The organism is Acidimicrobiia bacterium (genome assembly GCA_009694375.1).
Classification (GTDB): domain Bacteria; phylum Actinomycetota; class Acidimicrobiia; order Acidimicrobiales; family VFJN01; genus VFJN01.
This window is the reverse complement of the sequence record SHVB01000014.1, coordinates 1-56333: the sequence shown is the minus strand read 5'-3', so window position 1 is coordinate 56333 and position 56333 is coordinate 1. Positions and strand designations below refer to the sequence as shown.

At 66.0% G+C, this 56333-nt stretch carries 51 protein-coding genes and 2 tRNA genes (1 of these 53 running past the window's edge); 25 read left to right on the top strand and 28 right to left on the bottom strand.

Annotated features, from left to right (window positions below; genetic code table 11):
• Together EXQ71_09355 and EXQ71_09350 are read left to right on the top strand one after the other, a co-directional pair.
• Positions 1-1265: the 3' portion of a glutamine synthetase gene (locus EXQ71_09355; protein MSO87710.1), read on the top strand. 70 nt of this gene lie to the left of the window's left edge; only the last 1265 of its 1335 coding nucleotides appear in the window; the start codon falls outside the window, past its left edge; the stop codon is at positions 1263-1265.
• Between the two features lie 12 nt (positions 1266-1277).
• Positions 1278-1955 (top strand): response regulator transcription factor, encoded by a 678-nt coding sequence (locus tag EXQ71_09350; protein MSO87709.1) that lies wholly within the window; start codon positions 1278-1280, stop codon positions 1953-1955.
• Positions 1956-2153: 198 nt separating this feature from the next.
• Here the strand turns inward: EXQ71_09350 and EXQ71_09345 are convergent, their stop codons facing one another.
• Together EXQ71_09345 and EXQ71_09340 are read right to left on the bottom strand one after the other, a co-directional pair.
• On the bottom strand, positions 2154-2510 hold the full coding sequence (locus tag EXQ71_09345) for a hypothetical protein (GenBank protein MSO87708.1): 357 nt from the start codon (positions 2508-2510) through the stop codon (positions 2154-2156).
• A 13-nt stretch (positions 2511-2523) separates the two neighbouring features.
• Positions 2524-4089 carry a 2Fe-2S iron-sulfur cluster binding domain-containing protein gene (locus EXQ71_09340; protein MSO87707.1) on the bottom strand — a complete coding sequence of 522 codons (1566 nt, stop codon included), beginning with the start codon at positions 4087-4089 and terminating at the stop codon, positions 2524-2526.
• A gap of 23 nt (positions 4090-4112) precedes the next feature.
• On the opposite strand from EXQ71_09340, the gene EXQ71_09335 reads away from it, so the two are divergent.
• Positions 4113-5024 (top strand): hypothetical protein, encoded by a 912-nt coding sequence (locus tag EXQ71_09335; GenBank protein MSO87706.1) that lies wholly within the window; start codon positions 4113-4115, stop codon positions 5022-5024.
• A 38-nt stretch (positions 5025-5062) separates the two neighbouring features.
• On the opposite strand, the gene erpA is transcribed toward EXQ71_09335, so the two are convergent.
• Positions 5063-5383: an iron-sulfur cluster insertion protein ErpA gene (gene erpA / locus EXQ71_09330; protein MSO87705.1), complete on the bottom strand. Its 321-nt coding sequence runs from the start codon at positions 5381-5383 to the stop codon at positions 5063-5065.
• A gap of 205 nt (positions 5384-5588) precedes the next feature.
• Here erpA and EXQ71_09325 point away from each other — a divergent pair, with 205 nt between their 5' ends.
• Entirely contained in the window at positions 5589-6782 is a 1194-nt protein-coding gene (locus tag EXQ71_09325) for an MRP family ATP-binding protein (GenBank protein ID MSO87704.1), read from the top strand.
• Here the strand turns inward: EXQ71_09325 and EXQ71_09320 are convergent.
• The 5 genes from EXQ71_09320 to EXQ71_09300 form a co-directional block, all read right to left on the bottom strand.
• On the bottom strand, positions 6773-7531 hold the full coding sequence (locus EXQ71_09320) for an MBL fold metallo-hydrolase (GenBank protein ID MSO87703.1): 759 nt from the start codon (positions 7529-7531) through the stop codon (positions 6773-6775). The genes EXQ71_09325 and EXQ71_09320 overlap by 10 nt on opposite strands.
• Positions 7532-7635: 104 nt before the next feature.
• Positions 7636-8373: an NUDIX hydrolase gene (locus EXQ71_09315; GenBank protein ID MSO87702.1), complete on the bottom strand. Its 738-nt coding sequence runs from the start codon at positions 8371-8373 to the stop codon at positions 7636-7638.
• Positions 8370-8837 carry an FxsA family protein gene (locus EXQ71_09310; protein ID MSO87701.1) on the bottom strand — a complete coding sequence of 156 codons (468 nt, stop codon included), beginning with the start codon at positions 8835-8837 and terminating at the stop codon, positions 8370-8372. Before EXQ71_09310 ends, EXQ71_09315 begins: the two co-directional genes overlap by 4 nt.
• Positions 8838-8896: 59 nt before the next feature.
• A complete protein-coding gene (locus EXQ71_09305; GenBank protein MSO87700.1) occupies positions 8897-9124 on the bottom strand; it encodes a WhiB family transcriptional regulator in 228 nt (75 codons plus the stop codon).
• A gap of 228 nt (positions 9125-9352) precedes the next feature.
• The gene (locus EXQ71_09300; protein ID MSO87699.1) at positions 9353-10648 is read right to left on the bottom strand and encodes a hypothetical protein; all 1296 of its coding nucleotides are present in this window, start codon (positions 10646-10648) and stop codon (positions 9353-9355) included.
• On the opposite strand from EXQ71_09300, the gene EXQ71_09295 reads away from it, so the two are divergent.
• Both EXQ71_09295 and EXQ71_09290 read left to right on the top strand, forming a co-directional pair.
• Complete coding sequence (locus tag EXQ71_09295; protein MSO87698.1) at positions 10621-11589, top strand: hypothetical protein; 969 nt, start codon at positions 10621-10623, stop codon at positions 11587-11589. The genes EXQ71_09300 and EXQ71_09295 overlap by 28 nt on opposite strands.
• Positions 11589-12671 (top strand): ArsA family ATPase, encoded by a 1083-nt coding sequence (locus tag EXQ71_09290; protein ID MSO87697.1) that lies wholly within the window; start codon positions 11589-11591, stop codon positions 12669-12671. Before EXQ71_09295 ends, EXQ71_09290 begins: the two co-directional genes overlap by 1 nt.
• 13 nt (positions 12672-12684) lie before the next feature.
• Here the strand turns inward: EXQ71_09290 and EXQ71_09285 are convergent, their stop codons facing one another.
• Complete coding sequence (locus EXQ71_09285) at positions 12685-13176, bottom strand: anti-sigma factor antagonist (GenBank protein MSO87696.1); 492 nt, start codon at positions 13174-13176, stop codon at positions 12685-12687.
• Between EXQ71_09285 and EXQ71_09280 the strand changes: the two genes are divergently transcribed.
• From EXQ71_09280 to EXQ71_09270, 3 genes are all read left to right on the top strand, one after another.
• Positions 13137-13520 carry a response regulator gene (locus EXQ71_09280; protein ID MSO87695.1) on the top strand — a complete coding sequence of 128 codons (384 nt, stop codon included), beginning with the start codon at positions 13137-13139 and terminating at the stop codon, positions 13518-13520. The two genes, EXQ71_09285 and EXQ71_09280, sit on opposite strands and share 40 nt — an antisense overlap.
• Positions 13521-13559: 39 nt before the next feature.
• Positions 13560-13633: transfer RNA gene (locus EXQ71_09275), tRNA-Pro, on the top strand.
• Positions 13619-14092 (top strand): hypothetical protein, encoded by a 474-nt coding sequence (locus EXQ71_09270; GenBank protein MSO87694.1) that lies wholly within the window; start codon positions 13619-13621, stop codon positions 14090-14092. Before EXQ71_09275 ends, EXQ71_09270 begins: the two co-directional genes overlap by 15 nt.
• An 8-nt stretch (positions 14093-14100) precedes the next feature.
• On the opposite strand, the gene EXQ71_09265 is transcribed toward EXQ71_09270, so the two are convergent.
• On the bottom strand, positions 14101-14478 hold the full coding sequence (locus EXQ71_09265; GenBank protein MSO87693.1) for a DoxX family protein: 378 nt from the start codon (positions 14476-14478) through the stop codon (positions 14101-14103).
• A gap of 270 nt (positions 14479-14748) precedes the next feature.
• Here EXQ71_09265 and EXQ71_09260 point away from each other — a divergent pair, with 270 nt between their 5' ends.
• Entirely contained in the window at positions 14749-15555 is an 807-nt protein-coding gene (locus EXQ71_09260) for a xanthorhodopsin (GenBank protein ID MSO87692.1), read from the top strand.
• A 320-nt stretch (positions 15556-15875) separates the two neighbouring features.
• Here EXQ71_09260 and EXQ71_09255 read toward each other — a convergent pair whose 3' ends face one another.
• Positions 15876-16982, bottom strand: a complete 1107-nt coding sequence (locus EXQ71_09255) for an LLM class flavin-dependent oxidoreductase (GenBank protein MSO87691.1) — start codon at positions 16980-16982, stop codon at positions 15876-15878.
• Between the two features lie 42 nt (positions 16983-17024).
• On the bottom strand, positions 17025-17414 hold the full coding sequence (locus EXQ71_09250; GenBank protein ID MSO87690.1) for a hypothetical protein: 390 nt from the start codon (positions 17412-17414) through the stop codon (positions 17025-17027).
• A 165-nt stretch (positions 17415-17579) separates the two neighbouring features.
• On the opposite strand from EXQ71_09250, the gene EXQ71_09245 reads away from it, so the two are divergent.
• Positions 17580-17867 carry a pyrophosphohydrolase gene (locus EXQ71_09245; GenBank protein MSO87689.1) on the top strand — a complete coding sequence of 96 codons (288 nt, stop codon included), beginning with the start codon at positions 17580-17582 and terminating at the stop codon, positions 17865-17867.
• 25 nt (positions 17868-17892) lie between these two features.
• Here EXQ71_09245 and EXQ71_09240 read toward each other — a convergent pair whose 3' ends face one another.
• The 3 genes from EXQ71_09240 to EXQ71_09230 all read right to left on the bottom strand — a co-directional run bounded on the left by EXQ71_09240 (position 17893) and on the right by EXQ71_09230 (position 21173).
• On the bottom strand, positions 17893-18918 hold the full coding sequence (locus EXQ71_09240) for an aspartate-semialdehyde dehydrogenase (GenBank protein MSO87688.1): 1026 nt from the start codon (positions 18916-18918) through the stop codon (positions 17893-17895).
• A gap of 70 nt (positions 18919-18988) precedes the next feature.
• The gene (locus EXQ71_09235) at positions 18989-20197 is read right to left on the bottom strand and encodes an aspartate kinase (protein ID MSO87687.1); all 1209 of its coding nucleotides are present in this window, start codon (positions 20195-20197) and stop codon (positions 18989-18991) included.
• Between the two features lie 43 nt (positions 20198-20240).
• The gene (locus EXQ71_09230) at positions 20241-21173 is read right to left on the bottom strand and encodes a helix-turn-helix domain-containing protein (GenBank protein ID MSO87686.1); all 933 of its coding nucleotides are present in this window, start codon (positions 21171-21173) and stop codon (positions 20241-20243) included.
• On the opposite strand from EXQ71_09230, the gene EXQ71_09225 reads away from it, so the two are divergent.
• Complete coding sequence (locus EXQ71_09225) at positions 20902-21663, top strand: peptidylprolyl isomerase (protein ID MSO87685.1); 762 nt, start codon at positions 20902-20904, stop codon at positions 21661-21663. The genes EXQ71_09230 and EXQ71_09225 overlap by 272 nt on opposite strands.
• 29 nt (positions 21664-21692) lie before the next feature.
• Here the strand turns inward: EXQ71_09225 and EXQ71_09220 are convergent, their stop codons facing one another.
• Positions 21693-22502 carry a hypothetical protein gene (locus EXQ71_09220; GenBank protein MSO87684.1) on the bottom strand — a complete coding sequence of 270 codons (810 nt, stop codon included), beginning with the start codon at positions 22500-22502 and terminating at the stop codon, positions 21693-21695.
• Between EXQ71_09220 and EXQ71_09215 the strand changes: the two genes are divergently transcribed.
• The 4 genes from EXQ71_09215 (at position 22423) to EXQ71_09200 (ending at position 26787) form a co-directional block, all read left to right on the top strand.
• Positions 22423-23280 (top strand): 3-hydroxybutyryl-CoA dehydrogenase, encoded by an 858-nt coding sequence (locus tag EXQ71_09215; protein ID MSO87683.1) that lies wholly within the window; start codon positions 22423-22425, stop codon positions 23278-23280. The two genes, EXQ71_09220 and EXQ71_09215, sit on opposite strands and share 80 nt — an antisense overlap.
• A 14-nt stretch (positions 23281-23294) precedes the next feature.
• Positions 23295-24068, top strand: a complete 774-nt coding sequence (locus EXQ71_09210; protein MSO87682.1) for an SDR family oxidoreductase — start codon at positions 23295-23297, stop codon at positions 24066-24068.
• Between the two features lie 6 nt (positions 24069-24074).
• Positions 24075-24743: a leucyl/phenylalanyl-tRNA--protein transferase gene (locus tag EXQ71_09205; protein ID MSO87681.1), complete on the top strand. Its 669-nt coding sequence runs from the start codon at positions 24075-24077 to the stop codon at positions 24741-24743.
• Positions 24744-24861: 118 nt separating this feature from the next.
• Positions 24862-26787 (top strand): protein meaA, encoded by a 1926-nt coding sequence (locus tag EXQ71_09200; GenBank protein MSO87680.1) that lies wholly within the window; start codon positions 24862-24864, stop codon positions 26785-26787.
• Here the strand turns inward: EXQ71_09200 and EXQ71_09195 are convergent.
• The 3 genes from EXQ71_09195 to EXQ71_09185 form a co-directional block, all read right to left on the bottom strand.
• Entirely contained in the window at positions 26744-27910 is a 1167-nt protein-coding gene (locus tag EXQ71_09195) for a CoA transferase (protein MSO87679.1), read from the bottom strand. The two genes, EXQ71_09200 and EXQ71_09195, sit on opposite strands and share 44 nt — an antisense overlap.
• 7 nt (positions 27911-27917) lie before the next feature.
• Entirely contained in the window at positions 27918-28925 is a 1008-nt protein-coding gene (locus tag EXQ71_09190) for a hypothetical protein (protein MSO87678.1), read from the bottom strand.
• 361 nt (positions 28926-29286) lie between these two features.
• On the bottom strand, positions 29287-30828 hold the full coding sequence (locus EXQ71_09185; protein MSO87677.1) for an acyl-CoA carboxylase subunit beta: 1542 nt from the start codon (positions 30826-30828) through the stop codon (positions 29287-29289).
• 140 nt (positions 30829-30968) lie between these two features.
• Here EXQ71_09185 and EXQ71_09180 point away from each other — a divergent pair, with 140 nt between their 5' ends.
• Entirely contained in the window at positions 30969-32660 is a 1692-nt protein-coding gene (locus EXQ71_09180) for a D-aminoacylase (GenBank protein ID MSO87676.1), read from the top strand.
• 79 nt (positions 32661-32739) lie between these two features.
• On the opposite strand, the gene EXQ71_09175 is transcribed toward EXQ71_09180, so the two are convergent.
• Both EXQ71_09175 and EXQ71_09170 read right to left on the bottom strand, forming a co-directional pair.
• The gene (locus EXQ71_09175; protein ID MSO87675.1) at positions 32740-33963 is read right to left on the bottom strand and encodes an acyl-CoA dehydrogenase; all 1224 of its coding nucleotides are present in this window, start codon (positions 33961-33963) and stop codon (positions 32740-32742) included.
• A gap of 63 nt (positions 33964-34026) precedes the next feature.
• Positions 34027-36033 (bottom strand): hypothetical protein, encoded by a 2007-nt coding sequence (locus tag EXQ71_09170; GenBank protein MSO87674.1) that lies wholly within the window; start codon positions 36031-36033, stop codon positions 34027-34029.
• A 32-nt stretch (positions 36034-36065) separates the two neighbouring features.
• Here EXQ71_09170 and EXQ71_09165 point away from each other — a divergent pair, with 32 nt between their 5' ends.
• Positions 36066-37394, top strand: a complete 1329-nt coding sequence (locus EXQ71_09165; protein MSO87673.1) for an acyl-CoA dehydrogenase — start codon at positions 36066-36068, stop codon at positions 37392-37394.
• A 21-nt stretch (positions 37395-37415) separates the two neighbouring features.
• On the opposite strand, the gene EXQ71_09160 is transcribed toward EXQ71_09165, so the two are convergent.
• Positions 37416-38270, bottom strand: coding sequence for a flap endonuclease (locus EXQ71_09160; protein MSO87672.1), 855 nt, complete (start codon positions 38268-38270; stop codon positions 37416-37418).
• A gap of 26 nt (positions 38271-38296) precedes the next feature.
• Positions 38297-38545 carry a DUF4404 family protein gene (locus EXQ71_09155; protein ID MSO87671.1) on the bottom strand — a complete coding sequence of 83 codons (249 nt, stop codon included), beginning with the start codon at positions 38543-38545 and terminating at the stop codon, positions 38297-38299.
• 39 nt (positions 38546-38584) lie between these two features.
• Here EXQ71_09155 and EXQ71_09150 point away from each other — a divergent pair, with 39 nt between their 5' ends.
• Complete coding sequence (locus EXQ71_09150; protein MSO87670.1) at positions 38585-39676, top strand: hypothetical protein; 1092 nt, start codon at positions 38585-38587, stop codon at positions 39674-39676.
• A gap of 3 nt (positions 39677-39679) precedes the next feature.
• Here EXQ71_09150 and mce read toward each other — a convergent pair whose 3' ends face one another.
• The 5 genes from mce to gltB form a co-directional block, all read right to left on the bottom strand.
• Positions 39680-40090, bottom strand: coding sequence for a methylmalonyl-CoA epimerase (gene mce / locus EXQ71_09145; protein MSO87669.1), 411 nt, complete (start codon positions 40088-40090; stop codon positions 39680-39682).
• Positions 40090-41439, bottom strand: coding sequence for a crotonyl-CoA carboxylase/reductase (ccrA, locus tag EXQ71_09140; GenBank protein MSO87668.1), 1350 nt, complete (start codon positions 41437-41439; stop codon positions 40090-40092). The genes mce and ccrA overlap by 1 nt, the downstream gene beginning before the upstream one ends.
• A gap of 66 nt (positions 41440-41505) precedes the next feature.
• Positions 41506-42354: an alpha/beta hydrolase gene (locus EXQ71_09135; protein MSO87667.1), complete on the bottom strand. Its 849-nt coding sequence runs from the start codon at positions 42352-42354 to the stop codon at positions 41506-41508.
• Positions 42355-42384: 30 nt separating this feature from the next.
• Positions 42385-43842 carry a glutamate synthase subunit beta gene (locus EXQ71_09130; GenBank protein MSO87666.1) on the bottom strand — a complete coding sequence of 486 codons (1458 nt, stop codon included), beginning with the start codon at positions 43840-43842 and terminating at the stop codon, positions 42385-42387.
• Between the two features lie 71 nt (positions 43843-43913).
• Entirely contained in the window at positions 43914-48455 is a 4542-nt protein-coding gene (gene gltB / locus EXQ71_09125; protein ID MSO87665.1) for a glutamate synthase large subunit, read from the bottom strand.
• A gap of 257 nt (positions 48456-48712) precedes the next feature.
• On the opposite strand from gltB, the gene EXQ71_09120 reads away from it, so the two are divergent.
• The 6 genes from EXQ71_09120 to EXQ71_09095 all read left to right on the top strand — a co-directional run bounded on the left by EXQ71_09120 (position 48713) and on the right by EXQ71_09095 (position 56143).
• Positions 48713-49894, top strand: coding sequence for an acetyl-CoA C-acetyltransferase (locus EXQ71_09120; GenBank protein ID MSO87664.1), 1182 nt, complete (start codon positions 48713-48715; stop codon positions 49892-49894).
• A 110-nt stretch (positions 49895-50004) separates the two neighbouring features.
• Positions 50005-52710, top strand: a complete 2706-nt coding sequence (topA, locus tag EXQ71_09115; GenBank protein ID MSO87663.1) for a type I DNA topoisomerase — start codon at positions 50005-50007, stop codon at positions 52708-52710.
• A 17-nt stretch (positions 52711-52727) separates the two neighbouring features.
• Positions 52728-54302, top strand: a complete 1575-nt coding sequence (locus EXQ71_09110) for an MFS transporter (protein ID MSO87662.1) — start codon at positions 52728-52730, stop codon at positions 54300-54302.
• Complete coding sequence (tmk, locus tag EXQ71_09105) at positions 54299-54913, top strand: dTMP kinase (GenBank protein MSO87661.1); 615 nt, start codon at positions 54299-54301, stop codon at positions 54911-54913. Before EXQ71_09110 ends, tmk begins: the two co-directional genes overlap by 4 nt.
• Positions 54874-56022 carry a hypothetical protein gene (locus EXQ71_09100; protein ID MSO87660.1) on the top strand — a complete coding sequence of 383 codons (1149 nt, stop codon included), beginning with the start codon at positions 54874-54876 and terminating at the stop codon, positions 56020-56022. Before tmk ends, EXQ71_09100 begins: the two co-directional genes overlap by 40 nt.
• Before the next feature lie 45 nt (positions 56023-56067).
• Positions 56068-56143, top strand: a tRNA-Thr gene (locus tag EXQ71_09095).
• The last annotated feature ends 190 nt before the right edge of the window (positions 56144-56333 follow it).

Sequence of the window (56333 nt, the reverse complement as noted above, 5' to 3'; positions counted from 1 at the left end):
TCACCGACGTGCTCGGCCAACTCAAATCTTTTGCCATTTCCCCCGCCGAACTGGAGGGAGCGTTCGACGAGGGCATGCGTTTCGACGGCTCCGCCATCGACGGCTTCAGTCGGGTACAGGAGAGCGATGTCCTGGCCCGACCCGATCCGAATAGTTTCGAGTTGTTGCCCTGGGCTGATTCATACGGCACGTCGGCCCGAATGTTCTGCGACATCACCAACATTGACGGCACCCCCTTCGAGGGTGATCCCCGCCAGGTACTGCGCCGCAACCTCGACAAGGCCCGCGCCCGCGGTTTCACATTTTACGCCGCGCCGGAAATGGAGTTCTTCTACTTCGAGAGCGCCGACCCCGCCGTGGCCCCCAAGCCCCTCGATCAGGCCTCGTACTTCGACCTCACCACCGCCGACGTGGCATCGGACCTTCGTCAGCGCACGATCCACACCCTCGAGGTGATGGGGATACCGGTGGAATACAGCCACCACGAGGATGCCCCCAGCCAGCACGAGATCGATCTTCGTTACACCGACGCCCTCACCATGGCCGACAACGTGATGACATTCCGGCTGGTGGTGCGGGAAGTGGCCTTCGAGGCCGGCGTGCACGCCACCTTCATGCCCAAGCCACTCGCCGACGTCCAGGGTTCGGGAATGCACACCCATTTCTCGCTTTTCGAGGGGGACATGAACGCGTTTTACGATGTGGACGACCCCCGTAACCTCTCCAAGGTTGCTCGTGGTTTCATTGCCGGTGTGCTCACCCACGCCCGGGAAATCGCGGCGGTGACGAACCAATGGGTGAACTCATACAAGCGTCTCGTGGTGGGGTTTGAAGCGCCGGTGTACGTGAGTTGGGCTCGCAACAACCGCTCGGTGGTAGTGAATGTGCCGCCCATCAAGGCCGGCAAAGCCGACTCGACACGGATCGAGTTCCGCGCCCCCGACCCGTCTTGTAACCCCTACCTGGCCTTTTCGGTGGTGCTAGCGGCTGGGTTGCGAGGCATTGAGGAGGGCTACGACCTGCCGCCGGAGACGCTGGCCAACCTCTATCAGATGAGCGACGACGATCGACGAGCCGAGGGAATCTCGATCCTGCCGGACTCACTCTCGGAAGCCCTCGATGAGATGGAGCGATCCGAACTCGTGGCGGAGGCACTCGGCGAGCACGTTTTCGAATGGTTCATCCGCAACAAGCGGGCCGAATGGCTCGAGTACAAGACCCAAGTGTCCCAGTTCGAGTTGGACCGCTACCTGCACCGGCTCTAAGCCGCCCCCATTATGGAACCGCTCCTTGTCTTTCCTGATCCGGCCGCCGACCTCGCTCAAGCGCTCGATCAGGCCGGCTACCCATGGAACGTGGCCTCGGCGGCGTTTGGCCCGGTTCAGACGGAGCCGAGCGACGGTTGGTCTGGGGCGGTCATCGTGGCCGTCGAGGACCCTGAGGGCGCCTTTTCGGTGTGTCGGTCACTGCGGCAACGAGACGTTCCGTTGGAGCCGATCCTTTTGTTGATCTCGCCAACCCAGGCGGCGGATCTCGAGTTGCGTGACGACCTCTTCGATGACTTCTGCTTCTACCCGTTCCATGGCGATGAGTTCGCCGCCCGAATGAAGCACCTGTTCTGGCGCATCGGCGGTGGCACCCGCCCCGAACTGGTGGAATACGGCGAGCTTCGACTCAACCTGGAGACGTACCAAGCCGCCATTGCCGGTAAGCCGCTCGACCTCACCTACATGGAGTACGAGCTACTCAAGTTCCTCGTCTCGCACCCGGGCAAGGTCTTCACCCGAGAGACGCTCCTCTCTCGGGTGTGGGGATACGAGTATTACGGCGGGGCGCGCACCGTGGATGTTCACATTCGTCGCCTCCGGGCCAAACTCGGCGAGGAACACGCCAACCTAATCCAGACGGTGCGATCCGTTGGTTACCGGTTCGGCCAGTCGCGCTGGGGTCTGTAGGCCCCGATGCGGCTGCCCCGAAGGGGGCGGGCGAGCTAGGTGTTGAGCTCGATGAGTTCTGAGCCCTCGTGGGTGGCCTCGCCGTTGTCCTTCAGTGTCCAGCCCAGCCCGGCCGCCACGATCCCGCCGGTGATGCAGACGCTGACCGGGATGAGGACTAGGAGGACCACGATGATGATGATGGGACCGACCATTCCCTCATCCTGCCCCGACGTGGGCCCAGGCTTCCACCTCAACGAGGGCACCCAGGGGTAGTTCAGCGACGCCGATGGCGGAACGGGCCGGCCGATGGTCGCCAAAAAGTTCCGCGTACACCTCGTTCATCCGAGGGAAGTCGCTCGCCATGTGGCGCAAAAAGACGGTGGTCTTGGTGATGTCGCGCAGCGAGGCGCCGTTGGCTTCCAGAAGCGCAGCCAGGTTGGCGAGGGCCTGACGAAGTTCGTCCTCAAACCCCCCCCGGACCAACCGGCCCCCGACCGCGCCCACCTGCCCCGACACCACGAGCCACTCGCCCGCTCGAACAATGGGGGTGTAGGGACCTACCGGGGCTGCCATTCCCCCACCGTAGTCAGCGCCAGCGTGCCCCGGTGGGCCAGTCGGCCGGGCAGTCGAGGTGCAGCCAGGCGGCGGCGGCCACCGCCGCGAACACGGCGTCGCCACCCCGCACGGCCGGACCGGAGCCACGGGCCAGCTCCACGCGGATCGGTGGGGTGTCCACCGCCCGCAACACGCCGAACGAACGAATGGTGAGGTCATGCACCGTGCCCGCAGCATCCACCGCGATGCCCTCCGCACTGAGCCAAGACAACGCCATGTGAGCGGCCCCGGTGGCGTAGGACCGCAGCACCACGTCGTCGAGTATCTCGCCGGCATCAAGGTGCACGACCAGCGTGCCATCGGCATCGATTTCCGCCTCGGCGATGGCCCCGGTGACCGGGTCGACCACTGGTCGCAGCGAGCGGCGGGCCCCGGTGCACAACACGAGCGCTTCCGCCCAGCCCGCCGCCCGCAACCCGGAGGCAGTAGGTGGGCCCGCGAGGTCGATTTCCTCCACCCGCAGCGCGGGGGCCACCGACGCCACCGCGGCGGCGATCCCAGGCGTGCGGACCACCCTCAACACACCCGCCCCGTGGGCATCGGCACCGCCGGCCACTGGAGGTCGCTTGGGGCCAAGACGCACCGTGTCTTCCCGGTTCAACAGCACCCGCACCGCCCGACCGTACTCATCGGCCAATTGTCGGGCGACGGCGGCCACCATGCTGGCCTGCTTACCTCCGAACGCCCCGCCGTTGGCCAGTGGGGTGGCGGGCTCACCCCCGGGTTCGCACCATGAGGCATCGGGTTCCAGGTAGGCCGGCTCCACCCAGGAGGTACGCAGTGTCGCCGACCAAACGCCCGGCGGCAGCGCCAGCGGGGGGGTGGCGGCCACCGTGGTACGGCGGCCTTGCACGTTGCCCGCCGTGGCGCGTGCCTCCGCCAGTGTCTCGCCCACCGCCCACCCGCCGGCGCCGTCGGGCACCGCCACGAGGGCACGGGCCGGGGCCGTATCGTCGGCGAAGCCGCCCTGCCCGAGGGCCACGGACGCCTCCACCTGTTGGGGTCCCCCTCCTTCGATGGCGGCGCGGGTCGACGCGGCACGGAGATCGCGGGCAGGTCCCGGGGTGCCGCTCTGGGCCATGTCCCATGCGTCAAGCACCGTGCGCCACCCGGTGCAGCGGCAAAGGTGGGCCAGCAGCGCCTGTTCAACCGGCGCATGGTCACCGGCCTCGACCCCCTTGGCCGCCAGGCCCTCGAGGCGACAGATGATCCCCGGAGTGCAAAAGCCGCATTGGCTGGCGCCGCTGGCGCAAAAGGCGTCGCCCCAGCGTTGGCGCCGGGCGGGGTCAAGACCCTCGAGGGTGGTGATGGCTCGTCCGGCAACCCGCCGAGTGGGGGTGACGCACGCCACCCGAGGCTGTCCATCGATGAGGACCGTGCAGCACCCGCACTGGCCCTGTGGGCTGCAGCCGTCCTTCACGCTGCGCAGGCCGAGTTGCTCTCGCAGCACGTCGAGCAACGTGCCACCGTCGTCGGGCACCTCCACCTGCTGGCCGTTGACCTCGAGTTGCAGGATGGGGTGAAGGCTTTCGACCATGCGGTCGAGGATAGGTTCAGAGGATGACCAAGCCGATTCCGCTTGCCCCGATGAGTCGCCGCCGGTTCCTCGCCGCCGGGGGTGCAGGCGCGGGTGCCCTCCTGCTGGGGGCTTGCGGCGGGGGGCGGGAATCCGCCAACGGTGGCGCCTCCGACGCCCCGGCCACCCCGGGTGACCTCAGCCTGATCCAGTACTTCGGCGGACCGGTCTTGGTGGCGGGACGCCCATCCCGGGCCCCGTTTGGCGTGGCCGACGCCAAGGGTTTCCTTCCGCTGTCGGCTACTCCCGCCCGTCTCTCGGTGGTCATCCTCGATGCCGCCGGCACCCCCGTGGGATCCCCTCTGACGGTGGATCGTCATGCTGCGGGTCTTCCCAAGGCCTATTTCCCCTTGCGCTTCAGCGTTCCCGAGCCTGGCGTCTATACCGCTCGGGTCGAGTTCGACCGCGGGGTGGGCGAGATGGCGATGCAGGTCGACGCGGCTAGCGATGTGGTGGTGATCCAACCCGGAGCCCGGCTGCCGGGCTTGGCCACCCCCACCGAGCGCAACGCCGAGGGGGTTGATCCGATCTGTACCCGCGACCCGCGCTGCCCCCTGCATGCTGTCTCGGTGGCGGAGGCCCTCAGTTCGGGTGCACCGATCGCGCTGCTGGTTTCCACTCCGGCGTTCTGCCAGGTGCTCATGTGTGGCCCCGTGCTCGATGTGCTGCTCAGTCAAGTGGCGGCGCACCCTCGAGTGCAGTTCATCCACGCGGAGGTGTACGCCCACCCTGGATCGGACCCGGACCTCGCGGACTACGCCCCCACGTTCGCCGCGTTGGGGCTGCACTTCGAACCGTCTTTGGTGCTGGCGGGGTCCGATGGTCGGGTGACCGAACGTCTCGACAACATCTTCGACGAAACCGAACTCGCCGGCGCGCTGGCGAACTTGCGCTGAGGCTCTGGGTTCCCAGCCCCGCCAGGAGAGGCGGGGTGCTAGCTAAAGGACTTGCCGCACCCACAACTGCGCTGAGCGTTGGGGTTCTCAATGGCGAACCCGGCCCCTTGGAGACCGTCCTTGTAATCGAGCGTGGCCCCCTCGAGAAGTTCTGCGCTGGAAGCGTCTACCACCACGCGCACGCCGGAGTAGTCCACCAGGTTGTCGTCTTCGGCCACATCGGAGTCGAAGAACATCTCGTAGCTGAAGCCCGAACAGCCCCCCGGCCGCACGGCCACGCGCAGGGCGAGATTCGGCTCGCCTTCGGCTTCAATGAGGTCTTTGACCTTGGTGGCTGCGGTATCGGTGAGGGTGATCACGTCAAGGTCCTCCTAAAGGGACAAAACGGCTTTCCCAGATGTTACCGGGGTGGGCGCGCGATCTCGACCTCGGCGGGTGGGTTGTTCCGCCGATACAGAGCATTTGGCTATCGAATGGGGCGGGGAGCCCGCTCGAGGCTCACCGGAAAACGGGGCGGAATGGGGCCGAGAGATGTTGGATCGCCGGTGCCGGTAGAATCCGGGGATGTCCTCTTCCCCTCTTCCGAGCGACGCCGAGGTGATGGCGGTTTTGCGGGGCGTGATCGATCCCGAACTAGGCAGCGACATCGTGGAGTTGGGGATGGCGAAGCGGGCGCGGGTGGAAGAGGACGGCAATGTGGTGGTGACCATTGCCCTGACCACCGCTGGTTGCCCCCTGCGCGCCCAGATCCAACGAGATGTGCGCGCTCGTGTTTCTTCCCTGCCCGGCGTTACCCACGTGAAGCTGGACTGGACCGAGATGACCCAGGAGGAGAAGTCCTCGGCTATGGCCAAAGCGCGCTGGAATGTGGCTCAGCGACCGGAGGACACCGCCTTGGCCCCCACCACCAAGGTGGTACTGGTGGCCTCCGGGAAGGGCGGCGTTGGCAAGTCGTCGGTCACGGTGAACCTGGCGGCGGCCCTGGCGGCAACCGGTCTCGCCGTGGGCGTACTCGACGCCGACATCTGGGGTTTCTCGGTGCCGAGGATGCTCGGGGTTCAGGGGCGGTTGGCCGGTCGGGAGGATGCTGGCAAAAAGGTGATGGTGCCCCATGAGCGCGTGGTGGGCTCGGGCGTGCTGCGCATCATCTCTATGGGATTCCTGGTGGAGGACGAGGAGCAGGCGCTCATGTGGCGTGGCCTGATGCTGAACCGCGGCGTTACCCACTTCCTGCAGGACGTTGCCTGGGGAGATGACCTCGACTACCTCTTCATCGACATGCCGCCGGGTACCGGCGATGTGCAAATGGGGGTGGCCAAGTTGTTGCCGAGAGCCGAGGTGCTGGTGATCACGACACCAGCTCAGGCCGCGCAAAAAGTGGCGATACGGGCGGTGTCGATGGCCCGTAAGAGCTTTCTGCGGGTGGTCGGGGTGATCGAGAACATGAGTAGTTTCAGCTGCGATCACGGCGAGTCCTATGCCCTCTTCGGTGAGGGCGGCGGGGCGCAACTGGCCGAGGACGCCGGCGTGCCGCTGCTCGGCCAGATCCCGTTGGAGGCCGCGGTATCTCAAGGCGGCGATACCGGCGAACCCGTGGCGCTTGGCGAAGGCCCGGCCGCCGACGCCTTTCGGGCCATCGCGGCGATCATTCTCACGGAGGCGATTCCGCCCGCCGAGATGGCCGGGTGCAGCGCTCGGATGCTCGACGCGGCGGCGGCTGCTCTTGACGCATTGGATCAGGTGGCCGTTCAGCCCTGATCGGCGGCGACCCACGGGCCATCCAGGTCCCCGCCCTGGGCTCGGCCCTCCTGCTCGAGTTTGCGAAGGTGAGCCCAAACGGTGGCGGCCGCCATCGGACGTAACTCTTCGACGATGTCGGTATAGAGCGCCGCCACGATGGCATCCACCGTGGTGGGTGTGCCCGGCTCGAGCACCTTCAGAATCTGCGACTCCCGCTGGAGTCGGTGCTGAAGGTACTCGTCGATCTTGGCGAGCGGCTCGCCGATCAGATGGCCGTGACCCGGGGCGATTGCGTTGAGTCGAGGCCGGTGTTCCTTGAGCCGCTCCAGGTGTTGGAGATACACCGCCATGTCGCCATCGGGGGGGCGGATCACCACCGTAGACCCGTTCATGATGTGATCGCCGGAGAAGAGCAGGCGTTCCTGCTCGAGGAGGAAGCACAGATGGTTCGACGCATGGCCGGGGGTGTGCAGCGCCCGTAACACGAACTCGGTGGCCTCGAGGCGATCGCCGTCGGCGAGGGGACGGTCGATGATGAGGCCGTCGCGGCTATCGAAGGCCAGTACCTCTGCTCCGGTGCGCTCCTTCAGGCCCGCCACGCCCGGCGCGTGGTCCTCGTGGGTGTGGGTGCACACGATCCAACGGATCCGGTCGCTACCGCAGGCCACGATGGCATCAAGATGGGGGTCGTTGGCGGGGCCGGGGTCGATCACCACGATCTCATCGATTCCAACGAGATAGGTGTTGGTGCCCGGCCCTGTCATCATCCCGGGGTTGGGGGCCACGATCCGGCGCACCAGAGGGCTGAGGGCGCTGGGCACCCCGGGCACGAGTGACGGCGGGCGCGGGGGATCGGTTTCGGTGGTGTCGGTCACGCCATCCCGCAGTTCGCCCCGGTTGGTGGGGTGGGTTGGACAGCCATCAACTCGTCGGTGGTGGCGAAGCGGCCGATGTCCGCGAGGCAACTGATGGTCGGGAGAATCATGTCGAAGCCGCCTGCCGCGTGGCGGGCGAGGGCATCCGGCGGGCGCACCCATTCGCTGCTGATGAGTTCGACGTTGTCGTGAGCGTAGACCTGACCGTGCGGGGCACGGGCCAGGAAGAATCGGGTGTCATACCGCTTCGGCGCCCCTTCGGGGGTGATCCAGTGGGCCACATAGTGAACGTGGCCGAGGTTGAGCACCAGGTCCTCCTGCTCGAGGATGGCTAGGAGCGATCGCTGTCCGGCGTGCAGCGCCAACCGATGCTCGGCCAAACGCGCCGCCAGGGAGGGGTCGAGGCGCAAACCGGTGCCGTCGGGGTGGCAGGCCAGGAGCACCCCGGCTTCCTCGAAACTCTCGCGCACGGCGGCAATCCAATAGGCCAGGCCCCCCCGTTCGAGGCCGAGCTGCGCCGCCGCTCCCAAACCCGACAGATCGCGGGCGCGTGCGGCCAGGGCAGGGTCGTGATCGGAGGGGTCCAGGACCCCCCCCGGAAAGACATGCACGCTGCCGAAGGCGGTGCGCGGGTGGCGGCGCAGCATGAAGACTTCAAGGGGGCGCTCGGCGTGGTCGCCGTCTCGCACCAGCATCACCGTGGCGCCATCGCGCGTGTGCACCGGTGGGGTCATGGGCCGAGCCGCGGCCGCTCCGGCGGGTCCTCCCAGCCCTCCGCCTCCCATACTGTGCCAGTGACGGGATTGGGTTGTGTGCTGCCAGCCACCACCCGGCTCAGGAAGCTATCGCCGGCGGTGATTCGTCGGAGCACCATGTTGCGCACGGCCGCCCGAGTGGGCGGGAGCAGCAGCACGATGGCCAAGCCGTCGGAGATGAAGCCAGGGGCGATCAGCAAGGCGCAGGCCAGCAGCACGAGGGCACCGTCGATGATCTCGACGGAGGGCAGAGCACCGGAACGCACGGGGGTCCTCAAACGGCGCAGCGCGCCGAGCCCGGCCATCTTGGCGAGCCAGACGCCCATGAAAGAGATGGCGAGCAGCAGCAGGATGGTTTCGGGTAGGCCGATGCCCTTGGCCACCTGCAGGATCACATACAACTCAATGAGTGGTGCGACGAGAAACACGAGCACCAGAACCATCTCTTCAGCCTACCGGCGAGCCTTTCGAGGGCCCCGCTGACCGGGGACGCTCGGCGCTGTTAGTTCAAGCGGCTGAGGGCCTGCTTGCGCTCGCTCTCGCTCAAGCCACCCCAGATCCCGTGCGGCTCTCGGATGTGAAAGGCGTAACTGAGACAGGCACGGCGCACGGCGCAGGTGGTGCAGATGTCCTTGGCGCGGTTCTCTCGCTGAACTTTTTCTTCCTTGCGCTCGAAATGAGGCGGTGGGAAGAAAATTTCGGCCTGGGGGCCCCTACAGGCGGCCTTCATCTGCCATGTCTGCTCGACACTCTGAATACCCACATTTCTCCCCTCGTCCCTGGGGACCCTATCCCTGTGGCATTTGGGCCATCAAGGGGAAATATTCGCGAGCGTTTTGCCACCTTTCGCGAGCAGCTCCGGCGGAGGTCGGGTACCGGAACGCCCGTACCTCAGCCCGACTGTCTCGGGGGGCGGGGGATGAAGTAAGCCCCCGCGATGCACCTGAGCCCATTCGCGTTAGAGAGATCGGCCCTCGTGGGGTTGGAGATCTGCGGCGTGAGGTTCAACTTCCAGGATCAGACCATCGATCGAGACCACTCGAACTTCCTGGTTGAGTGCGATGGGGGTCGCCCGATTCGTGCGCGCCCGCCACGGCGCACCACGCACCAGCACAATCCCATCGGGGGCTATCCGACTGGTGGCGGCGCCGACTTCCCCCACCATCCATTCCCGACCGATCGTGGGAGTGGAGAACCGGGTGCGGATCATCGCGGGCATGCCACCAATCATCGCAATGGTCACGCCCGCCACCGCCACCGCTACCGTGAGCCACGACAGCGAGAGTCCGTTGTAGAGCAGCAGCGAACCCGCCGTGAGACACACCAAGCCGACGCCACTCCAAAAGCGCGGCACTCCCGTCTGAACGTCAATCGTGAAGCCGATCATGGCGACGAGCAGTAATCCGATCCCAACGGGGTTGGTGGGGAGGGCGGCGAGGCCATAACTGCCGAGCAAGAGGCAGCTCGCCCCCACCATGCCGGCCACGCCAATCCCGGCGGTGAACAGTTCGAAGATGATCAGGGCCAGCCCGATCAAGAACAGCAGGTAGGCCACGGGGGGGCTCGCCACCGTATGGAGGAGTTGGCTCGTGAGGGGCAACTGCGCGAAGCGGGCCTGGGTGACGGGTTCGCGACGTCGGTCGCGTCCCTCACCCACGACCTTGGTCTCGAAGCCATCGAGGTCCAAGAGGAAGGCACCGATGGTGGGCGCGGCGTTGTCGGCCACCCCGACCGCTACGGCGTCCCTGGCGTTGAGCGTGTCCCCCACGGCGGCATCGCCACCAAGACCATCGGGGCCGAGAAGGGCCGGGGTGATCTCGACCCGACTGCCGGGGGCCACTCCGACGTTGCGCGCTGCCGCCAGGAGGTCCGTGGCCCCGCCGCGCGCCTGACTTCCCGAGGGGCCAACCCACACATCAACCGGGACCGTCGAGGCCCTGATACGAGCCACCAACTCCTCTAGGCGCGCATCGGACACCACGGCGCCGCCGCTGTTGAGTTGGAGGACGAGGGCGATGGCGTCGTCGCGCTGGGCCTTGTCGATCTGCGTGCTGATGAAGTCCACCAGGATGTTGTCGATGAGGCCACTCACTTCGATGACAGATACAACACCAGGCTCAGCCGCCGTGGGTTCGGCATCCTGGGCGTTCGCCGGTTGAGCCAGGAGGCCGAGCAGTACCGCCACTTGTACCAGCAAGGCGGCGACCCTGGGTAGCGTCTTCGATCGTGGATCCAGTGCGGTTCTTTCAAGCATCTCGGCTCATCATCGTGGCCGGGAAGGGCGGCGTGGGCAAAACGGTGGTCAGCGCCGTGCTGGCGAAAGCGGCGGCCCGGCTGGGTCTTTCCACGTTGGTGGTGGAGGTGGAGGGCAAGTCTGGGCTGGCCACCATGTTCGGGCAGCCGCCCTTGGGTTACGACGAAGTGGTGCTCTCTGCCGGTGGTGGCCCCCGCGGGGAGGGCGAGGTGCGGGCCCGCACGCTCACCCCCGACGACGCCCTCTTGGACTACCTCCGCGACCATGGGCTCTCCCGAATCTCTACTCGGCTGGTGTCCTCCGGTGCCCTCGACGTGCTGGCCACTGCGGCACCAGGCATCAAGGACATTCTCATCCTCGGGAAGGTGAAGCAGTTGGAGCGAGACGGGGAGGCGGACTTGGTGGTGCTCGACGCGCCGGCGGCCGGGCATGCGGTGACCTTCCTGCAGGCCGCCCGGGCTCTGCTGGACACGGTGAGTGTGGGGCCGATCAACGCCCAAGCCAAGGACGTGGCGGCCATGCTCACCGACCACGCCCGCTGTCGGGTCGTGTTCGTCACGCTCCCCGAGGAGACACCCGTGAACGAACTGGTGGAGACGGCCTTCAGCCTAGAGGACCGGGTGGGGGTGGGCCTGGCCCCGGTGGTGGTCAACGGGATCTACGACCCGGTGGTGGGCCTCTCCGTGGCCCCGGCGGCGGCGGCCGAGGCTGCTGGAGTCGCCGTGACGAGCGAAGAGGTGGCCTCGCTCCGGGCCGCCGCCACCTTCCGACAGGATCGGATGCGGCTCCAGGACGAGCAGTTGATTCGGCTGGCCGTGCGACTGCCGCTGTCGCAACTCCGACTGCCGTTTGTCTTCAGCACCGACATCGGTCCGGCCGAGCTTGACCATCTGGCCGACCGGCTCCTGGCCGAAATCGCTGCGCTGGCGGAGCCAGTTTGATGACGCACTCCGCTTCCCTGAGCGAGTTGCTTCAACAGCGCCGGATTCTGGTGTGCTGCGGCTCGGGCGGGGTGGGGAAGACCACCACCGCAGCGGTATTGGCTCTCAGCGCCGCTCGTTTCGGACGCCGTGCCGTGGTGGTCACCATCGATCCCGCCAAGCGGCTGGCCGACGCCCTGGGTCTCGATGGCCTCACGGGCACGCCCACGCGCATCGAGGGCGACTGGTCGGGGGAACTCTTCGCCATGATGCTCGACACCAAGAGCACGTTCGACGGTCTGGTGGTGGCCAATGCGTCGAGTGCCGAACAGGGTCAGCGCATCCTCGACAACCGCTTCTACAAGAACATTTCCGGGGCGCTGTCGGGCACGCAGGAGTACATGGCGATGGAAAAGTTGTACGAACTGCATCAGCGCACCGATTTTGACCTGATCGTGGTGGATACTCCCCCCACCCGCCATGCCCTTGATTTCATCGACGCTCCGCGGCGGTTGTCCAGGTTCCTTGATCACCGGCTGTTTCGGGTGGTCATCTCTCCGGGTCGCGGCATGATGCGGGCGGTGAACGTGGCCGCCCAGACGTTTTTGCGGACGGTGGCCAAGGTGGTGGGTGCGGAGGTGATCGACGATGTCGTAGCGTTCTTTCAGGCTTTTGACGGGATGGAGGAAGGGTTTCGGGAGCGGGCCGCCGCGGTGGCGGAATTGCTCTCCGATGACGACACCGCCTTTGTGCTGGTGGCTTCGCCGCGTCGCGACACGATTGAGGAAGCCCGCTATTTCGCCGAAACGCTCGCCGAAGCCGGCATCGGGGTGCGCGCACTGGTGGTGAACCGGATGCATCCGCGCTTTGGCAGGGGGGTGGTTGGCCGCGCCCAGGAGCAGGCCGACACCCGGGAGGGCACCGACCTCGGCGGCCTTTACCAGAACCTGGCCGACTTCGAACTAGTGGCCTCTCGCGAAGAAGAACACCTTGCCGGTCTGGCCGAAGCGGTGTACCCCGCCCCGGTGGCGCGCGTTCCGTTCCTCGCCAGCGATGTGCACGACCTCGATGGGCTGAGCGAGGTGGCCGAGTACCTGCTCTGAGGTGAGGGGGTCCTTAGGTGCGCGGGGGCTGGGCGGCGGCGAGGGCGGCGGCGGCCTCGCTTACCGTTTCGGTAACCGACACGACGCGATCGAATCCCGTGGTGTGGAGCAGGCGCGTGAGGGTGGGGCGGCTGCAGGCCACCGCCACGTCGCCACCAGCCTCCCGGGCGCGGCGGATGCCGCCAATGAGCGCGCCGAGGCCGGCGGAATCCATAAAGGGCACCATCGAGAGGTCGATGAGAAGATGGCTCTCTTGGTCCAGGGCGCCGAGGGCTTCGCGAAATACGCTCACGGTGTACGCGTCGAGCTCCCCGACGGGGCGGCACAGCGTGTAGTCGGAAGTGTGTTCTACCTGGATCTCGAGCACAGAATCCCCCCTGGGCGGCGGTGGCGAGATCGTAGCCCGGTGTCTGCTCCGGGCGGCGGGGATGGAGTGGGATGGCGGCGGACGGGTAGATTGTTCAGATGCCGCAGGTTCTCGTCGCCACTGATGCCAATGCGGTATACGCGGAGGTGGATGCCGCCCTCGCCGATGAGACCACCCTGGTGGCGCGGGTGAGGGCCGGTACGGAGGTCGGGGCGGCGGTGGCGGCCGGGACCCCCGACCTCGTGGTGATGGATCTCCAGATCGGCAACATGGGGGGTATCGCCACCTGCCTGTACCTGCGTCAGGAGGCGGAGGAGCAGCGCCTGCCCGCCGTAAAGGTCCTCATGCTGCTTGATCGGGAGGCCGACGTCTTCCTGGCGCGGCGTTCGGGAGCCGACGGGTGGCTCGTCAAGCCACTCGACGCCTTTGCGTTACGAGCGGCGGCCACCGCGATCCTGGCCGCCACGCCGGCCACGGCTTAGGAGCGTCCGGGGTCATGCACTAGCGTGATCTCTCCCCACCGGGTGGTGGCTCAGCTTGGCAGAGCGCTGCGTTCGGGACGCAGAGGTCGGGAGTTCAAATCTCCCCCACCCGACTCAAGTATTCTCTGTTCGGCGGATCGCTGAGTCTTGGCCCGCCCCCGGCACCCACCGCATTTTCGGCCCGTTCTCGAGGTGGGTGGTGGATTGGGGGGAAGGCCGACGTAACGTCCAGTGTGATCTTGGTGGTGGCCGCGCTCGTATCAGGACTCGCGTTTCTGTATTACGGATTCAGGGTGTTGTTTCAGGATGCCGCCAAGGGAGAATTCGAGCGGTACGGCATGCCCGACGTTCGCCAAGTGGTTGGCCTCTTGGAAGTACTCGGCGGGACAGCAGTCATCCTCGGCCTTGCGGTCGCTCCGTTGGGAGCCTTTGCCGCTGTCGGGCTCACGACGCTGATGGTCCTCGGGCTGATCGTTCGGGTCAGAATCCACGACGCAGTGCGTCTCATGGTCCCCGCCGCGTTACTCGGCGCGCTGAATGCCGTTCTAGCCCTGCTCTTTCTCTCGGCTTGACGCGTCGGTCAGCGGCTCTTGCCGTTGAGCACTGCTGAGATCGATGCCAGGGAGAAGACCGAAAGGGCGGGCAGGTATTGCTTCATGGGGTCCCCGGCCTTCATGTGCATGCCGATTGCCCCGACCATGAACGTGGCGAGGCCGAGCGAGGCGGGTCGGGTCAGCCGTGGCGATGCATGCCCGACCAGCATCGCCGTGGCCAGTCCGACCTTTGCTGCGCCAACGGCGTACATCTGCGTCTCGGAGAGCCCGTACACCTCAAACTCCTCCTTCATGTTGGTTGCCTCACCGCCTCGATAGCCGGTGTCCTTATTGAACCGGACGAACCAGACATCCAAAATCCAAAGAGCCGCCGCCGTCTGGGCGAGTTTGCCAATCACATGCATGGACCAGTTCCTTCCAATAGACATCAGCCTCCCAGGGTAGGGGTTGATTGGCTTTTTGCCGCCGCCGAGCGATGAGTTGCGAGCCGTGTGCTCGAAGGCGGTTGGGTCGTGCACTCTGGGCGGTTCGGTCGCCGCGGAATAGGCGAGCCCGGGTGGTGGCAGGTCGTCTCGATGGGTGCTCCAACATAGGGCTGGGAGGATTGATTCGGCCGATGACTCGGTAGCGTTGGCGGGGGACACAATGGAGTGTCCAAAACGAAGGAGCCCTTGATGCAGGACGCATTCGAGTTGACAACGGGCCAGTTCGACCTTGTCTACAACTCGTTTTCACTCACGATCGCCGCCATGGGCGCATCGCTGTTGTTCTTCCTCCTCGTGCGTGATCGGGTGCGCCCTGCGCACCGCATGGCCGTCACCATCTCGACGGTTGTGGTGGCGATCGCCCTCTACCATTACCTGCGTATCTTCTCCTCGTGGTCGGACGCCTTCGTCTACGTCGATGGCACCTTTGTCCAGCGAGGCCGGCCGTTCAACGAGGGGTATCGCTACGTTGACTGGCTGTTGACCGTCCCGCTGCTTCTCGCCGAACTGATCATCGTCCTGAAGCTGGCCAAGGCCACCACCCGAAGCCTCATCATCAGACTCGGCATAGCCGCCGTGGCCATGATTGCGCTCGGGTACCCCGGTGAGATCGCGGCTCCAGACTCGGCTACCAGGACGCTGTTCGGCATCCTCTCCACGATCCCGTTCCTCTACATCCTCTATGTGCTGTTCGTGGAACTTGGCCGTTCCCTCGAACGTCAGAGCCCGGAGGTGCGCAAGATCGTCCACGGTCTCCGCTTCTTGTTGCTGGCCGTGTGGGGTGTCTACCCCCTTGCCTACATCGCTCCGTCGGTGATCGACGACCCCGCCGTGGCTGAGGTCGTTCGACAGGTCGGCTATTCGATCGCCGACATCCTCGCCAAACCGCTCTTCGGCCTGTTCATCCTGGCCATTGCCCTGATCAAGTCAGCGGACGAATCCGCTAGTGAACCCGATGACCATCAGCGCGACTCCGAGGAGCTGGCGCGGGTCTGAGCCTCGCAGGAGAGCAGCCACCTATACCGCGAACGGACTGACACCGAGGCGTACCGCTGCGCGTGCACCCCACCGATTTCGAGGAGGGCCTTGAGCTCGATGTCGTTGCGGAGGAGCAGGGGGCGGAGGTTGACCCCTGGTGCGGGCAGGTCGACCGGATCAACCCTGACGAGGCCGGGAGGTCCGCTGACTGCCCTGCACCCGCAGGATCTCATCCACGAGGAGGCGTTCTCTCTCGCTCTGACGGCGGTCGGTAACGGGCATCTCGCGCCGGGGTACTGAACCGGTCTGGTTCGGCGCGGTTCTCCGCCTGATATGAATCAGCGAAACGAAAACACCTTGGCGGGGCCGTTGTCGAGCGGGGGCAGGAAGCCGCGTTCACGGAGAATCGGCATCACGCCCTCGCCGAACCAGTAGGCCTCTTCCAGGTGGGGATAGCCCGACATGATGAACGCATCGAAGCCCAGTTCGTGGTACTCGATGATCCGGTCGGCAACGGTTTCGTAATCTCCCACCAGGGCGGTGCCGACACCGCCCCGCACCAGGCCCACGCCGGCCCACACGTTGGGGTAGATCTCCAGCCGAGACAGGTCGCCGCCGGTGAGTTCGGCCTGACGCCGCTGGCCCACCGAAGCGGTGTTGGCAAAATCAGCCCGTGCCTCGGCGATGGCGGCGGGGGGGATGCTAGCCAGGATGTCGTCGGCGGTCTGCCACGCTGCCGCGCTGGTGGGCCGGGTGATGGTGTGGAACCGAATGCCGAAGCGCAGCGAGCGACCGAAACTGGCCGCTAACGCTCGCATACGGTCGAGCCGTGGCTTCACCATGGCGGGAGGCTCACCCCATGCGAGGTAGACGTCTACGTGCTCGGCCGCCACGCGTTCGGCGGCTGCGGAGGCACCGCCGAAGTAAATGGGCGGAACGGGATCCGGAACTTCACGAGTGGTGGCGTCGGCCACATCGAAAAACTGGCGATGTTGGGTAAGGGGCGCACCGCTCCATGCCCCGCGCAGCACCTCAATGAACTCGCCGGTGCGTTCGTAGCGGGTTTCTTTGTCTTCGGTGATGCCGAAGCGCGCCAGTTCGGCTTGCTCGGCCCCGGTAACGATGTTCACGAGGAGTCGCCCATCGGACATCCGTTGATAACTGGAGGCCATCTGCGCCGCCAGAGTGGGGGTGAGCAGGGCGGGGCGAAAGGCCACCAGAAACTTGAGACGCCGGGTGAGGGGGATGAGCGAAGCGGTGGCCACCCAGGCGTCCTCGCACCCCGTTCCGCACGGCGTGAGCACGGCATCGAAGCCCAACCCGTCGCACGCTTGGGCGATCTGGGCCAAATAGGAGTGGCTGGGGGCCCGGGCCGGCGAATGGCTGCCCGGCAGGACATCACGCGAGTCGCCCGCGGTGGGGAGGAACCAGTTCATCTCGATCATCCCCTGCCAGCCTAAGCAGGTTCGACGCGCCTGCCTAATGGGTCAGCGAGTGGCGACGCGACGGGCGGTGCGGCGGAGAAGGAGAGCAGGGATGATCAACCCAGCGCCCAGCGCGGCGAGCCACACGATGACGGTGGCGAGGATCCAGGTGGTCAACCCGGTGATGGCGATGCCATCGGAGATGATGGTGGTGAGCAGCAGCCCCAAGAAGGTGGAGAGGAGGGAGGTTCCGCCCGAGAGGGCAGGCGCCCGTCGGCGGGCGGTGCGTTCGAGGAGGGGATGAATGATCGATTCGATCACGGTGAAGATGGCCACGGCGATGAGAAACGTGCGCCAACCGATGGTGAGGTCGTCGAGGACCACACTGGCTACGAATAGACCGATCGTGTTGGCGACCAGTAGGACGATGACGCGAACGAGACGATCTCCCATAAGTGATGTAGGTCCTCCGCTGATGAAGCGATGTTGGTGTCGAGCGCCGCAGTGTGTTCCTGTGCCGCGCTCTAACGGTATCCCCTCGACACCGCTGGAAAGGGGCTCTCCCTTGCCGGACGGCTCCGCCGCGACAGGTGGCTCGTTACGCCCTACGGTGCGGAGATGGAGCTTGGAGATCTGCAACGGCTCATGGCGGACACCTACGGCGAGCAGGATCGCGAGCGTGGCATCCCCGCCACCGTGGCCTGGCTCACCGAGGAACTAGGCGAACTGGCCCAAGCCGTTCGCAAAGGCACCCCGTCCGAACAGCTCCACGAGTTGGGGGATGTGCTGGCTTGGCTGGCATCGCTGGCCGAGCAACTGGACCTCTCCCTGGAGGACGCTATGGCTCGTTACGCCCATGGCTGCCCCCGATGTGGGGCGATCCCGTGTGGTTGCCGAGCGGGGTAGCGAGGGTTCACCACACTCGGGAGTTTCAGCGCGGATGGAGCGTTTCAGCGATTTGGATGGAGTTGAGCGCCGCGCCCTTACGGAGGTTGTCGCCGGAGAGGAACAGCGCGAGGCCCCGCCCGTCGGCCACGGTGGAGTCGGCTCGAAGGCGACCCACGCGCGTCACGTCACCGCCAGCCACGGCCAGGGGCGTGGGCACGTGATCGAGCACAACACCGGGGGCTGCCTCGAGGAGGTCTTGGGCCTGCGCCGGGGACAGCGGGCGCTCGAAGGTGGCGTTGATGGCCATCGAGTGCCCGGCAAATACCGGTACCCGCACGCACAGACTGGACACCGCCAGGTGGGGGAGGCCGAGGATCTTGCGGCTCTCGTGCCGGAGCTTTTGGTCTTCGTCGGTTTCGCCAAGCCCATCGTCGATGAAGGTCCCGGCGTGCGGGATCACGTTGAAGGCAATGGTTTTCGGGAACTGCTGGGCGGGCGGGAAGTGAATAGCGGCCCCATCGTGGGTCAACGCGGCGGCTTGGGATCCCGCGGCGTGCACCTGCTCGTTGAGTTCCTCCACCCCGGCCAGGCCCGCCCCCGACACGGCTTGATAGGTGCTGACGATCATCGATTGCAGGCCCGCCTCGCGGTCGAGCGGCTTCAACACCGGCATGGCCACCATCGTGGTGCAGTTGGGGTTGGCCACGATGCCCTTGGGGATCGACTGCAGGGCCTCAGGGTTCACCTCGGGCACCACTAAGGGAACCTCGGGGTCCATGCGCCACGCCGAGGAGTTGTCGATCACAATGGCGCCGGTGGCCGCCACCCGGGGGGCGAGCACCAGTGAGGCCGTCTTACCGGCGGAGAACAACGCGATATCGAGCCCAGCAACATCGGCGCGCTCGGCGTCTTCTACCGTGAGGTCGTGGCCCTGCCAGCGGATCACCCGCCCGGCCGAGCGGGCCGACGCGAACAAGCGGAGGTGCTCGACCGCCACCGCGCGTTCATCAAGCAAACTGAGCATGACGCCACCCACCTGCCCAGTGGCCCCAAACAGTCCTACTCGCATCGGCGCACGTTATCCCCCGGTCTCCGGCGAGGTGAAACGCGTATTGCCAGCGTGCCGACCCGCCGGTGGACTAGAGCCCGAAGGCGGTGTGGAGTTCTTGGACGGCCTGCTCGACCTGCGCCTCACGCACGATGCAGGAAATCCGAATAGCCGACGTGGAGATCATCTCGATGTTGATGCCAGCGGCGGCGAGAGTCTCGAAGGTAAGGGCGGCCACGCCGGGGTTGGATTTCATCCCGGCACCTACGAGACTTACCCGCGCGATGCCCGCATCGCTGCTTACCCCGCTGGCGGAGATCTCCGTAGCCAGGGCCGTGGTGATCGCCTGGCTCTGGGGGAGGTCTTCGTGCGGCACGGTGAAGGAGATGTCGGTAATCCCGTGCTCCGAGGTGTTCTGAACGATCATGTCGACGTTGACATCGGCATCGGCGAGCAGTCGGAACAGGCGGGCGGCGATACCAGGCTGATCGGGGACACCGCTCACGGTGACCTTGGCTTCCGAGGTGTCATGCACAACGGCGGAAACGACGGCTTGTTCCATGGAGGGTTCCTCCTCTTGGACCCAGGTGCCAGGCTCCCAGGTGAACGCGGATCGGACGTGCAACTTCACGCCCCAGGTACGGGCAAATTCAACGGATCGCATCGCGGGCTTCGGGCAGCCCGAGGCGGTCATCTCCAGCATCTCATCGAAACTGATGGTGCTCATCCGTTGCGCGCTCGGCACTAGGCGCGGGTCGGCGGTGAAGACCCCCGATACATCGGTGTACAACTCGCATGAATGGGCACCGAGCGCATGGGCAAGGGCCACGGCGGTGGTGTCGGAACCGCCCCGGCCGAGAAAGGTGACGTCTCGATCGCTCGACACACCCTGGGCCCCGCCAACCACTGGGGTGCGGCCATCGCGCAAGGCGGCTCTGAGCCGCTCCGGTCGCAGTTCGAGAATCTTGGCGCTGGTGTGGGTGTTGTCGGTGATGAAGCCCGCCTGGCTCCCCGTGAAACTGTCGGCGGGAATACCAAGGTCGTGCAGGGCCATGCAGAGCAAGGCGGTGGCCTTGCGCTCGCCGGCGGTGATGAGCATGTCCATTTCCCGGCCGGGCCGCACCTTGGACACCGCCCCGGCGAGGCGGATCAACTCATCGGTCTCTTTGCCCATGGCGCTCACCACCACTACGACGTCCTCGCCGTGGCGCTTCGTGCGGGCAACATGGTCCGCCACCTCACGGATGCGCTCCGGATCCGCGACCGAGGTCCCGCCGAATTTCTGGACGATCAAGGACACGAGGGGCGACGCTACCGCTGTTCCCCCTGACCTTACGAACTACTTAGCCTGGATCGGTCTCCTCGATCAGCGCGCCCCACGTCCGCAGCAGGTAGATGGCTCGGTGCTCGGTGACCTGCAGCAGCGCGCACATGGCCCGCAGATCGTCATTACGGACGGACAATACCTGCCCGTTGTAATCCCCCCGCTGGAGGATGATGGAGTGGAGGAACCGAAGCATCGCCTCGGCTTCGGGTGCTGCCTGGAGGGCCTGGAGGTTGATCATGACACTGGCGACCCGAGGGCTCTCCGCCAGGGGTTGGTCGCCCAGTAGTTGGGCGGTGGGCACGCCGTAGAACTTGGCCAGGGCATGGAGCCGAGCGAGGCTGAGGCGGCGCGCGCCCCGCTCATAGGCCCCGATGGTGGGGGCCGTCCAGCGCCCCGACGACGCTTTCTCCACCTCGTCAAGGGAAAGGTGGCGGGTATGGCGTATCGCCCGCAACCGCTGCCCGACCTGCCGGGAGAAAGCCGCATCGTCAGGATCGATGTCGTGAGTTGTCATACGGGGCACTCCTGGCAAACGACCTCTGATTGCGCTGAAGCCTACGCGATCAGCCCCGCGTCGGGTTGGCCCGGAGCGCGCGAGAGTCGACCGTCGGGAACTGGTACTAAGGTTTTCTCTCATGCCGAGCGAGAAACGACAGCGACAAGACGAGGGGCGCCTCATGCGCCTAGATGCCCAGCGGGCCGCCACGAGCCGATCAAACCGCTTCCGCCAGTTGCGAGTGGTGGGCGGGGTCGTGGGGGCCGTGTTGTTGGCGGCCCTGGTGGTCTCGGTGCTCTCGGAAGATGACAAGCCCACCGCCACCACCGCCACCACCGCCACCACCGCCCCCACGAGCGGAGGTGACGCGGCGATCGGCGATACCGCCTGTCCGCCGGCTGATGGCAGTGGTGAGCGAACCACCTCCTTCACCTCTGGTCCGGTTTCCTGCATTGATGTCACCAAGACCTACACCGCCGAGGTGGTCACCTCGAAGGGCGACTTCACCATCGAACTGGATCCGAGCAAGGCGCCGAAAGCCGTGAACAACTTCGTGTTCCTGGCCCGGAACCACTACTACGACGGCGTGTCCTTCCACCGGATCATCCCGGGCTTCGTGGTGCAAGGGGGGGACGCCACCGGCGAGCCGCCGGGTACGGGCGGTCCCGGGTACAGTTTTGCCGACGAACTGCCCACGGACGGTCCGCCGTACTACGAGGTGGGGTCCCTGGCGATGGCGAATTCCGGACCGGACACCAACGGAAGCCAGTTCTACATCGTCACCGGCGAGCAGGGGGTGAAACTTCCGGCGCAGTACTCCTTGTTTGGAGACGTCACTGAGGGTCTCGATACCGTGGTGAAGTCGATTGAAGCCACCGGCACGCCGGAAGGCACGCCGAGTAGTTCGACCACCATCACCTCGGTGACCATTACCGAGTCCTAGCCCGCCACCGAGAGGGCCTGGGGAGCGCCCTAGGGGAGAACGGAGAGGTCGGTAGGCAGCCCGTCGACGAATACCGTCACCCGGCCCGCCCCTGCCGCCTGCCAGGTGCCATCGGGATGGCGCAGCAGCGCCGTGCGCTCGTCGATTCCCACGATGGGCAGGCCCCGGGGGGCGATCTTGAGCGTGCGCTTCTCCTTTTCGTGGCTCCAGGTGTCGTGGTGGGGAATGAGCGCCATACGTTCCTGAAGGCCAAGGCCGAGCGTGAGTGCCCCGCCGCGGGGGTCCACCAGCGGGTCGCAGAGCACCATGGCCCCGGATCCCGAACCCGCCAGCACTGCGCCCTCCCGCCAGGCGGTCACGATCGCATCCCATACAGGCGAGTTCTTCAGCACCGCCCGCAGGTGCATCGGGGAGCCGTCGGCCAAGTAGATGAACCGGGCCTCGGCGATGTGGCCAAGATGGGTTGCCTCGAGCGCATCAGACCGGATGAGTATCGGCAGTGACCCTACGGTGGCACCCAGTGAAGCAAACCACGCCTCGGCAGTCTGAATGGCCCGTTGGGGATGTTCATAGGCCGCCGCGGTGGCCAGCACCAGGACGTGCGTGCCGCCGCTCGCCGTGAGCAGGTCTTGATCGAAACTGCAGCCTGGACGCCATGCGTCACCACCAACGAGGGCCAGCGTTCCCGACATAGCCCTCACGCTATGCCGGGCGAGCCCTTTGGACCGCACGCGTGGTCGATCGGTAGCGTCGGCGTCCATGAGCATCACCAAACTGGGGATTGTCGGGTCAGGGATCATGGGGTCGGGCATCGCGGAGGTGGCCGCCAAGGCGGGCATTGCGGTGGTGCTCCGTTCTCGCTCGCGAGCAAGCGCCGATGCCATGGTGGCGGGCCTCGCCAAGTCGCTGGCCAAGCAGGTGGATCGGGGCAAACTCGACGAGGCGGCCGCCGCGGAGATCAGTGACCGCGTGAGTGCCACCGACGACCTTCAGGACCTGCAGGATTGCGACCTGGTGCTGGAGTCCGTGGTGGAAGATCTCGCTGTCAAGAAGGACTTGTTCGCCAGCCTCGACAAGATCGTGAAGCCCGGCGCGATGCTGGCCACCAACACCTCGACCCTGCCGGTGGTGGAGTTGGCGATGGCCACCGAGCGTCCCGACCTCGTGGTGGGCATCCACTTCTTCAACCCCGCCCCCATGATGAGCCTGGTGGAGGTCATCGCACCGCTCACCGCCAGCGAAGCCACCGTGGCCGCCGCCAAGGCATTCGCGGCTGGCTGCGGGAAAGACGTGGTGGAGGTGAAAGATCGCGCCGGTTTCATCGTGAACGCGCTGCTGTTCCCGTACCTGAACAACGCCGTGCGGATGCTGGAGTTGGGTACCGCCAGTCGCGACGACATCGACACCGCCATGAAGGGTGGCTGCAACTTCCCGATGGGTCCGCTGGCCCTACTCGACCTCGTGGGCCTCGACACCTCGTTGTCGATCCTCGATGCCCTCTACGACGAGTTTCGCGACCCGAACTACGCCGCCTTGCCGCGTTTGCGCCGGATGGTGGCCGCGGGTCAACTCGGCCGGAAATCCGGCTCTGGCTTCTACGATTACGCCAAAAAGTAGGAGGACGCCGCACCATGACTGCATCTGAACTGTTCGACATCGCCGGAAAACGAGCCGTGGTCACCGGTGGCGGCAGCGGCATCGGCACGATGATCGCCTCGGGGTTGGTGGAGGCAGGGGTGAGTGTGATCATTGCCTCTCGCAAAGAGGATTCCCTCAAAGAGGTCACCGAGGCGCTCGCCGAACGGGGCGATTGCTCCTACATCGTGGCCGACCTCTCGACCGAGGGGGGCTGCGAGGGCCTCGGCGCGGCGGTGGCGGAGCGTTGGGACTCGCTCGACATCCTCGTGAACAATGCGGGCGCCAACTGGGGGGCGCCGCTGGCCGAACAGAACAGCGCCTCCTGGCACCGAGTGCTCGACGTAAACGTGGAAGGCGTATTCCACACCACGAAGTTCCTTCTGCCTCTCCTGCAGGCCGCCGGCCGTGACGACGATCCGGCCCGGATCATCAACATCGGGTCGATCGACGGCATCCAGGTACCCGGCTTCGAGACCTTCGCCTACTCCGCCTCCAAGGCGGCCGTGCACCAACTCACCCGGCACTTGGCCAAACATCTGGCTCCACAGATCACCGTGAACGCCATCGCGCCGGGTCCGTTTCAGTCGCGGATGATGAAGGCCACCCTGGCCGCCGCCGGTGATGGCATGGCGAAGATGGTGCCGTTGCGGCGTATCGGGCAACCACAGGACATGGCCGGTCCGGCCATTTTCCTCTGCTCGAAAGCCGGGGCGTATCTCACCGGCGCAATCATCCCGGTAGACGGCGGCATCGCCACCACCAAGTAGATAGCGGTGCCGCTGGAGCCTGCTCCCACGCCCTGGAAGTTCCCTCCGGCCACCGAAGCCGACGACGACGGGGTGGCCGGAGTGGGGGCCGACCTCGAACCGGGCACGCTGCTGCACGCCTACCGTCATGGGCTCTTTCCGATGCCGCTCGGCCGTGACGGCCCGATGGGATGGTGGTCGCCTGATCCACGCGGGGTGCTGCCTCTTGATGGTCTCGTGGTGAGTCGCTCCCTGGCGCGTTCAACCGCTCGCTACGACGTGCGGGTGAATACGGCCTTTGCCGAAGTGGTGGAGGCGTGCGGGGATGCCCGACGACCGGGTGGCTGGATCAGCGCTGAGATTCACTCGGCCTACCAACGACTTCACGATCTCGGATGGGCCCACAGCATCGAGGCCTGGGACGATGACGGTCTGGCCGGCGGTCTCTATGGGGTGGCGATCAACGGCTTGTTTGCCGGAGAGTCGATGTTCTACCGCCGGGTCGATGCTTCCAAAGTGGCGTTGGTGGGCCTGGTGGATCTCTTGCGCCAGGACGGCGAACCCGCCCGCCTCCTCGACGTGCAGTGGGCCACCGACCATTTGCGGCGGCTGGGGGCGGTGGGAATCCCCCGTTCGGACTACCTCGATCGCCTCCGCCTCGCCTTGCGGGTAGGGCCGACTCCGGCCCTCAGATGAGCCCTCGGCCGGGGCGAGCCCGAGGGCGATCGGGTCATGGGGTTTGTCGCCCTGATCGCGGCGGGGGATCATGGAACCCATGACGCCCACCCACCTGGAGCAACCGGATCGTCCCTGGATGATTCGCACGTACTCGGGTCACTCCACGGCCAAGGCCAGCAACGAGTTGTATCGCGCCAACCTGGCCAAGGGGCAGACGGGTCTGTCGATCGCCTTCGACCTCCCCACCCAGACCGGTTATGACCCCGACCATGTCCTGGCCAAGGGCGAGGTGGGCAAGGTCGGCGTTCCGGTCGTGCACCTGGGCCACATGGGGGAACTGCTCGACGGTATCCCTCAGGGCGAGATGAACACCTCGATGACTATCAACGCGCCCGCCGCGTGGTTGCTCGGGCTGTACGTAGCCAACGCCGAGAATCACGGCGTGGCCAGTGAGGAACTTCGCGGCACGACACAGAACGACATCGTCAAGGAGTACCTCTCCCGGGGCACCTACATTTTTCCGCCGCTGCCGTCGCGGCGTCTGATCGTGGACATGATCGCCTTCTGCGCCGAGCGGGTGCCGCGATGGAACCCGATGAACGTGTGCAGTTATCACCTGCAGGAGGCGGGAGCGACGCCAGTGCAGGAACTGGCCTACTCGTTGGCCACCGCCATCGGGGTGCTCGACGCCGTGCGAGAATCTGGTCAGGTTGCGCCCGAGGCGTTCCCGCAGGTGTTCGCCACCATCAGTTTCTTCGTGAACAGCGGCATCCGCTTCGTGGAGGAGACGGCCAAGATGCGAGCGTTCACCCATCTATGGGATCGCATCGGCCTAGAGCGCTACGGCGTCACCGATCCCAAGGCCCGACGGTTTCGCTACGGCGTGCAGGTAAACAGCCTTGGCCTCACCGAGGCCCAACCCGAGAACAACGTGCAGCGCATCGTCCTCGAAATGCTGGGAGTGACCTTGTCGCGCGGGGCGCGGGCGCGTTCGGTGCAGTTGCCGGCCTGGAACGAAGCCCTCGGTCTGCCCCGGCCCTGGGACCAGCAGTGGGCATTGCGTATGCAGCAGGTCCTGGCCTACGAGACCGACCTCCTCGAGTATCCGGACCTGTTCGAGGGGTCGGTGGTGGTTGAGGCTCTCACGGCGGAATTAGCCGAAGCCGCCTGGGCCGAGTTGCAGGAGGTGCTCGACCTGGGGGGCGCGTTCGGAGCGATCGAACAACTGAAGGGGCGTCTGGTCAGCAGCCACGCCGAGCGCTTGCGCAAGATCGAGTCGGGTGATCTCACGGTGGTGGGAGTCAACCGCTTCACCGAAGCCCTGCCGTCTCCGTTGGAAGGGGAGGGGTCCATTCTCAGGGTAGATCCCGACGTGGAGGCCCTCACGGTGGCGGGGGTGGTGCAGTGGCGGGCCCAACGAGACCACGATGCGGTGCAGCGGGCGCTCGACGAACTGCGGCGGGTGGCGATGTCGACTGAGAACGTGATGCCCGCCACCATTGATCTCGCCCACGTTGGGGGCACGACCGGGGAGTGGGCGGGCGTGCTGCGCGAGGTATTCGGAGAGTACCGAGCCCCTACCGGAGTGGCCGCCGCCGCCGGGGCGGCGGGAGGCAGCGCGGGTCTTCGGGCCCTGGCCGAACGGGTGAAGGCCCTCCCGGGGGGACCACCCCGGCTTCTCGTGGCCAAGCCGGGTCTGGATGGACACAGCAATGGTGCCGAACAGATTGCCGTGGCGGCACGTGACGCCGGCCTCGAGGTGATCTACCAGGGGATTCGGCTCACCCCGGAGCAGATCGCGTCAGTAGCCCTCGACGAGGATGTGGATGTGATCGGCCTCTCCATCCTCTCGGGCAGTCATCTCGACTTGGTGCCCGAGGTGGTGCGTCTCTGTCGCCAACGGGGGGTGACGGCGCCAGTGGTGGCCGGCGGGATCATCCCGGAGGAGGATCGGCCGCGCCTGCTGGCGGCGGATCTGGCGGCGGTCTACACCCCGAAGGACTTCAACTTCACCACCATCATGGGTGAGATCGTGGATCTCGCGGTGGCTCACCGGGGCTGACCGTTTCCTGGGGTTCGGGTGGAAGGGCCCACTGCGGTTCGTCGGCCCCGAGGGCACGACCGGGCCAGCGGATGTGACCGGGGGTGGCGGAGAGGTGGGCCACGAGGCCCTGCATGGGTACGCCGTCGACCGTGACAATAGATTGGCGCGCCGCGAAGTGTGGGTCGTTGGCGATGTCGGCCATGTCATGGATGGCGGCGGCGGCGGCCTCGGCATCGTCGAAGGCGGCCAGTACCTCATCGCGGGGACGGGTGGCACAGAACGCGGTCAGGCACGCATCGATCTCGTCACGTGCCGCAATTCGTCCGTTGAAGGTCTGCAGATCGGTGCGGTCGCCCAAGCCGATGAGGGCCATGACCCGCGCCGCCACCGACTCGGCCGAGGTGGACACCGCTATCCAATGTCCATCAGCACAACGCCACGTTCCGCGTGGAACTGAGTACGGGATACCGGAGCCCAATCGGGGCTGCAGATAGCCCGAGGTGGCATAGGCGCCCGGCAGGGGCCCCATGCACTGGAACAGCGACTCCAGGAGATTCACATCAACCACCTGGCCCACCCCGGACCACAGCGCGGTCATGGTGGCAAAGGCGCCCACGATGGCGGTGATCTCGTCGGTGAGGGCGATGGGCGGCAGCAAGGGGCCACCGTCGGGTTCCCCATTGAGGGCGGCGAAGCCCGACAGGGCCTCGGCGATGGTGGCGAAGCCGGCTCGGTGGGCGTAGGGGCCGTCCTGTCCAAATCCGGTGACTCGGAGGATCACCAAGGAGGGGTTGCGGGCGAGGAGTACGTCGGGGCCGAGGCCGAGTCGTTCGAGCGTGCCAGGCCGAAAGTTTTCCACCAAGACATGGCCTTCTTCGACCAGGCGCAGGATGGTGGCCCGGCCTTCCGCCGTTTTGATATCCACCACCGCGCAGCGTTTGTTGCGCGACACCATCTTCCAATACAACGAGGTGCCATCGGCGGGGTGCGGTACCCCCATGCCGCGGGTGGCATCGCCGGTGCCGGGGCGTTCGATCTTGAGTACGTCAGCGCCGTAGTCGGCGAGGTAGCGGGCGGCGCCGGGTGCGGCGATCACCGTGGCGAGGTCGAGCACGCGGATCCCCGCGAGGGGCCCGCTCATGCCGGGATCATCGGGTGGTCACGGCCATGGCAAAACAGCGATCACGGAGGTGGCCGAGGGCGTAGTCGGCGTAGGCCCCGCCGTACATGTGGCGAGTTTGCTCGGTCCAGGCCAGTGCCTCAGGGCTGGAGATCCGGCGGTGCACCTGAAGGATGCCGCCATCGAACACGCGGTATTCGGCCCAGGTGCCGGGGTAGTCCTTTACGCAGGCCACCTCTGCCCAGGGCCGGTCGCCGGTGGTGGATATTCGGCGTACCCGATTTCGGTGGGTGTGGCCGGCGAAGTAGCCGAGAATGCCGGGATGGCGAGCCACGGTGGCCACGAGTTGTTCGGAGGGGTCGGGGAGGATCCCGAAATAGCTTTCCGGGCGCGCCGCGCTATCGGGGTTCCACACGTGGTGGTGGCCGAACACGAGTACCGGTTGGTCGGCGCTACCGGCGAGATCGTCTAGCCAGGCAAGTTGCGACGACGTGACCCGTCCCGGGGTGCGGCCGGGATCGGTGGTGTCGAGGACAGCCACGGTGACGCCCGGCAGGTCGACCCGCTGGGTGGGGGTGGCGGCGTAGTGGCCGCCGTAGTAGCCGTCGTGGTTGCCGCGAACGTGCACCAGTCTTTCGCCGAAGGCAGGCTCGTAGGCCGCCCGGAAGGCGGCGTATTCCTCCAGCGTGCCCTTGGCGGTGAGGTCGCCCTTCACGATCACCAGATCGGGGTTGAGGCCCTTCATCTCAGCTATCGCAGCGCGATTCATCACCTCGGGATACGGATCAGCCCCCGGTTCAGCACTGAAGACGGGTCCCATGTCGAATCCCTCGATGACACCGCAGGTGGTCTCCCCGAAGTGAACATCGTTGACGGTGGTGATGGTGGCGAGGCGCTCGCCGAGGCGTGGCAGGGTGCGAAAGGCGAACCCGTCGATCTGATGATCGGTATCAGGAGTGAGGCCGTCGAACACCCGCATCTCGTGGCCGTCATGGATCACGGCCTCGTCGTCGGCCACGGTGGTGAGTTCGGCCATAAGCGGGGGCGGCGTTGGTGGCCCGCTAGGCCTTGATCGCGATCGCCGGGGCGACCCTGTCGTGGCGGTACTGGCGGCGAGGGGCCCAGCGCATCCCGCCGGGGCGGAGGGGGGTTGAGGTCGGGAGGTCGCTCACCGCCTCGAGGATAGGCAACTTCCGGCAGCGGTAGGAGATCACCCGGGTCGGGCGCGGCGAGCGGGGATTGGTTTGGACCACCAACGGCCCGCGAAACGCCAGCGAGGCGGCTCGACATCGGGGGCCGCCGCCGCAACGGTTCGAGGCCATACGACCTCGACAGCCGCCGCGATGGCGGCAGCCTCTTCGTCGCTGGGGAGGGGAGTGATCTCCATCAGCGGACCATCACAGGGGAACGTTGCCGTGCTTACGTTTCGGGAGTTCCTCGCGCTTGGAGCGCAACAGTTCCAGGCCGGCGATGAGCTTGATACGGGTGTGGGCGGGATCGATTACGTCGTCGACGAACCCACGTTCTGCTGCCACGTACGGGTTGCAGAACTTTTCGGTGTAATCCTCTACGAGTTCGGCTCGCCTGGCTGCGGGATTTTCGGCGGCGGCGAGTTCCTTGCGGTGCACAATCTCCACGGCCCCCTGCGGCCCCATCACGGCCAACTCGGCGCTCGGCCAGGCGAAGGCGAGGTCGGCGCCGATGGACTTCGAGTTCATCACCACATAGGCGCCTCCATAGGCCTTGCGGGTGATCATCTGGATGCGCGGCACGGTGGCTTCGCAGTAGGCGTAGAGGAGTTTGGCGCCGTGACGAATGATGCCGCCGTACTCCTGGTCGACCCCAGGGAGGAATCCGGGCACGTCTACGAAGGTGATGAGGGGAATGTTGAAGGCATCGCAGGTGCGCACGAAGCGGGCCGCTTTCTCAGCGCTGTTGATGTCCAGCACGCCGGCTAGGACCATCGGTTGGTTGCCCACGATGCCCACGGGGTGGCCGTCGAGACGGGCGAAGCCACAGGTGATCGAACCGGCCCAGTGGGGGAAATACTCGACATAGTCGGCGTCGTCCACCACGGCCCCGATCACGGATTTCATGTCGTAGGGGATGTTGGGACTGGCGGGCATCAGCTCGCGGAGTTCAGGAGTCTCCCGATGGGGGTGGTCGGAGGGGGCGATCGCCGGCGGCGCGTCGAGGTTGTTGGAGGGGAGGAAACTGAGCAGGTATCGCACCTCTTCGAGGACGATCTGTTCGGTGTCGCCTACGAAGGTGGCGACCCCCGACTTCGAGGCGTGGGACATGGCGCCCCCGAGTTCTTCGAGGGTCACCTCCTCGCCGGTCACGGTCTTCACCACCTCAGGGCCGGTGATGAACATGTGTGAGTGCTCCTTCACCATGAAGATGAAGTCGGTCATGGCGGGGGAGTACACCGCACCGCCGGCGCAGGGTCCGAGGATCACACTGATCTGGGGGATCACGCCCGACGCCTGCACGTTGCGGTGGAAGATGCCGCCGTAACTGGCCAGGGAGACCGGGCCTTCCTGAATACGGGCTCCGGCGCCGTCGTTCAACCCGATGAGGGGCGCACCCACCTTGATGGCGAGGTCCATGACTTTGTGGATCTTTTCGGCGAACACCTCACCCAGCGCGCCGCCGAAGACGGTGAAGTCCTGGCTGAAGAGAAACACTTTACGGCCGTCGATCGTGCCCCAACCGGTAACCACGCCGTCGGTGTAGGGACGCTCAAGCATGCCGCTGTCGTGAGCACGGTGCCGGGCCAGCATGTCGAGTTCGTGGAACGAACCCGGGTCGAGCAGGAACTCGATCCGCTCTCGGGCGAGCATCTTGCCCTGGCTGTGTTGGCGTTCAACGGAGCGATCGGATCCGGCGTGTAACGCCTGCTCCTTGCGCTTGGCCAACTCGGAAAGACGGTCGCTCATCGTGTGCTCGGTCACCTCTCTACGGTAGCGGTGGGCCAGCGACGGCGGAAACCACATCGTCGATCCCCACCCTGTGTGAATCGGTGATTGGCTATCCTTGTTTGTAACATCGGGACGTTTTGGAACGAGGGGAAGTGGAAATGCACGACCTGGTTATCCGTGGGGGAAGCGTGGTGGATGGCACCGGTACTCCGTCGGTTACGGCTGATATCGCCGTGACCGACGGCCTGATCACCGAGGTGGGGCGGGTAGATGGCCGAGGCGAGCGCGAATTGGCTGCCGATGGGCTCGTTGTGGCGCCGGGGTGGGTGGATATCCACACGCATTACGACGGTCAGGTGACCTGGGATCCCGAACTCACACCGAGTAGTTGGCACGGGGTGACCACAGTGGTGATGGGCAACTGCGGGGTGGGGTTCGCTCCCGTTCGCCCCGATGCGCAGGGTTTTCTCATCGAATTGATGGAAGGGGTGGAGGACATCCCGGGTACGGCACTGCACGAGGGCATCGACTGGGACTGGGAGAGTTTCCCCGAATACCTCGACGCGCTCGACAAGACGCCCCGTGCTCTCGACGTGGCCGCCCAAGTCCCCCATGCGGCGCTGCGCGCCTACGTGATGGGGGAGCGGGCCCACGAGCAAGATGCGACCGCCGATGACATCGCCGCCATGGCCGCCCTTGCCGAACAGGGCCTGCGGGCCGGGGCCTGTGGCGTAAGCACCAGTCGCACGATTCTTCATCGCTCGAAGTACGGCCTGGTGCCCGGCACCGAGGCCCTCCCCCGCGAACTTCTGGGGCTAGCCGAAGGGATGGCTCGCGCTGGCCACGGCGTGTTCCAACTGGTGTCGGATCACCATGGCGGTGCTGGCGACCGGGATTGGCTGGTCGATCTTGTCGACCGCACCGGGGTGAAGGCCACCTACACCCTGGCGCAGGCGCCCTACGCGCCGGATCGTTGGCGCGAGGCCCTCGCCGCTACCGAGGCGGATCTGCGAGACGGTAGGCGGATCATCCCGCAGGTGGCCTGTCGCCCCACCGGAATGCTGTTCGGTCTTCAATCTTCGCTCCACCCCTTCTCCACCCATCCCAGCTACGTGGCGGTACAGCATCTCCCCCTGAGCGAGCGGGTGGCGTACCTGTCCCGGCCGGAGGTGCGAGCCGCGCTGGCGGCTGAGGCGCCCGCCACCGAAAACGTCATCGCCCTGGCTCTGATGCAACGGTGGGACCAGATCTTCCCGCTGGGCGACCCACCGGATTACGAGCCGCCGCGTTCCGCCAGCGTGGCCGGGGTGTCGGAACGGGAGCGCCGCCACCCGCAGGAGGTGGTACTCGATTGGCTCTTGCAGCGCGACGGCACCGCTTTCCTGTTTGCTCCGTTGGCCACCTACATGGACCACGACCACGAGGTGGTGCGGGAGATGATGACCCACCCCAACACGGTGCTCGGCCTCTCCGACGGGGGCGCCCACTGTGGGCTCATCTGCGACGTCAGCATGCCCACCTATCTCCTCACTCACTGGGTGAACGGGCGTGAGCGCGGTCCGCGTATCGGGTTGGAGCACGCCATCAGTTTGCAGACGTCCCGCACGGCGGCTGCCTATGGCTTCACCGACCGGGGGGTACTCAGCCCTGGGATGCGGGCCGATATCAACTTGATCGACCTAGAGGGCATGCATCTGCGGGCCCCGGAAATGGCGTTCGACCTACCCGCCGGTGGTCGTCGACTCATCCAGAAGGCCGACGGCTACGTGGCCACGCTGCTGGCCGGGCAGGTCACGATGGAACACGGCGAAATGACCGGCACGCGCCCCGGGGGTCTTGTTCGCCTCTGATGGAGCGATCGCGCTGTTACCAATGCGGGAGCCACCTACGGTTCGCAGTGGCGGCGATCGGGGTGGCTGGCGGGCTCCCTCAACTCTTGGGCAGATCGCTCCACGGTTGTCCTTTGAGAGGGTCGGGCTCGCGAGGCAGGCCCAGCAGACGCTCGGCGACGATGTTGCGTTGGATGTTCTCGGTGCCGCCACCGATCCGACTGGACCACTGGAAGAGGAAGACGTCCTGCCAGAAGCCAGCGTCCGGGGCATCGTCGTGCCACAGGGTGCCGGTGGCACCCATGATCGACATGACCGTTGATCCGGTGTGTTCCACCTGATAACTGTTCAGGAGTTTCAGCACCGAAGCCTCCGGTCCCGGCGGTACGCCCTGGGCCACCGCAGTGCGCACGCGGTACACGAGCCACCGTTGAATCATTTCTAGCGTGGCCAGACGGGCGAGTTCCTGGCGCAGCACCAGGTTGTCGTTCACGGCAAAGAGGCGGGCCAACGTCACGATGTCCCGCCATCCTGTCTGGCCGCCTCCGCCGATGGAGGTGCGTTCGGCGGTGAGGGTGGTCATGGCCACCCGCCACCCATCGCCGACGTCACCGACCACGTTGGCGTGGGGCACCCGCACGGCGTCGAGGAACACCTCGTTGAAGTGGATGGCCCCGTCGATCTGGCGTAGGGGACGCACGGTGACACCAGGCGAGTGCATGTCGACCACGAAGTATGTGATGCCCGCGTGCTTGGAGACGTGGGGGTCGGTGCGGGCGAGACAGATGCCCCAATCGGAACTATGGGCGAAGGATGTCCACACCTTCTGGCCGGTGATGACCCACTCGTGGCCGTCTCGTTCCGCCCTGGTGCTGAGGGAGGCCAGATCCGACCCCGACCCGGGTTCGCTGAAGAGTTGGCACCACACTTCCTCCCCCCGCAGCATCGGTGGGAGGAGTCGTTGCTGCTGCTCGTCGGTGCCGTGGGCCATGAGGGTGGGCCCGGCCATGTCGATGCCGACGACAAAGAAGTTGGCGGCCACGTCGAAGCGGGTCTCCTCCTCGGACACAACGCCCGCCTCGATGCCCGACCGTCCTTGCCCGCCGAAGTGGCGTGGCCAATGGGGCGCCGCCCACCCGGCGTCGAACTTCTGTCGCTGCCAGGCCTTGGCCATGTTCAGTTGGGCAACGTCGGCGTCGTCGGTCTTGGCCCGAAAGGCTTTCCAGTGGCCCTCGCCTTCGCCACGGATCTTGGCCACCGACTCGAACCAGGCCCGGGCCTCGGCTCGAACGGCCGCTTCGGCCGGGCTGTCGTCAACGTCCACTAGAACAGGTTCTAGTTCGGGGGAGAGTCAGCCGTCGATCCGGGTGGGTCCGGCAGCGCCACCTCAGGGTGCGATGGGATCGAGCGCCTCGGCGGTGTAACGCACCCGCGGGTTCCACAGCAGGAACCCGTCTACTCCGACGGCGGCGGCGCTGGCGATCTGGGCCCGCACCTCCGCCTCGTTGTACGGCACGCCGTAGAGGGTGAAGTCCTGCAGCCATGGCAACAACCGCACGCCGGTGCCCTTGGTTACCCGCTGGAAGTCGGCGAGGGATGCCGCGATGATCTCGCCGGGCTGTTTGATCGGGTTGGCCACCCGATACATACCCGCCCCCCAGTGGGACGGGTACAGCATGGGGGCGAGGTAATCCACCGCAGTGGCCATCTTCGGTACGTCCTGGGCAATGCTGTCACCGGCGGCCGCCGCGATGCCGAACACTGATGCTCCCTGGTAAGCACCCTGCCGACGCAGCGCCTCATGAGAGGTGCTGAGGAAACCGGCCACCGAATCCGAACTGGTTCCAACGAGATCAGGCACCACCATGGTGTCGGGTGCACCCTCCGGTCGGCGGATGTAGTCCCAGAGGATGTCTTTTACACCGAGCGACACCGCTTCGAGGGCGATATCGAGGTTGTAGTCACGGACCTTGGCGTTGGCATAGTTGGTGAAGCCGCCGTACGCGCTCAGCATCCCGCCCTCGGGGGTTTGGAGCACCTCGTCCTGGCGGTTTTCAGACCAGGCGGCCTCTGCGTAGATCGGATCGCGGAACGCCACGAGGCGACCGACGACGCGCACCCCCTTAGCGTCGAGGGTTCGCACGACTTCGGCGAGGTCATAGATGCCCGCGATGGACCCGATGCGAAGGGCCTCGGGGATCTTGGACTGGTAGCCGATCATCCCGGACTCGTCTTTGAGGTCGAGCTCCACCGTGTCGATGCGGCCCTCGTCGATGAGGTTGAGCACGCCGGTCCGCAGTTCGTCGTCGGCCCAGGCGGCCGCACTCACGTGGATGCCGCGCGACGCCTCCGGGTAGGTCACCGGCACCACCGTGGTGGCGAGGGTTTGGTTGCCCGCCTCATCGGTGGCCTCGAAACGCAGGACACCGGTGGGGGGGCTGTCGAAGGTCACCTTGAAGCGGCCGTCATTGGTGGCGAGCGGGTTGCCGGCGAAGGTGAGTGATGCGCCCTTCTCCACCGAGCCCTGCACCGTCACCTTCTTATCGATGGCCACTGGCTTGAGGCTCGATGGCAGGTCGATGACCGGAGCAATGCTGTCGACCGAATAGCGCCAGGTGAAGTGCGAGTCGCCGAGGAGGAACCGTCCCACGGACACCTTGATTTCGTGGTCCCCCTCGTCGAGAGCATGCTCCACGACCTCAGAGGTAACGAGTTGCTGTGGGCTGATCAGCACGGTCGTACTGGCGTAATCGCCGGGAGCGAGATCTTGTTTCACGTCGACACCGTCGAGGGTGAGGGTGCTGCGGAAGAGTTCGTCGGGGGAGGCGAAGGCCAGGGTGACGTTCAACGCGGCGGCGTTGCCTGGGGTGAGGGCCTGGCCGTTGTCCACCCCGGCGACGGCGATCTCGATACGGGTGGAACTCCAGAACGCGTGCCCGATCCAGGCCGCCATGGCCACCGCCACGAGCGCCAACGTCCACAGGAACAGGTCTATCGGTCGACGCGACCGATAGACGCGGCGGCGCCGGGGCCGGTGGGTCGGCAGCGGCCCCGGGGTGAAGTCGAGTGAGGGACGGCGCGCCGGTTTGCGCAGGCCCCGGGGGGCCTGGCGGCGACGGGGCCCTTGGGCCCCGGGGATGTCACGAAGAGAAGAGACCATCAGAAGGTGGCCACGCACACATGCACGCACGGGCCGGGTAAGAGTCTGCCCGCTCGACCCCCCTCGGGGCCATCGCGATGACCACCACCGCGTGGATCGCGGCGGTGCGCGGGGTCCAATAGGGCCGGCTAGGAGGGTTATTCGGGACCGGGACCGACGGCCATGACCCGGGGGTGTCCGAGGGTTCTCGGGCCAACTTGACCCGCCGGTCAGGTTGGTTTCTACTGGTGTCATACACCCACCGTCCAGCGGTTCCAGGGGGATCGATGACCGACACCACAGAGCGCCTGGTCCATGCCAACGAGGCCGTTGAGGCCGTCAAGGTGTGGTTGGCAGAGAACTGGGACCCCGACCTCACCGTCGCCGAATGGTGGAACCGTCTTGGTCTGTCGGGCTGGGCGGCCCCTGGCTTGCCCGAGCATGCGTACGGCAAGGGCCTGAACCGCAACGACACCGTGGCGGTACAAAACGCCATCGTGGAATTCGGCGCCCTCGGAGCCCCGGGTGGCCTCGGTCTGCTCCTCGCCGCTCCCACCATCGCCAGCCACGGCACCCAAGAGCAGATTGATCTGTACGTGCGAGACATCGTGACCGGGCAGAAGGCCTGGTGTCAGCTCTTCAGCGAGCCCGGGGCGGGTTCGGACCTTGCTGGTCTGCAGAGCCGGGCGATTCAGGACGGTGACGAGTGGATTGTGACCGGCCAGAAGGTGTGGACCTCCGGCGGCCAGGTATCGGACCTCGGCATGCTCATCGCCCGCACTGATCCGGATGTGCCTAAGCATCAGGGCATCACATACTTCGCCATCGACATGCACCAAAAGGGCATCGACATTCGGCCCTTGGTAGAGATGACCGGCCACGCCCTGTTCAACGAGGTCTTCATGGAAGAGGCGGTGGTGCCCAACAGCGCCGTCGTGGGTGGTCTGAACAACGGGTGGGCGGTAGCCAACACCACGCTGCAGAACGAGCGGGCCGGGCTTGGATCCGGGGGCGGACACGCGGCCGGCGGTGCGGCTACTCCCGGGACGGTCGTGAACGATCTTGCGCGGCGTGCCGGCGACTTCGTGCCCACCGGGGGCAGCCGCCCGCGGCGCGGTGGCGGTGGCGGTGGGATGTTCGGTGCGTCCTACAACCTCTTGGTAGATCTGGCCAAGGGCAACGGTAAAATCGCCGATCCCAGTGTTCGGCAGGATCTGATGAAACTGCATACGCTGAACGAACTCGGTCGCATGCACAGCCTGCGAGCCAAGGCGGCGAAGGCCATCGGGCAAGACGTGCCCGGGCTTCCGAACATTTCCAAGCTTTCGATGAGCGAGATCGTGCGGCAACAGCGCGATCTCGGCCTGCGGATCCTCGGACCCCTCGGCACGCTGCACGGCTACACGCCCGACCAGCAAGCGGCGTTGAATGAGGCCACCGGCAACCCCTTCACCGCCATGATCACCGGGATGGCCCTGTTCGCCCAGGCCCCGCCCATTTATGGCGGCACCGACCAGGTGCAGAAGAACATCATCGGCGAGCGCGTGCTCGGCCTCCCCAAGGAGCCCAACAGCGACAAGACGGCGGCCTTCCGGGATCTTCCCAAGAACGCCTGACGCCCCACCGGGGGGGCCGGGTTAGCCCCCCGCCAGCCGGTTGGCGCGTTCGGCGAGCCGGCTGTCGCCGAGGTCTTGCGCCACCGTCGTGAAGCCTTCCTGCGGGCCCGTCCAGCGCCATTGGTCAACGGTGCCGACCGCTGCGGTGGTCATCACGGTGGCGATGCGCCGAAAGAGCACAGCCAAGTCGAATTGCTCCCGCAGGGTGGCGCTCAGCCGGGTGGCGCCGCGCACGTTGGTGTCCCACTGGGCGGGATCTTGGGGAATGTCCTCGAGGTGCCCCCAGCGGTCCAGGATGGCGGCCGCCGACTTGGCTCCCCACCCCGGGAGCCCAGGAAAGCCATCGGCGCTATCCCCCATGAGGGCGAGGAGGTCGGGCACCGATGCCGGTGGCACCCCGAGCCGGGTGCGCACGCCCTGCGCATCGAACCACTTGTCCTGGCGACGGTCCCATTGCCACACCTTGCCCCCCACGCACTGTCCCAGGTCCTTGTCGGGGGTACAGATCACCACGCGCTCAACGCGGTGGTCGGCGGCGGCCACCATCGCCCCCGCCGCCAGGGCATCGTCGGCCTCTTGGTCCACCATGGGCCATACCGTGAAGCCTGCGGAGCGCAGGGCGTCTTCCACGACTGGGAACTGGGCGTGCAGGGCCGGTTCAATGTCGGACCCGTTCTTGTACCCGGCCCACAGGGCGTTGCGGAAGGATTCGACAACGTGATCGGTGGCGATGGCCACGTGGGTGGCCCCCTGCTCAACAAGGGTGAGGCACGACCCCACCACTCCGCGCACCGCGCCGTAGGCGGCGTCGGTGTTGCCCGGTGAGTAGTGGTAACGGAACAGCTCGTAGGTGCCGTCGATGAGGTGTACCTGCATCGTGTCGCCCGGACCGGGATTAGAGGTCAGAGGCCCATGGCGCTGAGGGCATCAGCGGCTCGCCCAATGGTGGCGGCGAGGGATGGATGCGATACCTCGAAGCGTTGTACGTGCTCGAGGAGTTCGTCGACCACGCCGTCGGGGTCTTCTTCGCCGAGTCGGCGCTCGACTTCGCCGGCGAGGGCGGCGAGCTCCTCGCGGTTGTCGGCGCCGTCTTCAGCGGCGTCGATGGCTTCCTTGAGGTGGGCGAGTAGCTCTTCGAGGGGTTCGTGCATGGATCTACATCGTAGGCCGACGGTAGGTTGATCGTCACCGTGCTGACGAATACGTCCTATTCCCGGGCATCGATCCGCCCTTGCTGGAGCGCCGTCGCGGTGGGTCTTTTGCTTCTTGTCGGGGCCTGTGGCGGCGACAACCCCGCCCGGGACTCCGCCACCGGGCCGGAGGAGCGCGGTGATCGGTCGAATCGTGGGGCCCTGCCCACCCTCGCCGGTGGGATCGATCTGACGCCGGTGGATCCCGCCGCGGTGCTGGTGGCCGATGGCCTCACCTTCGGGGAACCCTTGCCCAGCGAGCAGGCCGCCGCCGATGCCTTTGTGGAGGGGCCAGAGGTGACCGCGGCGGCCGCCCGCCGAGTGCTGAGCGTGGCCACCACCCGCCTGGTGGCGCGGGTGATGGTGCTCACCCTCAACGGAGCCGAGTTTTTTGATGCGGGGTCGCTCGACGGATTTCTCGTTGGGTTGATCGAGTCCTACGGCGGCGGCCCCATCGAGGAGGTAACGGTGGGCCCGCAACGTACGTGGCGATCAGTGGGCACAGATACCACTGCGCAGGGATTCGTGCTGGGGAACCTCTTGGTGCTGGTCACCGCCCCGATCGGCGCCGACACGGCCCTGGTGGTGGAGCGGCAAGTAGCGGCGCGGGTGGCGGGGATCGTGGGCACCACGGTGCCGGTCACGCCGATGCTTCCCTTACCCATTGAGGCACCGTTTGTGGTCGTGCCCACGGTGTCGTTCCAGAACATCGTCGCGCCGGAGATCGAAGTGCCACCGGCTCCGCCGGAGGTGGCCGGGGCGACGGGTGTGTTGGGTCGGTACGCGGTGGTGGCCGGGGAGCGCCGCAGCGTGGCGTGGTCCCTCACCGTGGATCCGGCGCGGTACCCCGCGGCGGAGGCCCTGGATCCGGTCATGGCGGCCCTGGCTGCTACCCGGGCGGGGGGACGCGCCGCCGCGGTTACTGAAGTGGTGGACCGAGTGGTGTGGGCGGCCGATGCGGCTCCGGGGGTAAAGGGTGCGCTGGCGGCCCGGGTGTTCCGTCACGGAGCGCTGGTGGTGCTGGTGGAGGGAACCGATCCCGTCCAGGTGGATGCCGCGGTGGCCGATTGGATCTCGACTCTGGCTGGCTGACCCTTATTCCTGCACCAGTTCGATCAGGGTGCCGAAACTGCCCTTGGGGTGGACAAAGGCCACCGTGGTGCCTCTGCTCCCCGGGCGGGGCACCTTGTCGATGGCGGTGGCCCCGGCGGCGATCATGGCGGCGAGAGCCGTCGCGCAATCGTCCACCCGGTAGCCAACATGGTGCAGGCCCTCGCCGCGCTTTTCGATCGACCTCGCGATGGGGGAGTCGGGACGGGTGGCTGCGGTAAGTTGAATGAAGGAGTCGGCCACTTTGATGAGGGCTTCCTCCACCCCGTCGCTCTCTACGATCTCGCGATGGTGGACCTCGGCTCCGAAGGCCTGCTGGTAATAGGCAATGGCTGCCTCAAGGTCGCGAACGGCGATGGCGATGTGGTCGATTTCGGTGAGTAACCCTGAGGTCATCAGAGTTCCCCCCGGGCGTGGCGCTGGAACAAGGTGATCTTGTCCTCACCGATCTGCTCCCGTTTCTCCGGGTCTTGGACGCCGAGGCCGGGGGTGGGGGCGAGGCATCGCACGGCCAGTTTTCCTTCGGCCTCGTTGCGATGGACGGAGCGGGCTGCCTCGCCCACCTCGGTCAGGTCGTAGGCCGCCGACATCACCGGCTGGATCTTGCCGGCGATGATGAGGCGGTTCATGTCCCATGCTTCCTGATAGTTGGCGAAGTGGGAGGAGACGATCCGCTTCAGTTTCATCCAGAGGTGTCGGTTGTCGTATTCGAGCATGAACCCGGAGGTGGCGGCGCAGGTCACGATGGTGCCCCCCCGCTTGGCGATGAAGACCGAGGCCCCGAAGGTGGAGCGGCCGGGGTGCTCGAACACGATGCTCGGGTCCTCACCGATGAGGCTCCGCACCTTTTTGCCGAGTCGCCGCCATTCGCCCTCGTCCTGGGTGTGTTCGTCCTTCCAAAACTGGTAGCCCTCGGCGGCCCGGTCGATGGTGGCCTCACAGCCCATGGCTTCGAGCAACTTGGCCCGCTCGGGGCTCGACACCACCCCCACGGGGGTGCCACCGCCGTTGAGGATGAGTTGGATGGCGTAGGCGCCGATGCCGCCGGTGGCGCCCCAGACGAATACGGAGTCTCCCTGGCGCATCTGGGCGGCATGGCGGCCCACCAACATGCGGTAACTGGTGGAGGCGCAGAGGCCGTTGACGGCACTTTCCTCCCAGGTCAGGTGCTCGGGTTTGGGCATGATCTGGTTGGCCTTCACCACGGCGAGATCGGCGAGTCCGCCGAAGTTCGACTCGAAGCCCCAGATGCGCTGGTTGCTGGCGAGCATGGCGTCGTCATGGGCGGAAGGGTCTTGGTCATCGAGGTAGTTGCAGTGCACCACCACCCGGTCGCCGGGCTTCCAGTTCCGCACCGCGGAGCCCACCCGAAGCACCACGCCTGAGGCATCGGAGCCCACAACGTGATGATCAAGGGCGTGGCGTTTACCCCACGCCGACTCCTTGCCGAGTCGGTCGAGGAAACCGAAGGTGGACATGGGCTCAAAGATCGATGTCCACACGGTGTTGAAGTTGATCGAACTCGCCATGACCCCGAGGTACACCTCGTCGGGGGCCAGTTCGGGGGTAGCCACCTCGCCCACATGGAGCGATTGGCGCGGGTCCTTGTCGGCGGACGCCATACCCTCCCACATCGTCTGCTCACTGCGCAGCACGTGGGCGGCGCGGTAACTGTCGGGGATCGGGATAGCGGCGATGTCCTCACCGGACGCGCCGCCTTCGATGGCTTCGAGGAAGTTCTGCATGGGCGGAAACCTAGTGATCTTGCGCCGCCAAGGGCGAGCCGCATCGCTGCGGAGCTCGGTGCGTCCTCAAGACGCCAGAAACGAACGAAGAATCTGCTCGGTCGTGTCGGGTTCATCGCGGTGGGTGCCGTGGCCGGCACCCTCCACGATCTCGAGCCGACCCACGCCCTCGGGGAGCAGAGAGAGGATCTCGATCGAGCACTCGGGCGGGGTCATGGGGTCGTCGCGCCCGGCGAGCACCAGCGTGGGGGCCTCGATGAGCGCAACGTCCGGGCGGAGGTCCATGTTGAAGAAGTCCTGGTGGAAATGCTGGAGTACGCGATGGTTGTCCCAGGCCCGGCGGGGCCCAAAGTCGCTGGGGTGATTGTTGTAGAGCGGCAGGTTCAGCCGGGCGTAGTCGGCCCAGGCCTCTGCGCTGGTGTCGCCGTCGCGGTAGACCCGCAGGTAACTAGCGGCGGCGGCCTCCCCACCCCGCTCGGCGAAGCGCGACGCGCAAAGGGCGGTGTCGCGCCGAGCAAGCGTGCCCGACAGCACCAGATGGGAGGGGTGCTGTGGGTGGCGGGCGGCGTAGTGGATCGCCACGAACCCACCGAAGGAAAGCCCGAGCACGGCAGGGTGGGTGATGTCGAGGGCGTCACATAGCCGCACTACGTCGTCGGCCCAGGTGTCGAGGTCCCATCCCGACGGGTCGCGACGTCCGTCGCTGCGTCCCTGGCCGCGATGATCGACGTAGAGCACTTGGTGACTGTCAGCGAAGCGGTCGAAGTACGGCCGGAACGAGGCGTGGTCGGAACCGGGCCCGCCGTGGAGACACAACAGGGTGGGCTTGAGCACCATGGCCTCGGCGGTGGGGAGCAGAGCCGAGCCGACGCTGTCTACGAACAGGCGCACCCCGCCACCGATATCTACCCGCATGGCGGCACGCTAGCGGTGTCCGATGGCGGACTAGAGAAGCGGTCGGTCGGTAGGGGCGATGATGGCCGGTAGGGCAGTGTCGCCCATGAGGTAGCGGTCTACTGCGGCGGCCGCGCTGCGTCCCTCGGCGATGGCCCACACGATGAGGCTCTGGCCGCGCCCGATGTCGCCAGCCACGAACACGCCGCTGACGCTGCTGGCGTAATCGTCGTTGCGGGCTACGTTGCTGCGCCCATCAAACTCCACCCCGAGTTGGTCGAGCAGGCTGTCTTTTTCCGGTCCAAGGAACCCCATGGCCAGCAGGACCAGTTGGGTGGGGATCTCGCGTTCGGTGCCCTCCACCTTCTCGAACCGGCCGTCAACCATCTCCACCTCGTGGAGGCGCAGGGCCTGCACGTGGTCGTCGCCGTCGCCGAGGAAGCATTCGGTGTTGACGGCGTATACCCGCTCGCCGCCCTCCTCATGGGCCGAGGTGACCTTGTAGCTCATCGGGTAGGTGGGCCACGGGTTGGCGTTGGGCCGACCATCCACCGGCCGGGCCATGATCTCGAGTTGGGTCACCGAGCGAGCACCATGACGGTGGACGGTGCCGAGGCAGTCGGCGCCGGTGTCGCCGCCACCGATGATGATCACGTCTTTGTCCTTGGCTGTGAGCGGTAGGTCGGCCAGGGTGAGGTCACCTTCGACGGCCTTGTTGGACCACGGCAAGAATTCCATGGCCTGGTGCACACCGTTGAAGTGGCGGCCGGGTACCGGAAGATCCCGCCAGGCCGTGGCCCCGCCGGCGAGCACCAGCGCGTCAAAGTTGGCCCGTAGTTCACCCACGCTGAGGTCTACCCCTACGTTCACCCCGGCCCGGAACTGGGTGCCTTCAGCCTCCATCTGATCGAGGCGACGGTCGAGGTGGCGCTTTTCCATTTTGAACTCCGGAATCCCGTAGCGCAGCAGGCCACCGATGCGGTCGGCCCGCTCGAACACGGTCACGGCGTGGCCGGCCCGGGTGAGTTGCTGGGCGGCGGCGAGGCCGGCGGGGCCCGAACCAATGACGGCCACCTTCTTGCCGGTAATCACCGCGGGGGGCACGGGAACAACCCAGCCTTGGTCCCAAGCGTGGTCGATAATCGACACCTCAACCTGTTTGATGGTCACGGGGTCTTGGTTGATGCCCAACACGCAGGCACCCTCACACGGCGCCGGGCAGAGGCGGCCGGTGAACTCGGGGAAGTTGTTGGTGGCGTGCAGGCTGTCGATGGCGTCGTGCCACCGATCCCGGTACACGAGATCATTCCAGTCCGGGATGAGGTTCCCGAGCGGGCAACCGTTGTTGCAAAAGGGGATGCCGCAGTCCATGCAGCGCGAGGCCTGTGTTTGTAGGTGGTCCTCGGGGAAGGGCGCGTTCACTTCTTTCCAGTCGCGCAGCCGAACGGGTACGGCCCGGTGCTCGGGGAGTTCCCGGTCGTGCTTCATGAAGCCTTTGACGTCACCCATGGGACTGACACCTCGTAACGAACCAGCGGGCGGGGGGCGGGCGGTCCGGAGACATAGTTGCTCCAGGCTGGCTATCCATGAGCCGCCGCCATGATTGCGGTGTCCACGTCGAGGCCGGATTCTTCCGCGATCCGGGCCGCTTCGAGGACCCGCTTGTAGTCGCGCGGCATCACTTTCTTGAAGCGACGGACCTCGCTATGCCAACGTTCGAGCAACTGGTGGGCCCGGGCCGAACCGGTGGCTTCCTCGTGGGTCCGCAGGGTGGAGCGGAGCCACTCGCTGTCGTCGGAGTCGAGCGGTTCAAGTTCCACTAACTCAGCGTTGAGGCGTCGGAAAAACGTGTCGTCCGGATCGTGCACGAAGGCCACCCCGCCCGACATCCCCGCGCCGAAGTTCCGGCCGGTGGGTCCGATCACTACGGCTCGACCACCGGTCATGTACTCGCAGGCATGGTCACCCACGCCCTCCACTACTGCGGTGGCGCCGGAGTTGCGCACGCAGAACCGCTCGCCCACGATGCCCCGGGCAAAAAGTTGGCCTCCAGTAGCGCCGTAGAGAATCACGTTGCCGGCGATGATGTTGTCTTCGGGCACGAAGGAGGGGTGCGAATCTTCCGGCGGGCGGATGATGATGCGGCCTCCCGATAGGCCCTTACCGACGTAGTCGTTGGCGTCACCTTCGAGTCGCAGGGTGATGCCGCGCGGCAAGAAAGCCCCCAGGCTTTGTCCGGCCGAGCCAGTGAGGTTGATGGTGACGGTGTCGTCGGGGAGGCCGTCGCCGCGATAGTGCTTGGTCAACTCATGGCCCAGCATCGTGCCGACGGCCCGATGCACGTTGCGGATCGCCATGTTGATCTCCACAGGCTCGCCCTGTTCGAGAGCGGGGGCGGCTTGGCGGATGAGTTCGTTGTCGAGCGCATGCTCGAGACCGTGATCCTGGGTGCCGGTGCAATGGAGGTCCTGGGCGAAGGCGGATTGGGGCTGGTGGAGAATCGGCGACAAGTCAAGCCCGCTCGCCTTCCAGTGGTCCACGGCCACGCGCGTGTCGATGCACTCAACGTGTCCGATGGCCTCGGCCAGGGAATGGAACCCGAGGGCGGCTAGGTACTCGCGAACCTCCTCGGCGATGTACTCGAAGAACGTCTCCACGAACTCAGGCTCTCCGGTGAAGCGGGCTCGCAACTCGGGATTTTGTGTGGCGATGCCCACCGGACAGGTATCGAGGTGACAGACGCGCATCATGATGCAGCCCGAGACCACCAGCGGTGCGGTGGCGAAGCCGTACTCCTCGGCACCGAGGAGGGCCGCCACGATCACGTCCCGGCCTGTTTTCATCTGGCCGTCGGTTTGCACCACGATCCGGTCGCGGAGGCCGTTGAGGAGCAGAGTCTGTTGGGTCTCGGCCAAACCGAGTTCCCAGGGTGCCCCGGCGTGCTTGAGCGAATTGAGAGGGCTCGCCCCGGTGCCGCCGTCGTGACCGGAGATGAGTACGACGTCGGCCTTGGCTTTGGACACACCCGCCGCCACGGTGCCCACGCCCACCTCGGCCACCAGTTTCACGTGCACTCGGGCGGCGGGGTTGGCGTTCTTGAGATCGTGGATGAGTTGTTTCAGGTCCTCGATCGAATAGATGTCGTGGTGGGGGGGCGGGGAGATCAGGCCAACACCGGGGGTGGAATACCGCGTCCGGGCGATCCAGGGGTACACCTTGCCGCCCGGCAGTTGCCCGCCCTCGCCGGGTTTAGCGCCCTGCGCCATCTTGATCTGGATGTCGTCGGCGTTGGTGAGGTACTCCGATGTCACCCCGAAGCGACCGGAGGCCACCTGTTTGATGGCACTGCGGCGGGCCGGGTCGTAGAGACGCTCGGGGTCTTCACCACCCTCGCCGGTGTTGGATTTTCCACCGATGCGGTTCATGGCGATGGCCAGGGTCTGGTGTGCCTCCATGGAGATCGACCCGTAACTCATGGCTCCGGTGGAAAAGCGTTCGATGATGGCGCTGGCGGGCTCCACCTCGCTGATCGGGATGGCCGGGCGATCCTGGCCATCCAGTTCGAACAAGCCCCGCAGGGTGGCGAGTCGGCGGGCTTGATCATCCACGAGAGTGGTGTATTCCTTGAACACGTCGTAGCGCTTGGTGCGAGTGGCGTGTTGAAGTTTGAACACCGTCTCCGGGTTGAAGAGGTGCACCTCACCCTCGCGCCGCCATTGGTACTCGCCGCCGGCCCACAGCTCGCGATGGGCGGCTTCGGTGGGGCGGGTGGGATGGGCGAAGCGGTGCCGACGGGCGACTTCCTCGGCGAGCACATCGAGGCCCACGCCACTGATGCGACTGGTGGTGCCGGTGAAGTATTTCTCCACGAGGTCCTCGGCCAGTCCAATGGCCTCGAAGGTCTGCGCCCCGGTGTAGGAGGCCAAGGTGGAGATACCCATCTTGGACATGATCTTGAGCACGCCTTTAGTGCTGGCCTTGGCGAAGTTCTTCACGGCTTGGCGCTTCGTGATGTCGGTGATCACGCCGTGATCGATCAGATCTTCGATGGTCTCGAAGGCCAGATAGGGGTTGATGGCGGCGGCGCCATACCCGATCAGCAGCGCCATGTGATGCACCTCGCGGGCGTCGCCACACTCCACGACGAGGCCAACCTGCGTGCGGGTTCGCTCTCGGATCAGATGGTGGTGCACCGCGGAGGTGAGCAACAGCGACGGGATCGGGGCCAGCTCCGTGGAGGAGTAGCGGTCGGACAGCACGATCAGGGTGGCCCCGTCAGCGATGGCCGCGCTCACCTTGGCGCGCACTTCCTCCAGGGCCCGCCGCAGGCCCTCGCCGCCTTCGGCCACGCGGTACAGGCCGTCGATGGCGAAGGTTTTGAAGCCGGGCATGTTGTCGTCGTCATTGATGTAGAGCAGTTTCGCCAACTGCTCGTTGGAGATGATCGGGTGGGGGAGCACCACTTGGCGGCACGAGCCGGGGCCCAGGCGGAGCAGGTTGGATTCGGGGCCGATGGTGCCGCCCATCGAGGTCACTAGTTCCTCACGGATGGCATCGAGCGGTGGGTTGGTGACCTGGGCAAAGAGTTGCTGGAAGTAGTCGAACAGCAGGCGGGGGCGATCGGAGAGCACCGCGACCGGGGTGTCGGTGCCCATCGAGCCGATCGGCTCGGCGCCGGTGCGGGCCATTGGCGCGATGAGGATCTTGAGTTCCTCGGATGTGTAGCCAAACTCTCGCTGGTGGGTTACGACCGAGGCGTGTTGGGGCGTGAGGAACGCTCGGCCGGGAAGGTCGTCGAGGTGCACGAGCCCGGCGTGGAGCCACTCGCTGTAGGGCTGCTGGGCGGCGAGGGCTTCTTTGATTTCGTCATCGCCCACGATGCGTCCGAGCTTCGTGTCGATGAGGAACATGCGCCCTGGCTGGAGCCGGCCCTTCTGTACCACGGTGGCGGGATCGATCGGCAGGACACCAACTTCCGATGCCATCACCACCAGGCCGTCTTCGGTCACCCAGTAGCGCGACGGTCGCAAGCCGTTGCGGTCGAGCACCGCTCCGATCACCGTGCCATCGGTAAAGGCGATTGACGCCGGGCCGTCCCACGGCTCCATCACCGAGGCATGGAAGCGGTAGAAATCCCGCTTCCAGTCGGGCATGGATTCATGGTTTTCCCAGGCCTCGGGGATCATCATCAGTACGGCATGGGGGAGCGAGTAGCCGCCGAGGTAGAGGAGTTCGAGTACCTCGTCGAAGCGGGCGGTGTCGGAACTGCCCGGCGTGCAGATCGGGAACGCCCGGTCCAGGCCTTCGATGAGATCGGATTCGAGCAGGGCCTCGCGAGCCCGCATCCAGTTCTCATTCCCCATGACGGTGTTGATCTCGCCGTTGTGGGCCACGAAGCGATAGGGATGGGCGAGCGGCCACGACGGGAAGGTGTTGGTGGAGAAGCGGCTGTGCACGAGGGCCAGAGCCGATTCGACCCGTTGGTCGGTGAGGTCGGTGAAGAAGGCCCCAACCTGGTACGAGATCAGCATCCCCTTGTACACCATCGTGCGCGCTGAGAGGCTGGGGAAATACACCGGACCGCCCTCGAGGGCGAGCTCGTGTTCCACCCGTTTGCGCACCACGAAACACTTGCGATCCAGCGCAATGTCGACCAGCGGGCGATGACCTTCGGCCACCCCCAGGAACACCTGGCGGAACGATGGCTCTACCTCGACTGCCTGCCGGCCGATCATGCTGTCGTCGGTGGGAACGTCGCGCCATCCCAGGACCTGTAAGCCCTCGGCGGTGGCGATCTTTTCGATGCCGGCCATCGCCGCCGCTTCCACCACGGGGTCCTGCGGGAGGAACACCATTCCCGTGGCGTACGAGCCGGCCGGGGGCAGCTCAAAGTCCACGACGTCGCGCAAGAAGCGATCGGGGATCTGGATGAGGATGCCCGCCCCGTCGCCCACGTTGGGCTCGGCGTTGGTGGCCCCTCGGTGATCAAGATTGCAAAGGGAAGCCAGGCCGAGGCGCACCGTCTCGTGGCTGCGGCGCCCGTGCAGGTCGGCTACGAAGGACACCCCGCACGCGTCATGCTCGAAACGCGGGTCGTACAAGCCTTGTTTGGTGGGCAACATCAAGTTCGATTCCCCCGGGGAGCGGTGGATCAGCGTTCAGGTCCAAAGCTCTGCGGTGGGACGACGATGGCCCGCTGCAGCGGTAGACACCTTATCGACCGGGCGGGGCATTGGGCCAGCCGTTATCACCCCGGGGGCAAATCTGGGTCGCGCCGAGGGGGCGGGGACGGTGCCGTTGCGACGTCGTCTGGCCGCGGCGGTCGGGTGATCGGTACGATGCAACCCTCGTATCTCGACGTCTCTTTGGGGGAAGTTGTATGGCTGGTTCCGTGATTCTCTCAGGCGCTCGCACACCCATCGGCAAGTTGTCCGGTGCTCTGGCGGGGTTCTCGGCGGCCGAACTTGGCGGCTTCGCCATCAAGGAGGCCCTGCTCCGGGCGGGCCTCACCGGGGAGCAGGTGGATTACGTGTTTATGGGGCAGGTACTTCAGGCCGGAGCGGGTCAGATCGCGGCACGTCAGGCCGCCGTGCATGGCGGTATCCCGCTGTCGGTGCCGGCGAGCACCATCAACAAGGTGTGTCTCTCGGGACTGAACACCATCCATCTCGCCGATCAGATGATTCGCTCGGGCGAGGCCGACATCGTGGTGGCTGGAGGCATGGAATCCATGACCCAGGCGCCCTATCTGCTCCCCGGTGCCCGCGCTGGTTTCCGCATCGGTGATCAGAAAGTGGTCGACTCGATGATGTTCGATGGTCTCTTCTGTGCCTTCGATCAGGTGGCGATGGGTGCCGGTACGGAGAAGTACGCCGCCTCGGCGGGCCTGGCCCGGGAGCCGCAGGATGCGCTGGCGGCGATGTCCCACGAGCGCGCCGCCCGGGCCGCCAAGGATGGGCTCTTCGATAACGAGATCGTGAAGGTAGAGGTACCCCAGCGCAAGGGCGATCCGGTGATCTTTGATACGGACGAAGGGGTTCGGGGAGATACCACCGCCGAGTCGCTTGGCAAACTGCGCCCGGCGTTCGACAAAGCCGGCAACATCACGGCGGGCAACGCTTCGCAGATCTCCGACGGCGGTGCAGCGGTCATCGTCACCTCCATGGCGATGGCTGAGAAACTCGGTAGGCAGCCCCTGGGTGAGATCGTGGGCTACGGCCAGGTGGCCGGCCCGGATCCGTCGCTCCTCACGCAGCCCGCCCGCGCGATCAAACAGGCGGTGGAGCGGGCCGGGAAGTCGGTGAGCGACATTTCGTTGTTCGAACTCAACGAGGCGTTCGCGGCGGTGGGTCTGGCCTCGATGGCGGATCTCGGCATTAGCGACGACATCGTGAACGTGAACGGCGGGGCTATTGCCCTCGGTCACCCCGTGGGCATGTCGGGCACGCGCGTGGCTCTCACGATTTTGCTGGAACTCGCTCGCCGGGGTGGTGGCCTCGGGGCCGCCGCGCTGTGCGGCGGAGGCGGTCAAGGCGACGCCATTCTTCTCCAAACCTTGTAGTCCTCAACGCATCCTGCGGGGGGTTGGTACCGGCCCCCTAGTGGCCAAAACCCGCTGGGAACCGGGGGGTTGTTTGACAAGGTGGCAGGGGTTGGGGCCAATGTTGCGCCGTGGCAAAGCCGCTCGTGATCGTCGAATCCCCAGCCAAAGCGCGAACCATCGAGGGTTTCCTCGGCGGTGAGTTCACCGTTTTGGCGTCGATGGGACACATTCGTGACCTATCCCCCAAGGGCCTTAGCGTCGACGTCGACAACGACTTCGCCGTGGAATATCTGGTGCACGCCAGCAAGAAGGATGTGATCGCCAAGTTGCGGAAAGCGCTGAAGGGCGCCGACCAGCTCTATCTCGCCACTGATGAGGATCGTGAGGGCGAAGCGATCTCATGGCATCTGCTCGAGGTGCTCAAGCCGACGGTGCCGGTGAAGCGCATGGTGTTTCACGAGATCACCAAGGCGGCGATCGAGCAGGCCATTGCTGAATCCCGTGACATCGACTACGGCCTCGTCGACGCCCAAGAGAGCCGTCGTATCGTGGATCGCCTCTATGGCTATCCGCTGTCGGAGGTGTGCTGGCGAAAGATCCGCCAGGGGCTTTCCGCCGGTCGGGTGCAGTCGCCCAGCGTCCGTCTTGTGGTGGAGCGGGAACGAGAGCGGATGGCTTTTGTGGCGGCCGGTTATTGGGACCTCAGCGCCGCCTTCCCCACTGATCCAGCCTTTACGGCGTCGCTCGCCACCATCGACGGCCACCGCGTGGCCGGCAGTCGCGACTTCAACGCCCAGGGCGGCACGAAGCGCGACGACATCGCCATCCTCGACGAGGTGAGCGCGGCGCGTCTCCAGAGCGGGTTGGCGGACCAGGCCTTTGCCGTGGCGAACACCGAGACGAAGCCGTACAGCTCTCGCCCCAAGCCGCCCTTCATCACCTCAACCCTTCAGCAGGTGGGTGGTTCCCGTCTGCGGATGAGTAGCCGCCAGGTTATGAGCCTGGCTCAGGGACTCTACGAAGACGGCTATATCACCTACATGCGAACCGACAGCACCACGTTGTCCGGTACCGCCATTGCGGCCGCCCGGAAGGTGATCGGGAGTCAGTTCGGACCCGATTACCTCACCGACACGCCTCGCGCCTACGCCAAGAAGAGTAAAAACGCGCAAGAGGCCCACGAGGCTATTCGCCCGGCGGGGGACACGTTCCGGACCCCCGATCAGTTGCGGGGGGAACTCCGCGGCGATCAACTGCGGCTCTACGAACTGATCTACCAGCGCACGGTGGCGAGCCAGATGCCCGACGCCCGGGGCAACACCGTCACCGTTCGCATCGGTGCCACTACGGCCGATGGAGTGGCCACCGAGTGGACGGCATCGGGCCGCACCATCACCTTCCCCGGGTGGCAGGCGGTGTACGGATTCAAAGGCGAAGACGATGCTGAGGAGAGTGGCGACGACACGGCCAGACTGCCGAATCTGGAGCAGGGCCAGGCGTTGCCAAACCCCTTGGTGCAAGCTGCCGGTCACACCACCCAGCCCCCGTTCCGCTACACGGAGGCCACCCTGGTGAAGATGCTGGAGGAAAAAGGCATCGGCCGTCCTTCCACGTACGCATCGACGATGGAGACCATTCAGGCTCGGGGCTACGTGTGGAAAAAAGGTCAGGCTCTCGTGCCCACCACCGATGCCTTTGCGGTGGTGAAACTGCTGGAGGACCACTTCAGTCATCTGGTGGACTACGAGTTCACCGCCCGCATGGAAGACGATCTCGATGAAATCGCCGGCGGTCGTCAGGCTCGCCTTCCGTGGTTGACGCACTTCTGGTTTGGCGACGACGGCCGGGGCGTGAAGGGCCTCAAGGACAAGGCTCTTGAAGAGGCCGATGCGGAGGCCATCAACACGATTCCGCTGGGGGTCGACGACGACGGTGTCCCGATCGTTCTGCGTAACGGTCGCTACGGCCCGTACCTCAAGCGTGGTGAGGAAACGGCCTCGATCCCCGAGGATCTGCCGCTGGATGAACTCACCATGGAGCGCGCGGTGGAGATCCTCTCGGCCCCCAAGGGTGGCGAACCGCTCGGCGAGGACCCGGATACGGGCCTGCCGGTGTTCGCCAAGAGCGGACGGTTTGGGCCGTATGTGCAACTGGGCGACGCCGAGACCCTGCCCGATGGCGTGAAACCGAAGATGTCGTCGCTGTTCCAGACGATGTCGCTGTCCACGCTTACCCTCAACGATGCGCTTGCGCTGCTGCGGTTGCCGCGGCTGGTGGGTGCTCATCCCGCCGACGGTGGCGACATCATCGCGGCCAATGGCCGCTACGGGCCGTTCGTGAAGTGGGGCGAGGAAACCCGCAGCGTGGACCGCGAGGAGCAACTCTTCACCATCACGGTGGAAGATGCGGTCAAGGTGCTGGCCGAGCCGAAGAAGTTCGGCCGCCGAAAGACCGCCCCCGCCCCGCCGCTCAAGGAACTGGGGAACGACCCAGTGTCGGAGAAACTCGTGGTGGTGAAGGACGGGCGCTTCGGGCCGTACGTCACCGATGGTGAGACGAACGCCAGCCTGCGCAAGGGCGACTCGGTGGAGAACGTGACGATCGAGCGGGCTGCCGAACTTTTGCAGATTCGTCGCGATGCTGGCCCGGTGAAGAAGACGGCCCGGCGCGGCGCCACCAAGAAGGCCACCAAGAAGGCCACGAAGGCCACGAAGGCCACGAAGGCCACCAAGGCCACCAAGGCCACGAAGGCCACCAAGAAGGCGATGGGCATCAAGGCGGCCCCTGGGCCACCCCGCCCGCCGATGCCTGATGGCCCGGCTACGGACGTCTGACCCCTAACGTGGAGGGCATGGCGGAAGCGCGCCAGGTGCCGCTGCCCGGGCTCGAACCCTCGGACGGCAAAGTGCCCATCGACCCCAGCCTTGGCAGCGATCAAGGCGAAAGGGTCGGTTTCCGCGTCCGGATATTCGGCTCGCCCCAGTTCTTCCACCTCTGGCTCACGCAGGTGGCCTCCTCCATCGGTGACTGGCTGGGATTCCTCGCCATCGCGTCCTTGGCTGCCTATATCGGTGGTCAGAAGGGCGCGGCTACGGCGGTGGGGTTGGTGATGTCGGCGCGCATCATCCCCGGCTTCTTCTTCGGTGCCGCATCGGGGGTGGTCGCCGATCGATTCGACCGCAAACGCGTGATGGTGTGCTGCGACCTCGGACGAGCGGCGGTGTTGCTCACCCTTCCCTTCGTCGACACGGTGTTCGGCCTAGTCGTCGCCTCGTTGGTGCTGGAGTGTTTCACCCTGTTGTGGACCCCAGCGAAGGAAGCGTCGGTGCCCAACCTCGTGCCGGCCAGCCACCTCACTACGGCCAATTCACTGTCACTGGTGGCTGCCTACGGCACGATGCCTATCGCCGCCGGGTTGTTCTCGGTGCTTGCCGGTATCAGCGCGGCCCTGGGCAAGATCGACGCCTTTGACGCCTTGCGCACCAATCAGGTCGGCCTGGCCTTCTACGTGGATGCCGCTACCTTCCTGCTCTCGGCCTTCATGATTTCCAAACTCACCCTCCCGAAGAACGAGCGCAAGGCTTCGGCGGACGGGCGGCGCATGGATTTCGGCCAGGCCTTCCACGAACTCAAGGAGGGGTGGAAGTTCATTTTTGTGAACCCCGTCGTGCGGGCAGTGAACGTGGGTCTCGCCACTGGACTGGTGGGTGGGGGCATGTTGGTGCCGCTCGGACCGATCTTCGCTGATCAGGTACTCGATGCCGGCACGGCGGGCTTCGGGCTGTTGATCTTTGCGCTCGGTTGCGGTGTGGCGGTGGGAGTGGTGCTGCTGTCGGTGTTCCAGCGCCACATCCCCAAGGCGCGGGTCTTCACCTGGTCGGTGTTCGGGGCGGGCGCGTCCCTCATCCTGGCGGCTTCGATGTCGGCGCTCGGCGCCGCCTCGTTGTTCGTCGGGATGATGGGGGTGTGCGCCGGGTCGGTCTACGTCCTGGGGTTCACCCTGTTACACGAGAGCGTGGACGACGAACTGCGAGGTCGGATCTTCTCGGCGTTGTACACGCTGGCGCGCTTCTGTGTGCTTATCGCTTTTGCGGTGGGCCCCTTCCTCGCCGCTGCCTTGGGGCGGCTGAGTCAGAACTTGTTCGGCGGCGCAGTGGATATTGGTGGGGTGAGTGTGGCCATCCCCGGGGTGCGTCTCACCTTGTGGCTGGCTGGCGTGATCATCCTGGGGGCGGGGGTGCTGGCGGTGTTATCGCTCCGGGCCGGACAGGCCTACACCGTTGCGCTGAGCGACGAATCCCCCAGTGCTCTCGACAAGTTTCTGCTGCAAGAGGGTGCCGAACTGGTTTCCGGTCTCACGGCGCCCATTACTGAATCTCGCCGCAACTATGAGCGTGAGGCAAAGGAACACGAGGCCGACGAATGAGCGGCTACCTGATCGCCTTTGAGGGCGGGGAGGGGAGTGGAAAGTCCACCCAGGCTCGCCGCTTGGCCGCCCGGCTTGGGGCAAGCGCGCTCTTCACCTTCGAGCCGGGCGATTCGGTGCTGGGGGCGCAACTGCGTCAGTTGCTCCTTGATACTGAGGCTCTGGCGATCAGCGATCGGGCCGAGTCGCTGCTGATGGCGGCGGATCGCGCTCAGCACGTGGTGGAAGTGATCCGTCCGGCGATGGCGGCCGGCCGCACGGTCATCACCGATCGGTACGTCGGGTCGTCGGTGGCGTATCAGGGCTACGGCCGCCAACTTCCCGCCGGCGAGGTGGAGCGGCTTTCGCGCTGGGCTGCCGATGGGCTGTGGCCCGACCTCGTGTTCCTCCTTGAGGTCACGCCGTCGGTGGCCGAACAGCGGCTCGTTCGGGCTAAGGACCGGGTGGAGTCGGCGGGGGCTGCGTTCCATCAGCGGGTGCACGACGGCTTCTTGCGCCAGGCCATCGAAGATCCAGATCGTTGGGCGATCATCGACGGTACGCAGGATGAAGACCGCGTGGCCGAGCAGATTTGGCAGGTCATCAGCATCCGCTTTCCCGACCTGGTCTGAAGGTTGGGCACCGACCGGGTGCTGGCTGGCATGCTCTCGGAGTGACCGCGGCCGCTGAGATCGATGTGTGGGCCGATGTAGTGGGGCAGCCCCAGGCCGTGGCCCACCTGAGTGCGGCGGCGGAGGCCCCGGTGCACGCTTATCTGCTGGTGGGTCCATCGGGGTCGGGAAAACGGGTGGCGGCCCGGGCCTTCGCTGCGCTCCTGCTTTCCGCCGATTCCACGGGTGAGGAGGCCCACCGTCATGTGCAACTGGCGCTGGCCGAGAAGCACCCCGATCTGCACATTTTTGAGGCCACTACGGCCCAGGGGCGCATTGATGTGCCTACGGCTAAGGCCATCGTGGCTAAGGCGGCCCGCTCGCCCGCCGAGGGCAATCGCAAGGTTCTGGTGTTGGAGGACTTTCATCTGATCGACCGGTTTGGCGCCATCCTCCTGAAGTACGTGGAGGAGCCGCCGGCGTCCACGTTCTTCGTGATCCTGGCCGAGGATGTGCCCCCGGAGTTGGTAACGATTGCCTCGCGCTCGGTGCGGATTGATCTGGGTCCCGTGCCACTTGCCGCGGTGGTTGAGCGGCTCGTCGCCGAGGGCATTGCCCCCGATCAAGCCAGTGAGGTGGCCGCCGCCGCCGCCGGTGACCTCGATCGGGCCCGCCTGCTAGCGACCGACGCCCGTTTCGCCGTGCGGGCCGCGGCGCTCTCGGCGATGCCCGCTCGCCTCAACGGCACGGGTGCCCGGGCGGTGGAGATGGCCCTGGAGGTCAAGGGGTTGATCGACGATGCCCAACAGGTGATTGATCAGCGCCACGAGCAGGAAGCCGTCGAACTTCAGGAACGGATCGAGCGCTACGGGCAGCGGGGGAGCGGAAAGAAGGAGCTTGAGGATCGTCACAAGCGCGAGGTGCGGCGTCATCGCACGGCCGAGCTCCGTTTCGCCTTGGCCACCTTCGCCGGCGTGTATCGCGACGCGCTGGCGGTGGCCCGCCACGCCGACCAGGTGGTCGATGCCATTCACCGCATTGAGGAGGCTGCAAGGGCTCTGCACCGGTTCCCGAATGAGAGCCTCCTCCTGCAGGCACTATTCGCCCAACTGCCGGCAGTGGACCGGTAGCGCCTTGTTGGTGGGCCAGCGGCCTCGGGTAACCTGCCGGATCCCGCCCGGGTAGCTCAGTTGGTAGAGCAACGCACTCGTAATGCGTAGGTCAGGAGTTCGACTCTCCTCTCGGGCTCAAAGTAATCCCTGGTAGGGGCCGATTTCCGGCCAACGGCGCACGTGGCCTCTCGGTCGTCAGACCAGTAGCGGACCAGGAGGTACCCGCCGGGTCGCCCCCGAGCATGTTCTTTGATGGCCCGCTAGGGAGAGCGAAGGCGGTTTGCGATGCGTACCCGGTGAGCGCTGCGTGCTTCGCCTACGCCTTGCCG

What these genes read in the sequence shown, in the direction of transcription:
- EXQ71_09350 (MSO87709.1), top strand. Translation starts at nt 1,278, where the DNA reads ATGGAACCGCTCCTTGTCTTTCCTGATCCGGCCGCCGACCTCGCTCAA.
- EXQ71_09345 (MSO87708.1), bottom strand. Translation starts at nt 2,510, where the DNA reads ATGGCAGCCCCGGTAGGTCCCTACACCCCCATTGTTCGAGCGGGCGAG.
- EXQ71_09340 (MSO87707.1), bottom strand. Translation starts at nt 4,089, where the DNA reads ATGGTCGAAAGCCTTCACCCCATCCTGCAACTCGAGGTCAACGGCCAG.
- EXQ71_09335 (MSO87706.1), top strand. Translation starts at nt 4,113, where the DNA reads ATGACCAAGCCGATTCCGCTTGCCCCGATGAGTCGCCGCCGGTTCCTC.
- EXQ71_09325 (MSO87704.1), top strand. Translation starts at nt 5,589, where the DNA reads ATGTCCTCTTCCCCTCTTCCGAGCGACGCCGAGGTGATGGCGGTTTTG.
- EXQ71_09320 (MSO87703.1), bottom strand. Translation starts at nt 7,531, where the DNA reads ATGATGACAGGGCCGGGCACCAACACCTATCTCGTTGGAATCGATGAG.
- EXQ71_09315 (MSO87702.1), bottom strand. Translation starts at nt 8,373, where the DNA reads ATGACCCCACCGGTGCACACGCGCGATGGCGCCACGGTGATGCTGGTG.
- EXQ71_09310 (MSO87701.1), bottom strand. Translation starts at nt 8,837, where the DNA reads ATGGTTCTGGTGCTCGTGTTTCTCGTCGCACCACTCATTGAGTTGTAT.
- EXQ71_09305 (MSO87700.1), bottom strand. Translation starts at nt 9,124, where the DNA reads ATGAAGGCCGCCTGTAGGGGCCCCCAGGCCGAAATTTTCTTCCCACCG.
- EXQ71_09300 (MSO87699.1), bottom strand. Translation starts at nt 10,648, where the DNA reads ATGCTTGAAAGAACCGCACTGGATCCACGATCGAAGACGCTACCCAGG.
- EXQ71_09290 (MSO87697.1), top strand. Translation starts at nt 11,589, where the DNA reads ATGACGCACTCCGCTTCCCTGAGCGAGTTGCTTCAACAGCGCCGGATT.
- EXQ71_09280 (MSO87695.1), top strand. Translation starts at nt 13,137, where the DNA reads ATGCCGCAGGTTCTCGTCGCCACTGATGCCAATGCGGTATACGCGGAG.
- EXQ71_09265 (MSO87693.1), bottom strand. Translation starts at nt 14,478, where the DNA reads ATGCATGTGATTGGCAAACTCGCCCAGACGGCGGCGGCTCTTTGGATT.
- EXQ71_09260 (MSO87692.1), top strand. Translation starts at nt 14,749, where the DNA reads ATGCAGGACGCATTCGAGTTGACAACGGGCCAGTTCGACCTTGTCTAC.
- EXQ71_09255 (MSO87691.1), bottom strand. Translation starts at nt 16,982, where the DNA reads ATGATCGAGATGAACTGGTTCCTCCCCACCGCGGGCGACTCGCGTGAT.
- EXQ71_09250 (MSO87690.1), bottom strand. Translation starts at nt 17,414, where the DNA reads ATGGGAGATCGTCTCGTTCGCGTCATCGTCCTACTGGTCGCCAACACG.
- EXQ71_09245 (MSO87689.1), top strand. Translation starts at nt 17,580, where the DNA reads ATGGAGCTTGGAGATCTGCAACGGCTCATGGCGGACACCTACGGCGAG.
- EXQ71_09240 (MSO87688.1), bottom strand. Translation starts at nt 18,918, where the DNA reads ATGCGAGTAGGACTGTTTGGGGCCACTGGGCAGGTGGGTGGCGTCATG.
- EXQ71_09225 (MSO87685.1), top strand. Translation starts at nt 20,902, where the DNA reads ATGCGCCTAGATGCCCAGCGGGCCGCCACGAGCCGATCAAACCGCTTC.
- EXQ71_09230 (MSO87686.1), bottom strand. Translation starts at nt 21,173, where the DNA reads ATGCAGGAAACCGGACCAGAGGTGAAGGAGGTGGTTCGCTCACCACTG.
- EXQ71_09215 (MSO87683.1), top strand. Translation starts at nt 22,423, where the DNA reads ATGAGCATCACCAAACTGGGGATTGTCGGGTCAGGGATCATGGGGTCG.
- EXQ71_09220 (MSO87684.1), bottom strand. Translation starts at nt 22,502, where the DNA reads ATGCCCGCCTTGGCGGCCACCTCCGCGATGCCCGACCCCATGATCCCT.
- EXQ71_09210 (MSO87682.1), top strand. Translation starts at nt 23,295, where the DNA reads ATGACTGCATCTGAACTGTTCGACATCGCCGGAAAACGAGCCGTGGTC.
- EXQ71_09200 (MSO87680.1), top strand. Translation starts at nt 24,862, where the DNA reads ATGATTCGCACGTACTCGGGTCACTCCACGGCCAAGGCCAGCAACGAG.
- EXQ71_09195 (MSO87679.1), bottom strand. Translation starts at nt 27,910, where the DNA reads ATGAGCGGGCCCCTCGCGGGGATCCGCGTGCTCGACCTCGCCACGGTG.
- EXQ71_09190 (MSO87678.1), bottom strand. Translation starts at nt 28,925, where the DNA reads ATGGCCGAACTCACCACCGTGGCCGACGACGAGGCCGTGATCCATGAC.
- EXQ71_09185 (MSO87677.1), bottom strand. Translation starts at nt 30,828, where the DNA reads ATGAGCGACCGTCTTTCCGAGTTGGCCAAGCGCAAGGAGCAGGCGTTA.
- EXQ71_09180 (MSO87676.1), top strand. Translation starts at nt 30,969, where the DNA reads ATGCACGACCTGGTTATCCGTGGGGGAAGCGTGGTGGATGGCACCGGT.
- EXQ71_09170 (MSO87674.1), bottom strand. Translation starts at nt 36,033, where the DNA reads ATGACACCAGTAGAAACCAACCTGACCGGCGGGTCAAGTTGGCCCGAG.
- EXQ71_09165 (MSO87673.1), top strand. Translation starts at nt 36,066, where the DNA reads ATGACCGACACCACAGAGCGCCTGGTCCATGCCAACGAGGCCGTTGAG.
- EXQ71_09160 (MSO87672.1), bottom strand. Translation starts at nt 38,270, where the DNA reads ATGCAGGTACACCTCATCGACGGCACCTACGAGCTGTTCCGTTACCAC.
- EXQ71_09155 (MSO87671.1), bottom strand. Translation starts at nt 38,545, where the DNA reads ATGCACGAACCCCTCGAAGAGCTACTCGCCCACCTCAAGGAAGCCATC.
- mce (MSO87669.1), bottom strand. Translation starts at nt 40,090, where the DNA reads ATGACCTCAGGGTTACTCACCGAAATCGACCACATCGCCATCGCCGTT.
- ccrA (MSO87668.1), bottom strand. Translation starts at nt 41,439, where the DNA reads ATGCAGAACTTCCTCGAAGCCATCGAAGGCGGCGCGTCCGGTGAGGAC.
- EXQ71_09135 (MSO87667.1), bottom strand. Translation starts at nt 42,354, where the DNA reads ATGCGGGTAGATATCGGTGGCGGGGTGCGCCTGTTCGTAGACAGCGTC.
- EXQ71_09130 (MSO87666.1), bottom strand. Translation starts at nt 43,842, where the DNA reads ATGGGTGACGTCAAAGGCTTCATGAAGCACGACCGGGAACTCCCCGAG.
- gltB (MSO87665.1), bottom strand. Translation starts at nt 48,455, where the DNA reads ATGTTGCCCACCAAACAAGGCTTGTACGACCCGCGTTTCGAGCATGAC.
- EXQ71_09120 (MSO87664.1), top strand. Translation starts at nt 48,713, where the DNA reads ATGGCTGGTTCCGTGATTCTCTCAGGCGCTCGCACACCCATCGGCAAG.
- EXQ71_09110 (MSO87662.1), top strand. Translation starts at nt 52,728, where the DNA reads ATGGCGGAAGCGCGCCAGGTGCCGCTGCCCGGGCTCGAACCCTCGGAC.
- tmk (MSO87661.1), top strand. Translation starts at nt 54,299, where the DNA reads ATGAGCGGCTACCTGATCGCCTTTGAGGGCGGGGAGGGGAGTGGAAAG.